Here is a 57,671-nt window from a genome sequence, read left to right as displayed (position 1 = left end):
TGAGTCTGTGTTAACTGCTACAGGAAGCGCAAGTGCGCCAAACTCTTCTTCTACTGTTGAAGTAGCGAGCTTGGCAACCGCAGCGACTTATAAGGCAAATAATTATACGGGATACACACAAGGCGATTATAATTTGGTATTTGACGTTGTTGCGCCTGGCGAGACAACAGCAAAAACAGTAAACATCAGTGTGACGAGCGCAGATACGATTGATAATGTGATTTCTAAACTTAACAGCTCAGATCTAGGTGTATCAGCATTTAAAGATAAAATTTGGAATGGTACAGAGTATGTAGAAACGATTGCGTTTTCTTCTAAAGCAACAGGTGCAGGAGGCAGCATACAGGCAGCAGACTCTGCTACAGCCGACTTTATGTCCGGACAGCTTGGTTTTTCTTTAGACGCTGATAATAAGCTAACTGCTTACAAAGAAGGAACAAATGCAAAAGTCACAATTAATGGCTTTGAAATGGAGAAGCTGACAAACAACTTTACGGTTAATGGCGTTACCTACTCGATCAAAAATACAACGGCAGCCACAGGCCCTGTTACCACATCTGTTTCTACTGATGTTGACGGGATTTATAATCAAATTAAAGAGTTTGTAGATAAATACAATGAATTGGTTGACAGCCTGAATGAAAAGCTTAAGGAAGAAAAATACAGAGATTATACGCCGCTGACGAGTGAACAAAAAGAAGCAATGTCCGATAAAGAGGTAGAACTCTGGGAAGAGAAAGCGAAAAGCGGTTTGCTAAGAAATGATACCAGTATAAGCACCGGTACGAACCAAATGCGGACTGATTTTTATTCTCAAGTAAATGCGAATGGGAAAACCTATCAATTAACTGAATTTGGCATCACAACATCAAGTGCTTACCAATTACGGGGACATTTAGAGATTAATGAAGATAAACTGAAAGCAAAAATACAAGAAGATCCGCAAAGTGTTGCCGCTTTATTTACAAGCGGAACGAACAGCAGCGCCTATAGTGATAAAGGGATTATGAAACGCATCGGCGACACACTGAAAAGTACGGTGAAAAGCATTGAAGCAAAAGCCGGCAACTCGACAATGGGAACCAATGACTACTCAATCGGTAAAAATTTAAACACGATCAGCACTGATATCACCAAAATGCAGGACCGATTGACCACGATAGAAAACCGTTATTATAAAAAATTCAGTGCAATGGATTCTGCGATTCAAAAAATGAACGAACAAGCGTCCTATTTATCACAGCTTCTTGTACAATAAATGTAATTTGGAGGATGACACATGGCGATCCAAAATCCTTATACAGCCTATCAGCAAAATTCAGTGAATACTGCTACATCCGGTGAACTGACACTTATGCTGTATAATGGCTGTTTGAAATTTATAAGACTTGCATCTCAGGCCATTGAGAATAATGATATGGAACGTAAAAATGAAAATCTGATTAAAGCGCAAAATATCATTCAGGAATTAAATTTTACGCTTAACCGTAACATAGAGCTATCCGCTTCCATGGGTGCGATGTACGATTATATGTATCGAAGATTGGTACAGGCAAACATCAAAAATGATACGAGCATGCTGGCTGAGGTTGAAGGATATGTAACAGATTTTCGCGATGCATGGAAACAAGCCATTCAAAGTGAACGGAAGGACCGGCACGGATCAGGCGGGATCGCATGAATAACATAGATCAACTATACACTGAGACGCAGAGTATGCTGTCACACATACAAGATACACCTGAAAGCGATGAACTTTTAAAGCAAATTGAAGATTTTGTGGCTAAACGGTCTGAACTTATTCAGGAGATATCTCTGCCGCTTTCAGAAGAAGAAAAAAAGCAGATGAAGCTTGTCCTGACATGGGATCAGCTTATTGTGAAGGAAATGAAAAGACTAAAGCAGTCAATCGCAACAGAACTTCAGCAGGTAAAAAGGAAACGTGCGATGCACACGACGTATTTAAATCCTTATAACAACATTACGATTGACGGCAGATATTATGACAAGCGTAAATAGGTGAGTGCCTTGAAGAGCATTGAAGATTATACGCTTTTATCAGCTTATTATCATCTTCTTTTTACCATTGAGGAAGGGCTATGTTATTTGATAGAAGCTGAACAGAATTTATCAAAAACAGAAGGGGATCGGATCTACCAAGATCTGATCCAAGCCTTTTTTTATTTGGATTCAACACATTCAACACTTCTCTTTGTTATGAACACGCGGTGTGCTGAAATATGTATTAAAGCATTTGACGAAATTTTTGCGGAGTTTGATCAATTGGTTTCTTTCTCTTTTCCCTCTTATGAGTTCTGCGAGTTTTTAAAAGAACATTTTCTGATTCATTATAGAAAATGGATGCTGTCCATTCATCAATGTATGGAGCCCTTTGTAATCAATTAGGCGAGGGTGAGGTATTTGTTTCTTACAATCAGCATATACATATACCTCCGAACCGCCAAATCATCAGCACATACAAACACAATTCGACAAAGTTCACTGAATTTTCACAAAATGTTTACGTTTCAGCAGGAATTGTAAAGGGTAAAGAAGAAATAGATACATATCCTTAATAAAAGGGAGGCGTTCTTTGATGAACTATAACATCAGAGGAGAAAATATTGAAGTGACACCCGCGTTAAAGGATCATGTCGAGAAGAAGATCGGCAAGCTGGAGCGTTATTTTGACCATAGCGTGAATGCCGATGTGAACGTCAACTTGAAGTTTTACAACGACAAGGAGTCTAAAGTTGAGGTTACGATTCCGATGACAGATCTGGCGCTTCGGTCCGAGGTGCATAACGAGGATATGTACAACGCAATTGATCTCGCAACAAACAAACTGGAACGTCAAATCCGTAAGCACAAAACGAAAGTAAACCGTAAATTCCGTGAGCAGGGCTCTCCAAAATACTTATTGGCAAACGGTCTTGGCTCTGATACAGATATTGCGGTTCAGGATGAAATAGAAGATGAGGAGAGCTTGGACATTGTCCGTCAGAAACGCTTTAATTTAAAGCCGATGGACAGTGAAGAAGCGATCTTGCAAATGAATATGCTCGGCCATAATTTCTTTGTTTTCACAAATGCAGAAACAAACCTTACAAATGTCGTGTACCGCAGAAATGATGGGAAATATGGCTTGATTGAACCGACTGAATAAAGAACAAAAGCCTTCCGTGATGACCGCGGAAGGTTTTTGTTTTTCTTATTTGCAAATTCTTTGGAAATAACAAAAGGTATGATATGATAATGAGAGGTATACATGGACTAGTAAATTATTTATACATGCCTGCAAATCAGGCATGTGATGATAGAGGAGCGTTATAAATGCTTGGAATTTTAAATAAAATGTTTGATCCAACAAAACGTACGCTGAATAGATACGAAAAAATAGCTAACGATATTGATGCGGTTCGCGGAGACTATGAAAATCTCTCTGACGACGCGCTGAAACATAAAACGATTGAATTTAAAGAGCGCCTTGAAAAAGGGGCGACAACTGATGATCTTCTTGTTGAAGCATTCGCTGTTGTTCGTGAAGCTTCGCGCCGCGTAACCGGAATGTTTCCGTTCAAAGTCCAGCTCATGGGGGGCGTAGCGCTCCATGACGGAAATATCGCTGAAATGAAAACAGGGGAAGGGAAAACGTTAACGTCTACTCTGCCTGTTTATTTAAATGCGTTAACAGGTAAAGGCGTACACATCGTGACTGTCAACGAATACTTGGCAAGCCGTGACGCTGAGCAGATGGGGAAAATTTTCGAGTTTCTCGGTATGACTGTCGGCTTAAATTTAAACTCAATGTCAAAAGACGAAAAACGGGAAGCTTATGCCGCTGACATTACTTACTCCACAAACAACGAGCTTGGTTTCGACTATTTGCGTGACAATATGGTTCTTTATAAAGAGCAGATGGTTCAGCGCCCGCTTCATTTTGCGGTAATAGATGAAGTTGACTCTATTTTAATTGATGAAGCGAGAACACCGCTTATCATTTCTGGACAAGCTGCGAAATCCACTAAGCTGTACGTGCAGGCAAATGCTTTTGTCCGCACGTTAAAAGCAGAGAAGGATTATACGTATGATATCAAAACAAAAGGTGTACAGCTGACTGAGGAAGGAATGACGAAGGCAGAAAAAGCGTTCGGCATCGATAACCTGTTTGATGTGAAACATGTCGCGCTTAACCACCATATCAACCAGTCCTTAAAAGCGCACGCTGCGATGCAGAAGGACGTTGACTATGTAGTGGAAGACGGACAGGTTGTTATTGTTGATTCCTTCACGGGACGTCTGATGAAAGGCCGCCGCTACAGCGAGGGACTTCACCAAGCAATTGAGGCAAAGGAAGGGCTTGAGATTCAAAACGAAAGCATGACCTTGGCGACCATTACGTTTCAAAACTACTTCCGGATGTACGAAAAACTTGCCGGTATGACTGGTACAGCTAAGACAGAGGAAGAAGAATTCCGCAACATCTACAACATGCAGGTTGTCACGATCCCTACTAACAAGCCTGTTGTCCGTGACGACCGTCCGGATTTAATTTACCGCACGATGGAAGGTAAGTTTAAGGCTGTTGCGGAGGATGTCGCACAGCGTTACATGACCGGACAGCCTGTTCTTGTCGGTACAGTTGCGGTTGAAACATCTGAATTGATTTCTAAGCTGCTTAAAAACAAAGGGATCCCGCATCAAGTGTTAAACGCCAAAAACCATGAACGTGAAGCGCAGATCATTGAAGAGGCCGGCCAAAAAGGCGCAGTTACGATTGCGACAAACATGGCGGGGCGCGGAACGGACATTAAGCTTGGCGAAGGTGTAAAAGAGCTTGGCGGTCTTGCAGTTGTCGGAACGGAACGCCATGAATCACGCCGGATTGACAATCAGCTTCGAGGACGTTCCGGACGTCAGGGAGACCCGGGGATCACCCAATTTTATCTTTCTATGGAAGATGAATTAATGCGCAGATTCGGAGCTGAGCGGACAATGGCAATGCTTGACCGCTTCGGGATGGACGACTCTACTCCAATTCAAAGCAAAATGGTATCCCGCGCGGTTGAATCGTCTCAAAAACGCGTCGAAGGCAATAACTTCGATTCACGTAAACAGCTTCTGCAATATGATGACGTTCTCCGCCAGCAGCGTGAGGTCATTTATAAGCAGCGCTTTGAAGTCATTGACTCTGAAAACTTGCGCGAAATCGTTGAAAATATGATCAAGTCTTCTCTCGAACGTGCAATTGCAGCCTATACGCCAAGAGAAGAGCTTCCTGAGGAGTGGAAGCTTGATGGTCTTGTTGAGCTTGTCAACACGACTTATCTTGATGAAGGTGCGCTTGAGAAGAGCGATATCTTTGGCAAAGAGCCGGATGAAATGCATGAACTCATTATGGATCGCATCATGACGAAATATAATGAAAAAGAAGTGAAATTCGGCGAAGAGCAAATGCGCGAATTCGAAAAAGTCATCGTCCTTCGAGCCGTTGATTCAAAATGGATGGATCATATCGATGCAATGGATCAGCTTCGCCAAGGAATTCACCTTCGAGCGTATGCACAGACGAATCCGCTTCGAGAGTATCAAATGGAAGGCTTTGCGATGTTTGAGAATATGATTGAATCGATCGAGGACGAGGTCGCAAAATTTGTGATGAAAGCTGAGATTGAAAACAATCTGGAGCGTGAAGAGGTTGTACAGGGCCAGACAACGGCTCATCAGCAGCAAGAAGGCGACGATAACAAAAAAGCAAAGAAAGCACCGGTTCGCAAAGTGGTTGATATTGGCCGAAATGCCCCATGCCACTGCGGAAGCGGGAAAAAATATAAAAATTGCTGCGGCCGGACTGAATAGTCCGCTCGGGCAAGTTTACTGACCGCGGCGCCTGTAGGCGCCCGCGGATCTTTTAATGAGGTGAATAGAATGGAATTATCAGAAATCAGAGCAGAGCTCGAAAATATGGCTTCTCGTTTAGCGGACTTTAGGGGGTCTCTTTGACCTCGAATCAAAGGAGGCCCGCATTGCTGAGCTAGATGAACAAATGGCTGATCCGGAATTCTGGAATGATCAGCAGAAAGCTCAAACGGTCATAAATGAAGCAAACGGTATAAAGGATTATGTCAATTCGTATAAAAAATTAAGTGAATCACATGAAGAATTGCAAATGACTCATGATCTTTTGAAGGAAGAGCCGGACTCTGACCTCCAGCTTGAGCTTGAAAAAGAACTAAAATCATTAACAAAAGAGTTCAATGAGTTTGAGCTTCAGCTTCTTCTCAGTGAGCCGTATGATAAAAATAATGCGATTTTAGAACTGCACCCTGGTGCTGGCGGTACAGAGTCACAGGACTGGGGCTCTATGCTTCTTAGAATGTATACCAGATGGGGAGAACGCCGCGGCTTTAAAGTGGAAACGCTCGATTACCTTCCGGGTGATGAGGCGGGAATCAAGTCAGTTACATTGCTGATTAAAGGGCACAACGCCTACGGTTATCTCAAAGCAGAAAAAGGTGTCCATCGTCTCGTGCGGATTTCACCGTTTGATTCATCAGGCCGCCGCCACACGTCTTTCGTTTCATGTGAAGTCATGCCTGAATTTAACGATGAGATCGATATTGATATCCGTACGGAGGATATTAAAGTTGATACGTACCGTGCTAGCGGAGCGGGCGGACAGCACGTCAATACGACGGATTCAGCCGTTCGGATTACTCACTTGCCGACGAATGTGGTCGTGACGTGCCAAACGGAACGCTCACAAATTAAAAACCGTGAAAGAGCCATGAAAATGCTAAAGGCCAAACTGTATCAGCGCAGAATTGAAGAACAGCAGGCAGAGCTGGATGAAATTCGCGGTGAACAAAAAGAAATCGGCTGGGGCAGCCAAATCCGTTCTTACGTATTCCATCCGTATTCCATGGTAAAAGACCATCGGACCAATACAGAAATGGGGAACGTTCAAGCGGTAATGGATGGAGACATTGATACATTTATTGATGCCTACCTGCGTTCTAAGCTATCATAAGCAGAAAAACACACCTGATGTATACAGGTGTGTTTTTTTAATTTCTTCATATCCTTGATTTCACTGCTGCTTTAGCATATTACCACTGTATTTGGGTGTTATTTACATCTAATCAGGGAAGGATTAAAATGCTATCGGAGAGCATTAGAAGAAACGGAGGATATATGATGGATGTACGGAATCAAACACTTCGGGTTTTGCGTGATTATGTATACATATTAATAGGAGCAGCGATTACAGGTGTGTCCTTTAATGTATTTTTGCTTCCAAACAAGATTGCTGCCGGCGGTGTCAGCGGAATCAGCACGATTTTGCAGTCATATGGTTTTGAAGCAGCGTATGTACAGTGGATTATTAATATTCCTTTATTTATTGCCGGTGTTATTTTGCTCGGCGGAAAATTTGGGCTTAAGACGCTTGCGGGTTCTGTTTTTTTGCCGCTTGTTGTCTTTTTGACAAGAGATATTCAGCCCGCCACCCATCATGAGCTTCTGGCGGCGATTTTTGGCGGCGTAGGCATTGGTGTCGGAATTGGCATTGTGTACTTAGGGAAAGGCTCGACGGGAGGAACGGCCTTGGCTGCACAGATCATTCATAAGTACTCCGGTTTGTCATTAGGGACGTGTCTCGCCCTCATTGACGGATTGATTGTCGTTACGGCTATGATCGTATTTAATATTGAGCAAGGCTTATATGCCATGCTTGGCGTCTATGTGTCCAGCAAAACGATTGATGTCGTTCAAGTCGGCTTCAATCGTTCAAAAATGGCGCTCATTATTACAAAGCAGGAGCAGGCTGTAAAAGAAGCCGTTTTACAGAAAATTGACAGAGGCGTGACGAAAATTTCCGCGGTAGGCGGATATACTGACGATGACCGCCCGATTTTAATGTGTGTGGTTGGGCAAACTGAATTCACCAAATTGAAACAAATCGTCAAACAGATTGATGAGTCAGCTTTTGTGATTGTGGCGGATGCGAGTGAGGTGCTGGGCGAGGGTTTCAAACGCGCTTAAACGAGGTTATAATATGGAAGAGATCGTAAAGGAGTTGTGCTTCTCAACATGAAATCAAAGTTATCGATACTAATGCTTGTATTTGCGCTTTCTGTTCTATTGGCTGCCTGCGGTTCAAACGATGCAAAAGAAGAGAAGACAGACACCGGCAGCAAGACTGAAGCCTCAGCATCTGAAGGGGAAGAATTATATCAGCAAAGCTGCGTAGGCTGCCACGGAAAGGATTTAGAAGGTATGTCAGGGCCTAACCTCCAAGAGGTCGGAGGCAAATACGACGAAGACAAAATTGAAAGTATTATTAAAAACGGCCGCGGCAATATGCCGAAGGGGCTTGTCGATGATAAGGAAGCCGCTGTTATTGCCAAATGGCTGTCAGAAAAAAAGTAAGATGAAAAATCTTTGCCGCAGTGCAGGCAAGGATTTTTTTATGCCATGACAATATGAATGAAAAGAAACTGTAATAGTATTATGTCTAAATTTGACGTATAATGAAGTGTGTTGAAAAATGAAACTTTCAGATTTTTCATCTTTTTACAAATGAAAGGGTCATAAATTGTCGAATACATTCGAAGAGTATGACCGTGTGATAGATAAAATGACATAAAAGATTAGGTGATTTCATGATAGAGATGAAGGAAGTATACAAAGCCTATCCGAACGGCGTTAAAGCGCTCAATGGGATTTCTGTTACCATTCATCCCGGCGAGTTTGTTTATGTTGTCGGTCCGAGCGGAGCGGGTAAATCTACTTTTATTAAAATGATATACAGAGAAGAAAAACCGACAAAAGGACAAATTTTAATCAATCATAAAGATCTCGCTACAATTAAAGAAAAAGAGATTCCTTTTGTGCGCCGTAAAATAGGTGTTGTCTTCCAGGATTTTAAGCTTCTGCCTAAACTAACTGTTTTTGAAAATGTGGCATTTGCCCTTGAAGTGATTGGAGAACAGCCGTCTGTCATTAAAAAACGGGTGCTTGAAGTGCTTGATCTCGTGCAGCTGAAGCATAAAGCAAGACAATTTCCTGACACGCTTTCAGGCGGGGAACAGCAGCGTGTATCTATTGCCAGATCAATTGTGAACAACCCTGATGTTGTCATTGCTGATGAGCCTACAGGAAACCTTGATCCGGATACGTCCTGGGAAGTCATGAAGACGCTGGAGGAAATCAATAACCGCGGGACAACAGTCGTGATGGCGACACATAACAAAGAAATCGTAAACACCATTAAGAAACGTGTCATTGCAATCGAAGATGGTATCATTGTGCGTGATGAGTCAAGAGGGGAGTATGGTTCATATGATTAAAATTCTCGGGCGCCACTTGCGTGAGAGTTTTAAATCTCTCGGGAGAAACACATGGATGACGTTTGCATCCATTAGTGCTGTAACCGTTACGCTGATTTTAGTCGGCGTGTTTTTAGTGATTATGCTGAATTTGAATAACATGGCTTCGAATGCTGAAAAACAAGTCGAAATCAAAGTGTTGATTGATCTGACTGCAGATCAGAAGGCACAGGATAAGCTGCAGAGCGATATTAAGGATTTAAAGGGCATTCAAAGTGTCACTTTTTCATCTAAAGAAAAAGAGCTTGACCAGCTGGTTGACAGCTTTGGCGACAGTGGACAATCCCTGACAATGAAGGATCAGGAAAACCCGCTTAATGACGCGTTTGTCGTAAAAACGACAGATCCGCATGATACGCCGAACGTGGCGAAAAAGATTGAAAAAATGGATCATGTCTATAAAGTTACTTACGGAAAAGAAGAGGTCAGCCGTTTGTTTAAAGTGGTCGGCGTTTCCCGCAACATCGGAATCGCGTTAATTATCGGCCTGGTATTTACGGCGATGTTCTTAATTTCCAACACCATTAAAATTACAATTTTCGCAAGAAGAAAAGAAATTGAAATCATGAAGCTTGTCGGCGCGACGAACTGGTTTATCCGCTGGCCGTTTTTCCTTGAAGGATTGCTGCTTGGCGTATTCGGTTCAGTGATTCCGATCGCACTGGTGCTGAGCACTTACCAATACGTCATCGGATGGGTCGTTCCGAAGGTTCAAGGTTCATTTGTCTCTCTTCTTCCTTATAATCCATTTGTATTCCAAATTTCGTTAGTGCTTATTGCAATTGGCGCCGTAATTGGCGTATGGGGAAGTCTGACTTCCATCCGCAAGTTTCTGCGAGTATAAAGAGAAAAGCTGTCCCGCTACCGGGGCGGCTTTTCTTTTGCCTTCTTTTTCTTCTATGATTACATGAAATCTCCATCCTTTACATATACTATCTCTAGGTTTTGATAAAGACAGTCTGGCATACAGGAGGAGTAAAGGATGAAGCAAAAATTAATGGCTGTGATCGCAGCGGGGAGCATGTTGTTCGGAGGCGCCGGTGTATATGCGGGAATAAACCTGCTTGAGATGGATAAGCCCCAGACTGCAGCAGTTCCCGCGACGGCACAAGCTGACTCTGAACGGGATAAGGCTATGGACAAAATCGAAAAAGCGTATGAGTTAATTTCGAATGAGTACGTAGAAAAAGTTGATAGAGAAAAGTTGCTCGAGGGAGCCATCCAGGGAATGCTGTCAACACTAAATGATCCTTATTCTGTCTACATGGACAAGCAGACGGCTAAGCAATTTTCTGATTCTCTTGATTCCTCATTTGAAGGCATCGGGGCTGAGGTTGGAATGGAAGACGGCAAAATTATTATTGTTTCCCCATTTAAGAAATCGCCAGCGGAAAAAGCCGGGCTCAAGCCTAATGATGAAATCATCAGCATCAATGGAGAATCGATGGCCGGCAAGGATTTAAACCACGCTGTGTTAAAAATAAGAGGAAAGAAAGGGTCCAGCGTTTCAATGAAGATTCAGCGGCCTGGGACGAAGAAGCAGCTGTCATTCCGGATCAAAAGAGCTGAGATTCCGCTCGAAACGGTTTTTGCTTCAGAGAAAAAAGTGCAGGGGCATTCTGTCGGATATATCGCCATCTCTACTTTTTCTGAGCATACCGCGGAGGATTTTGCAAAAGAGCTGAAGGATCTTGAGAAAAAAGGAATAGAAGGCCTCGTTATTGATGTACGCGGCAACCCGGGCGGATATCTTCAAAGTGTGGAAGAAATTCTGAAGCACTTCGTCACAAAGGATCAGCCGTATATTCAAATTGCTGAACGCAATGGAGATAAAAAACGTTATTTTTCAACATTGACCCATAAAAAATCATATCCTGTCAATGTGATCACGGATAAAGGGAGTGCCTCCGCATCAGAAATTCTTGCTGGCGCATTAAAAGAAGCAGGGCATTATGATGTTGTAGGTGATACGTCTTTTGGTAAGGGAACGGTTCAACAGGCTGTTCCGATGGGAGACGGCAGCAACATCAAATTGACGCTTTACAAGTGGCTGACGCCAAATGGGAATTGGATTCATAAGAAAGGAATTGAGCCGACCATTGCAATTAAGCAGCCTGATTATTTTTCCGCCGGGCCCTTGCAGCTGAAAGAGCCGCTTAAAGTGGATATGAACAATGAAGACGTCAAGCATGCACAGGTATTATTAAAAGGCCTGAGCTTTGATCCGGGACGTGACGATGGCTATTTCAGCAAAGACATGAAAAAAGCGGTTATGGCCTTTCAGGATCAAAATAAGCTGGATAAAACGGGTGTAATCGACACTCGCACTGCAGAGGCATTAAATCAGCTGGTAGAAAAGAAAAAATCCGACGAAAAAAATGACTTGCAGCTTCAAACAGCGCTTAAATCATTATTTGTCAATTAAAGGAGATGGTGTCCCATCTCCTATTTCTTTATACTTAACGATAAAATGAACCATAAGTCACATAAAAATTGAGTTTTTGACAAGAAATTAAAAAAATTTTCACAAATAAACATTTATAAAGGACTGTGATTACCCGATATCAATATATGAGAGAGACTTTCTAACGAGATAATATGCATTTAAAATGAAACTTTTGCAAGTTGCCTAGTCTTTGTTTACTTCATACAATATAAGAAGGTTCTAAAAAGAACAGTAATCAGGTTTATGGCAGCTGAACGACAGGTATTAAAGAGTAACGTTAGCGAGAATGCTTGTTAGCACTCCAGTACTGCTGCTTATACTGGCCCGTGCTTATCTGTATAAAGAAAATGGGGGTTCACAATTGAAGAGGGCAAGTATTGTGCGTGAAAAAAAATATTATGAATTAGTTGAACAATTAAAAGACAGAACACAAGATGTAACATTTTCGGCTACAAAAGCACTAAGTCTTCTTATGCTATTCAGCAGGTATTTGGTCAATTACACCAATGTCGAATCAGTAAATGACATCAATGAAGAATGTGCCAAACATTATTTTAATTACTTAATGAAAAACCATAAGCGACTAGGAATCAATCTGACAGATATAAAAAGGTCGATGCATCTGATCAGCGGGTTATTGGATGTGGATGTAAACCATTATTTAAAGGATTTTTCACTATCGAATGTCACGCTGTGGATGACGCAAGAGAGATAAACCCTCCTGAGGATATCCAAGCCACTTAATATTTGATAGAATATGAGTAACATGTTTGGCTTGAGGCGGTGAAAGATAGTGTCTGTTCAATGGGGAATTGAACTGTTAAAAAGTGCGGGCCTGTTCTTCTTACACCCGCTTTTCTGGTTTTTTATCATCATAAGCCTGGCTTTCGGCTATGTTAGAATCAAACGGGAACGTAAAACCTTTCATACAAGAATAGCAGATATTTATGATGATCTGAAATTTACTTATACAAAGGGACTGATCCCTGGTCTCCTTTTGTCAGTTGTTTTAGGCGTACTCGGAATCTCGATTCCTCTCGGTTTACTTGCGATTATTGCCGTTATCACTGCAGTGGCAGCGCTCACTCTTCGCGCAAACTGGATGTCTGCTGCATATATCGTCAGTGTGAGTATGCTGATAGGTTTTGGACTGCAAATGTATCAGGCGGAGCCTTTTCTAGAGAGATTTCCGCAAGGATTTGCAGTCGTTTGGCCGGCTATGGGTGTGTTTTTAGGCTTGCTGATTATCATTGAAGGAGCGGTTGCTTATCGTTCTGCACATGTGAGAACATCACCGGCACTTGTCGTAAGCAGCCGCGGTTTGCCGATTGGACAGCAGCTGGCAAACCGGATATGGCTTTTGCCGCTGTTCCTTCTCGTACCCGGTAACGGATTAGAATCGCACCTCAGTTGGTGGCCTGTGTTTACTGTTCCTGGTGGCTCATTCCATTTTCTATGGATTCCTTACTTTGTCGGATTCGGGCAAAGGGTGCAGGGGTCGCTGCCTGAAACGAGCATAAGGATCACAGCGAAACGCGTTTGTATTCTCGGCCTTGCCGTCACAGTTCTCGGTGCAGCGAGCTTACTGTGGACGCCGCTTGCGGGTGCAGCCGTCTGTGTGGCTGTTTTAGGACGTATTTTTCTGTCCATTAAGCAAAGGGTGAATGATAACGCGGCTCCGTTTTATTTCTCGAAACGTGATCAGGGCTTAATGGTGCTTGGGATTATACCAAACACACCTGCTGAGGATCTGGAATTGAAAATCGGGGAAATCATTACGAAAGTTAATGGCATACCGGTTAAGAATGTTTCTGATTTTTATGAAGCGCTCCAGCATAACCGTGCATATGTGAAGCTTGAAATTATCGGTTTGAATGGAGAAATTCGTTTTGATCAGCGAGCTTCTTATGAGGGAGAACATCATGAATTGGGTATCCTTTTCGTAAAGGATGACCGTGAAGACGAAGCAGCCGCTTTGTCCGGATCATAAAAGACAGCCCGGCACCGCGAGAAGATGTGGTGCCGGGCTGTTTTGTGTTATGCTGAGTTTTTTTCCATCCGTGCCGTTTCATCAGATTTGATGCCTAATGAAACAAAAACGCCAATAATGGATACAGCAAAGAGAATCATAAATAAGGTGTGATATCCCGAAATCAAGCCGATTAAGGCTGATGAAATGATGCTTCCGAAATAACGGAAGGTCGAGAAAATACCAGACGCCACTCCTGACATGCCGGGGTCTACTGTGGCAAGGGAAGACACCTGCATGCTGGTCAGGCCGACTCCGGACGCGAGCCCGCCCAGGATAAGAGAGAGCATGAGGAACAAGACGGAATGTGAGCTGCTTAACAGCAAAAATAATAGATTCGCTCCAGCCATCATGGCAAATGAAAGAAAAATGATTTTTTTTGCTCCCCATTTGTGATGGAGCTGGGCGCCGACCCAGTTGCTGGCCGACATGAATATCGAAAATACAGAGAGCGCCATGCCGCTGTTAGACGTATTAAGCCCAAATTGGCTCGTCATGAATAACGGCATGATCAATAAAACGGCATACATCATCAGATTGCTTAATAAGACTGATAGATTGGCATTTGTAAAGGTTGAGCTTTTAAACAGAGTAAAATCAATAATTGGGTGCTGTGTGCGTTTTTCTCTTCTGAAAAAAAGCGGGACAAAAAGAAGTATCAATACACTGTATACCGCATAGCCCCATGAAGCCTCGTTTTTCGTCAGCAGGATAATCGAAACGATGCTGCCTGCAAGCAAGACAGAGCCGATAATATCCAGTGGCGCGTCAGATTTATTTTCTTTATATTGAGGGAACATGGTTAATGCCGTAAATAAAGCAATGGCGAGAAATGGGATGTTGACCCAAAAAATCGAATGCCAGCTGAAGCTGTCAATCAGTATAGAGCCAATAAAAGGCCCGAGTGCTGCCCCAAGTCCTGCGCCAAGTCCAAAAAATCCAAACACCTTCGGAAGGCGTTTTTCAGAAACAACGTGACGGATAATGGCAATGCTGTTTGGCGTAAGCAGTGCACCGCCGACAGCCTGCAATGCCCGAAAGACAATCAACAGCAGCAGGCTCGGTGAGAGTGCGCAGCCTAAGGACGCGATTAGAAAAAGGCCGACGCCCCATAAGTACATGGTTTTATTGCCGTACATGTCACCAAGTTTTCCGGCAATCGGCTGTGTGACTGCCATCACGATTAAATAAACGGTAACCACCCAAGTGATGCTGGCGATGGACTCGTTATACGTATGGGATATAGATGAGAGCGCGACCGCGATCATCGTGGAGTTAATGGGAACCAGGATGGCCCCTAATAATAGCGAGACGATCAGCGCCCATTCTTTTCTTGAACTCATTGGGATCCTCCTTTTTGTTATGCCAAGGAGTTCATCACGAAATTCCTTTGACAAATAGAGCTGTGCTATGCTCCAGCATTTTTTCCTGGGGCATTGAAATCACCCGGTCTCCTAAATGGAGACGGTGAATAAAATAACCGAAAATAATCGACATAAACACGTCGGCATGCTCCGCTTCATTTCCTGTCTGAATAACCCCTTTTTCACCCATTGTTTTGAGATAATCAACCAATAGCTGTTTCATAGATTGGGGATATTCTGTTACGTGGTTGATGACATCTTGAAACATGGCCGGTTCACGAAAGCTGATTTTAATGATATCTTTTCTATGTTCCAGCTCCTCTAAGAGACAGGTTCCGATATGAAGCAGGTCTTTGTACAAATCGCCTTCAGTTTGTTCCAGAATGCTGCTTCTGTTTGGAGAATGCTGAGAAAGCAAAGCCTCGACTAGTCCCTGTTTGTTTTTAAAATTCCTGAAAATCGTCGCTTCACTTACATTTGCTTTTTCTGCAATTTCTTTTGTAGTCGTTGCGCGATATCCTTTTTTGACAAGCAGCTGCATGGCAGCGTCAAGGATTCTCTTGTTTGTCGGTCTCAATACGTTTCACCTCACGAATATACTGGCAGGACAAGTATACACCTGCCCCGCTTGTATAAGAAAGAGGGAGGACGCATCAGGCCCGGCTGACAACTGTGATTTTGCCGTTGCTTCCATCAACAGTGATGATGTCTCCGTCCCGAAGTCTTTCCGTTGCTGTACGTGTGCCGAGAACGGCGGGAATGCCGTATTCGCGAGCAATGATTGCAGCGTGAGACAAAATGCCGCCTGTATCTGTAATAATTGCTTTTGCGTCTTGGAACAGGCTGGTCCATAGCGGTGTGGTCATTTTGCAAACGAGGACATCCCCAGGCTCGAATTGAGAAAATTCACTGGCGTCCCGAATGATTTTGACCGGACCTGTTGCAATGCCGCTTGATGCAGCAATGCCAAAAATATGATTCTCCGTGTTTTTTTCATCCTCTATCACAGCGCCGACAATTTCTTCTGCAGCTTTGAGCTGTTCTTTTGTCGGAGTGCCGAGATAGGCAGGGGCTTGAGCAAGCTCATACTCGTGAAAGGTCTGTCTGCGTTTTTCAGCCTTTTCTTGCAGGGATACAGGGTGAAGAAGCGCGTTTTCCACTTCATCATCATATAAGAACCAAAGGTCTTCACGATTTTGAATGACACCGTTTTCCGCCAGCAATTCACCTACCTTAAGCAAAAAGACTCTCGCCTTGGCATCCAGCATGGCGTCAATATAAAAGTGATGATCATCCTTTATATTTGCAGAGTTCAACGTCCACTGATAATAACGGTCAAATTCTTTCCGCAAATCGGGATCATTTATGTTTTCAAAGAATTCATTGTATAATTTCTCTCGTTTTTCTTTCGTTTTCTGAAATTCATTGTCAAAATGATAGCCATTGCGGACATAATTTTGAATATTGGCAAGGGCATAATACGGATTTTCTGCCCAGGTCTCTTGAATCAGATCATGGCTCTTTACAGATCGCCATCCGTATTCCTGTAAAAATTCATCGAGGTTCTTCAGGAAGTGTCTGCCCTCATCTGTTTGTTCCATTTTTTCCTGCAGCTGTTCCGGCTTGGTGTTTTCAAAAATGGACAGCAGATTCGGGTTTTCCTGAACTTCAACAGAAAATAGCCACAGGCGGCGGTCTGTTTCCAGTGATTTGTTCATTTTGCCTGTCAGCATCTCGTAAAAATGAGCGTTTTGGGATTCTCCTTGAATATGTTGGTACATCGCTTGCAATTTGTTTGTTAGAAGAACTTGCGGAAAAACGATATTGAAGTGCTCCTCATAAGCCGTGAGATAAAAAGCCTTTAATTTTTGAAAAGCATCTAGTGCACTTTCTGCAGTATGCTCAGTTTGTGTGAGCTGGTCAAGCGTTCTATAAAATGGGAGGTATGTGTGATTGATGATGTCATACATACGCTCCGATAATATTGGAAAAAGCTCTTTGCCGCAGTCTTTAGAAGGTGGCTGTTGTCCGCCTTGGTTTTTGGAATAAATGTGCCCGCGATAAAGTTTTACTTCGTCAACAACAACACCAATCGGGAACTTTTGCATGCTCTTCTTTAAGCCATACTCCAATGCCGGTACGATCAAGGATGAAAATAACGGGCTCACCGGACCTTCAATATTTGACTCCATGTTGAGCCAGAAATCATTCATATCAGCGTCTGTAATCATGAAGCTGCGTTCTTCTTCTGCTTCCTTTTTGTCCTGATCAATGGTTGTAATCGGGCGGGCCTGCAGAAGGTATACTTGATGATCAGCGATTCCGAATTCTATATCGACTGGATATCCGTACAGGTCTTCGGTTTTTTTCGTGATTTCAGTCAGTTCAATTACTTGTTCATCTGCAAGGCAAAAACGGCTGCGCATATCTTCGCTCGTTTCTTTTTCTGTGATTCCTTCTGCTGCAGACTCCATATAGATTTCCTTTGCACCTATTTCTTTCTGAATTTCAAACGAAGATTTATTGACTATAAATGTGTCTGGGGTGACACTTCCCGAAACGACAGCTTCCCCCAAACCATAGCTGGCGCTGATTAATAGCTCTCTATCATCATGGGTAACAGGATTACGGCTGAAAATAACACCTGATACCTCTGAATCGATCAGGCCCTGAACGACAACTCCCATTAACGGCTCTGCGATTTGGTTATTCATTTTTTTCTTATAGCTGCTGACTCGGCCAGAGAAAAATGAGGCCCAGCATTCTTTCACTTTAGTGAGAAACTCTTCCTCTGTTTTAATATTTAAGTAGGTTTCATATTGACCCGCGAATGAAGCGCCTTCTAAATCTTCTGAGGCAGATGAAGAACGCACGGCAACGGATTGGTATGATTCTCTCAGCTTGTAGAAGGAACTTGTCAGCTCATGTTTCAGTTCTTCAGAAAACGTTCCGGCGATGATCCCGCTTTCGATGTTTTCGCTAGTTTCATGAAGCTGGTTATCCTCCATAAAACGGGCGAGCGCATTCGTCTGAATAATAAACCCGTCCGGAACAGGAAGACCGTGTTTGGTCAATTTAATCAAGTTCATGCCTTTTGCTCCAGCAAGCTGGCTGGACTCTTCTGCTTGGCGAAATATTACAGAATACATATTTGAAACCCCTCTTTCCTTCATTTTGTTTTTCTCTCTAGTCTTTTTATGACGGAGCCTGTGTTTAAAAAATGATAGTAAACACTATCATTCAATTGTAGGTTTTCAGGAAAATGCTGTCAAACGCAGAAAGCCCTAAATAAAATGAATAGTTAAGTTAGTTAGATTATCATGAAAAATGGGGCCAGGCTGGTGCTGTATGCCTATTTTTCTTATATTCTCGGAATCTGGCGGCGGGCATGCTTTAATAAAAAAAGTGCCGCTGATTGGAACAGCGGCACTCATGTAAATTCATATATGTTCTTACTTTATGGAATAAGTGAAATCATAGTTGCTTATTGTGCTGTAGTCGCCATCATGGGATTTCAGCCTCATATACACACGTTCTCCGGACTTCTTAATCGAGAGTAAGTTCCTCCTTGGCCATGATCTTCAGTTTGGATAACAATTGTCCAAAGGAACCATTCTTCATCGGCAGCCGTCTGAAGCTTCCATCTATAATGATTATCGAGAAGAACTTCGAGGGCTGAACTTTTTTTTATCAGCTAGACTTGTGATTGCAAAAGCAGGTTGTGATGCCATAAGGAGACCGGGGAGTACCGCTGCTGTTGAAACATATGTAACGAACTTGAACTTCATATTTGTCCACTCCCTGTCCATTTTTGTATTGAACTGCCCAGATCTACAACCATACTATATAACTCTGCTTGTTTATCTTGTGAATCATTCCATTCTATTATTTATCATTGTTTGATCTATTGATGTTTCTATTGACTGGGACCAAAGCGCAAATATAGTGATTGATTTTGGCTGAAAAAGGGTATGGTGTAGAAAGAGGGAACGATTGCACGATTGTCCGATTCTTCATTTTTTACTATAATCAGATGAGATGAAGAATCCCTGAGGAGGGTTTTTGTTGATTACAAAAGCCGTTTTTGCATTGTTTTTCCCTTTTATGCTCGTTGTTCTTTTTACAAGAGTCACCTTTAATCATTATGTGGCGATCGCTCTAACAGCTGCATTGCTGTTTGCCTCTTATTTAAAAGGCTATACAGAAACGTATTTTATTGTAGGATTGGATGTTGTGTCTCTTGTGGCTGGCGGGCTGTATATGGCCAAAAAAGCTGCTGAGAAAAAAGAAGAATAAATCGGACATAATGAATATAAAGACTGAATTCCTGCTTTTACGTTTTAAAAGCAGGTTTTTTATACACGAAAACAGCTGGAAATAAAAAACCACCGAACTTTAGTTCGTATTTTTAGTGATTTTGCATTCCATTGTGTTACTATATCTATAGGAAGATTTCGTTAAAGAAACGGAGGCTTATTTTGTGAAAGATCGCTTTGAGTTAGTCTCGAAATATCAGCCCCAGGGAGATCAGCCGAAAGCCATTGAAAAACTTGTAAAAGGAATTCAGGAGGGCAAGAAGCATCAGACTCTGCTGGGGGCGACAGGAACGGGCAAAACATTTACGGTGTCCAATTTGATTAAAGAAGTCAATAAGCCGACGCTTGTCATTGCCCATAACAAAACCCTCGCCGGACAGCTTTACAGTGAGTTCAAGGAATTTTTTCCGAACAACGCTGTCGAGTATTTTGTCAGCTACTATGATTATTATCAGCCGGAGGCGTATGTGCCTCAAACGGATACGTTTATAGAGAAAGACGCAAGTATTAATGATGAAATAGATAAATTAAGACACTCCGCAACATCGTCTCTGTTTGAGCGGAGAGATGTCATTATTATTGCGAGTGTGTCTTGTATATATGGTCTCGGTTCGCCTGAAGAATACCGGGAAATGGTCGTGTCACTGCGGTCTGAAATGGAAATTGAGCGCAACGAGCTGCTCAGAAAGCTTGTAGACATCCAATATGCCCGCAACGATATCGACTTTCAGCGCGGTACATTTCGTGTGCGCGGAGATGTAGTGGAAATCTTCCCGGCATCCCGTGATGAACACTGTATCAGAGTCGAGTTTTTCGGAGATGAAATCGAGCGGATCCGAGAAGTGGATGCCCTGACAGGAGAAATTCTCGGCGACCGTGATCATGTCGCGATTTTCCCGGCATCCCACTTCGTAACGCGGGCCGAGAAAATGGAGAAAGCGATTCAAAATATCGAGAAAGAGCTTGAGGAGCAGCTGAAGGTCATGCATGAAAACGGCAAGCTGCTTGAAGCGCAGCGTTTAGAGCAGCGGACAAGATATGATCTTGAAATGATGCGGGAAATGGGTTTCTGCTCCGGCATTGAAAACTATTCAAGACATTTGACTCTTCGGCCTCCGGGTTCAACACCGTATACGCTTCTTGATTATTTTCCTGACGATTTTATGATCGTGGTGGATGAGTCGCATGTGACAATTCCTCAGGTGCGCGGCATGTTTAACGGAGACCAGGCGCGGAAACAGGTACTCGTGGATCACGGTTTTCGGCTTCCGTCAGCGCTTGATAACCGTCCGCTCCGTTTTGAAGAGTTTGAAAAGCATATGCACAATATCGTGTATGTATCAGCAACGCCAGGACCGTATGAGATTGAGCACACGGATGAAATGGTCGAGCAGATCATCCGTCCGACAGGGCTTCTTGACCCGCTGATTGATGTGCGTCCGATTGAAGGCCAGATTGATGATTTGATCGGTGAAATTCAAGCAAGAATTGAGCGGAATGAACGGGTGCTCGTGACAACCCTGACGAAAAAAATGTCAGAGGACCTGACCGATTATTTAAAGGAAATCGGCATTAAAGTAAACTATTTGCATTCAGAGATTAAGACGCTTGAACGGATTGAAATTATCCGTGATCTACGTCTCGGCAAGCATGATGTGCTTATCGGCATCAACCTGCTGAGGGAAGGGCTCGACATTCCTGAAGTATCTCTCGTTGCGATTTTGGATGCGGATAAGGAAGGTTTCCTTCGTTCTGAGCGTTCGCTGATCCAGACCATCGGACGGGCAGCAAGAAACTCAGAAGGCCGCGTCATTATGTACGCAGATAAAATGACGAAGTCTATGGAAATTGCGATTAATGAAACAAAACGCCGCCGCGAGCAGCAGGAGCGGTTTAACGAAGAGCACGGCATTACGCCAAAAACGATAAATAAAGAGATTCGCGATGTCATTCGTGCCACAGTAGCAGCTGAGGATAAAGCGGAATACAAAACAAAAGCCGCGCCGAAGCTGTCGAAAATGACGAAGAAAGAACGCCAGAAAGTCGTTGAACAGATGGAGCACGAAATGAAGGAAGCAGCCAAGGCGCTTGACTTTGAAAGAGCCGCGGAGCTTCGCGATTTACTTTTAGAGCTAAAAGCGGAAGGATGATGAACAAATGGCTATGGATCGGATAGAGGTGAAGGGAGCCCGGGCGCATAACCTGAAAAATATCGATGTAACGATTCCAAGAGATCAGCTTGTCGTTGTTACGGGTTTGTCCGGATCAGGGAAATCCTCCCTTGCCTTTGATACCATATATGCAGAAGGGCAGAGACGGTATGTCGAGTCATTGTCTGCCTATGCCCGCCAGTTTTTAGGACAGATGGATAAGCCGGATGTCGATGCGATTGAGGGGCTGTCTCCCGCCATCAGCATCGATCAAAAAACAACGAGCCGCAATCCGAGGTCTACTGTCGGTACGGTAACTGAAATTTATGATTATCTGCGTCTTTTGTATGCGAGAGTAGGGAAGCCTCATTGTCCGGAGCACGGAATTGAGATTACATCGCAGACCATCGAGCAAATGGTCGACAGAATTCTGGAATACCCGGAACGGACGAAGCTTCAGGTGCTGGCCCCGATTGTATCGGGCCGTAAAGGCGCCCATGTCAAAGTCCTTGACCAGATCAGAAAACAAGGTTATGTCAGAGTCAGAATTGACGGCGAAATGGCTGAGCTTTCTGATGATATTGAATTAGAAAAGAATAAAAAGCATTCGATTGAGGTTGTCATTGACCGGATTGTGGTGAAAGAAGGTGTGGCGGCCCGTCTGTCAGATTCATTGGAAACGGCGCTTCGTTTAGGTGAAGGGCGGGTCATGATTGATGTCATCGGTGAGGAAGAGCTGATGTTTAGTGAGCATCATGCCTGCCCGCACTGCGGTTTTTCAATTGGTGAGCTTGAGCCGCGGTTGTTTTCGTTCAATAGCCCGTTCGGAGCGTGTCCGACGTGTGACGGTCTCGGAATGAAGCTTGAAGTGGATGCGGATCTCGTCATCCCCAATCAAGATTTGTCATTAAAGGAGAATGCGGTCGCCCCTTGGACACCGATCAGTTCACAGTATTATCCGCAGCTTCTTGAGGCGGTCTGCACCCATTACGGGATTGATATGGACGTGCCGGTAAAAGATCTGCCGCAGCATCAGTTGGATAAAGTGCTGTACGGCAGCGGAGACGACCTGATTTATTTCCGTTACGAAAATGATTTTGGGCAAATCCGTGAAGGCGAAATTCAATTTGAAGGCGTATTGCGCAATATTGAAAGACGGTATAAGGAGACAGGCTCTGATTTCATCCGTGAGCAAATGGAGCAGTATATGTCTCAGAAGTCTTGTCCGACATGCAAAGGCTATCGGTTAAAGAAAGAGGCGCTTGCCGTACTGATTGACGGCCGCCACATCGGAAAAATTACCGAGCAGTCTGTAGCCGACGCACTTGCTTTCATCAAAGGCCTTACCCTTTCTGAGAAGGATATGCAGATTGCCAATTTGATCTTGCGTGAAATTGTGGAGCGTTTAAGCTTTCTGGACAAAGTCGGCCTTGATTACCTGACATTGAGCAGGGCAGCGGGAACATTGTCCGGGGGAGAGGCGCAGCGCATCAGGCTGGCAACGCAAATCGGCTCGCGCTTATCCGGTGTGCTTTATATTTTAGATGAACCGTCTATCGGCCTGCATCAGCGTGATAACGACCGCTTGATCAGCGCTCTGAAAAATATGAGAGACCTTGGGAACACGCTGATTGTTGTCGAACACGATGAGGACACGATGATGGCAGCCGATTATTTAATAGATATTGGACCTGGTGCCGGCATTCACGGCGGTCAGGTGATGGCTGCGGGTACGCCGGAAGAAGTGATGGAAGATCCAAATTCATTAACGGGCAGCTATTTATCAGGGAAAAAGTTCATCCCATTGCCTCCTGAAAGAAGAAAGCCGGACGGCCGTTACATTGAAATTAAAGGCGCTGCAGAAAACAACCTGAAAAAAGTGAATGCCAAGTTCCCGCTTGGAACGTTCACAGCGGTTACAGGGGTTTCCGGCTCAGGAAAGAGTACCCTCGTCAATGAAATTTTGCATAAGGCGCTGGCGCAAAAGCTTCATAAAGCGAAGGCGAAGCCCGGCAGCCATAAAGAGATTAAAGGTTTGGATCATTTAGACAAAGTCATTGATATTGATCAGGCGCCAATTGGAAGAACGCCGAGATCCAACCCTGCGACATACACCGGTGTGTTTGATGACATTCGGGATGTATTCGCGCAGACAAATGAAGCGAAGGTCCGCGGCTATAAAAAAGGCCGTTTCAGCTTTAACGTGAAGGGCGGACGCTGTGAAGCCTGCCGCGGAGACGGGATTATTAAAATTGAAATGCACTTCCTTCCTGACGTGTATGTTCCGTGCGAGGTGTGCCACGGCAAACGCTATAACCGTGAAACGCTTGAAGTGACGTACAAAGGAAAAAGCATCTCTGATGTGCTTGATATGACGGTTGAAGATGCTCTTTCTTTCTTTGAAAATATCCCGAAAATCAAGCGTAAGCTACAAACTCTTTTTGATGTTGGCTTAGGTTATATTACGCTCGGTCAGCCAGCTACAACCTTGTCGGGCGGAGAAGCGCAGCGTGTGAAGCTTGCATCAGAGCTGCACAAACGCTCAACTGGACGTACGCTCTACATTTTAGACGAGCCGACGACAGGTTTGCACGTCGACGACATCGCCAGACTCCTTGTCGTGCTTCAGCGTTTGGTTGACAATGGAGATACAGTACTCGTCATTGAGCACAATCTTGATATCATTAAGACGGCGGATTACATTGTCGATCTGGGGCCAGAAGGCGGAGCCGGAGGCGGAACCATTGTCGCGTCAGGAACGCCTGAGGAAATCACTGAAGTGGAAGAATCGTATACAGGCCGTTATTTGAAGCCTGTTATGGAGCGTGACAAAAAACGCATGACATCGCTCTTGGAAGCGAAAGAAACGGCAACATCTTAAAACCCTCTTTTCAGAGGGTTTTGTCTTTTCTTTGCAGTATATATTACAAAGTCTTCTTATACAGCTGCTTACTTACACTCATTAAATCTTGAACGATATGCGTGTTGCTGCTGTCAAGCAGTACTTTTATGTATTGAATATCGTGAGAGATCGGAAGAGGTCCGTGGATCTGTTCAAGCTCAGCGATCATTTCACGATTCATTCTTTTTTGTTCACGAATCAGCTTTAACACCGATTCCTGTGTTACTGTATAGTCACTGGGGTCTTTCTCCATTGCTTGTCCAGCCTCCTTGATTGCCGTAAGCTTTTTACATATTGTAATCGGTACAGCCAGAAGATTCTACTTCTAAAACTTTTTAAAATCCAATTTCCGTAAATCGGAGCATGTCTAAAGAATGAGTTTGAAACCTGCTGACGTTTTAAACGTATATATAAGTAAAACGTCCCTGATCTTTTGTCATGGGTAAAATTCACAATAGGAGTGTGGAATGAATTGAACCGTAATCAAGCCATTATTGCATCACTTTGTTATTTCAGTGTGTTCATTGCGCCAGTTATTGTGCCGATTGTCGCTTATTTTGTTGTAGATGAGAAAGAAACAAAACGCCATGCGATACGTTCTCTTATTTCTCACATTGTTCCTTTTGCCGGCTGGCTGGTCCTTTTTATCGCTTTTCTGGGCGGAGCCATTGCCATTGATGGAGACAGCCTGCTGCCTGTATTTGTGATCATTGGGGGAGCAGTTATTTATTTCTTAGTTGTTATTGGCATTATGATTTGGAATGTGATTCAGGGCATTAAGGTGCTGCGTGCAGCATAAGTAGACAATGGGGAGGAGATCGTCATGAAGCAAGAAAAGGAACGAATCCTTAAGCTTGTTGAGGAAGGAAAGCTTACAGCACAAGAGGCTTTGACACTGATTGAAAAACTTGACAGCGACTACAAGGAAAAAGAAGAAAAAATCACAGCGCTCTCAGTTCATGTACATGACGAGGAAGAGCCGTTTACAGCAGAAAAAAAAGAAAGCAGCAAGCCGTCTTTAGGAGCCAAGCTGTTTGATTGGATTGATTCCGCTGTGAAAAAGGTCAAGGAAGTTGACCTTGATTTGAACTTTGGCCATGCGTATGATGTTCAGCACATTTTTCAATTTAAAGATACTGACTTCTCCAGTGTTGAGCTTCAAATTGCCAACGGCAGCGTGAATATCGTCCCTTGGGAAGACGAGGATATCAGAGCGGAATGCCAGGCGAAGGTATATCGCGCTGACAGTCAGGATGCGGCGAGACATGCATTTCTTCAGCATATTGAATGTGAAATCAAAGGAAATAAGTTTTTTATCCGTACTGAGAAGAAAACAATGAAAACCAATGTGACTTTATATATTCCTCAGAAGGAGTATGATAAGATTCGGGTGAAGCTGTTTAATGGTCCGGTCAGAGGGGAACATTTACATGTAAAAGAGTTCTCGGCGAAAACGACAAACGGCGTGCTGTCGTTCTCGCATTTAACAGCCGAAAAAGCCACAGCCGAAACGGCCAACGGGCAAATTAAGCTTGCCAGCCACAGCTGTGGCACGATAGAAGCGGAAACCATTAACGGATTGATCGATCTCCGCGGGAGAAGCGAATCCATTGACGTTCAAAGCTTTAACGGAAATATTGCGATTCACGTAACAGACTCTGACTGCCGCTCCATTTATACCAAAACGACAACTGGAAATGTGGAGCTTTCGATTCCGGACGATCTTGCAGTGAAGGCAGAGCTAAAAAGCAATCTTGGTTCGTTGTCCCATGAATTAATGGATGTTGAGATGCTGAAAGAAAAAAATGATACCATTCAAAAAGAAATGTTGTTCACTTCAAATCAGGCACATGATCAAAACATCACCGTCTTCTCAGAATCATTAACAGGCACCATCAAACTAAAGTACTCACAGAGGTGATCAAATGAATAGGCTTTATCGTTCAGAAAAAAACAAGAAAATGGCCGGTGTCATCGGAGGTCTCGCGGAATATTTCAATTGGGATGCATCACTCCTCAGAGTCATAACTGTCATCCTAGCTATTATGACAAGTGTTTTCCCTGTTTTGCTCATTTATATCATTTGGATTTTTATCGTCCCGTCAGAAAGGGATATGAAATGACATGGTAAAATGGGCAGTCAGCATTTTGGTAAATGCATTGTTATTAATCGTCATTGATGGATACATTGACTCCATTCATGTTAGCAGCATTGGGGCAGCGATTATCGCCAGCCTCATTTTATCGATCTTAAACGTGCTGATTAAACCGCTTTTGATTATCTTTACACTGCCGGTCACGATGGTGACGCTTGGTCTCTTCTTGTTTGTGATTAACGCCATCACCCTGATGATGACCGCGTCCATTATGGGTGACAGTTTTCAAATTGACGGTTTTGGCACAGCGATATGGGCATCTGTTATCCTGTCGGTGTTCCATTTGTTGATTCAAAAAGGCATTTTAGAGCCGCTGCGAAAGAAATAAAAAAAGCTGCCATACAGAAGGCAGCTTTTTTTACATGTGGTGTTTTTTTTGTTTTACGCGCTTCTGCGGCGGATACATTTGCGGCAGAAGGCAAAAGCTCAATGCGGCAAATATAAGGCCTAAGAGTCCAAAGGACATGGTAGACGGCATCAGTGTGAGCAGATAGGCGGATATCATCGGACCTGCCGCCATGCCTGTATATCTGATAAAGTTAAAAACTCCGATTGCACTCCCTCTATTGTGTTCAAATTCATTGGTGATCATTGTGGAGTACAAGGGAGGGATGACCCCCATCGAGATGCCAAACAGTGCCAGCGTGAGAGCCATGAGAATGAGAGAAACGGAATGTGTAACGGCGAACAACATGATACTGCAGGCTGCAATTACATTGCTGCCGATAAACAAGGTGCTCAGCGCGATTTTTGCCTGTATTTTTTTAAACAGAAACGTACCGACAATCGTGCTTAGCGCCAGTGGCAAATATAACAGTCCTGCTATGCTCACATCAATATGATAGTGCTCCGTCAGCAATATCGGGAGGTAGACGATCACCGCAAAATAAATGAAAAAGAGGAAAAAACTTAAGGTCAAAATGACGTTTCCTGTTCGATTTGTAAATATTGATTTGTAATGAGCGAACACATTGCCTTGGGCTTGCTGCTTAGATCCAGCGGGAGAGTCCTTAGGAAAGATGATGCTGTTTGTCACCAGCATAACGACAGAGATGGCCGTAAGCATCCAAAAGATCCCTTCGTACCCGGCTGCTCCGCCTATGAATCCCCCGAGAACGGGTGCGATAGCCGGCGCGGCGGACAGGAGCATTTGATATGTTCCCATTGCACTCCCGCGGTCACTGCCTGTAAACAGCTGTCCGATCGTTGTGGCAGCAATAAGAGGCAGTGCTGCAGATCCCGCAGCCTGTATCATTCTGAATATCAGAAACAAAGTAAAGTCAGTGGTTACCGCACAGCCGATGCTGGCAGCTGCCGTTGCCATAATTCCGGCAATCAAGACAAACCGCGCGCCTTTAAAATCGATGATGGTCCCTAATATAATTTGCATAATCGCTGTCACAATCATAAAAACTGAGACTGACAGGTTTACCATTGCTGCGGAAACATGGAATGATTCTTTAATAACCGGGATAATAGGTGAATAAATGTTTTGGCTTAAAGATGCAAAAAATGCGCTGAAGCAAACAATGTATAAGATCAATACCGCCTTTGATTTTGTTTGAGTCATAAGTGTACACCGCCTTTTTGTTTACTTTACAGGTTTGTCCGGAGTCTCATCGTTTTGTTCTGCTTCAAGTGTAGATGTCAGCTGCTCTAGAAATTTCAATACAGCATTTTGTTCGTCTTGTGAAAATGAATCGAGGAATTGGTAAAAAGCCAGCTCCTTTTTTTTATGCAATTTCTCATGCAAGTCGAAAATCCGTCTGCCTTTACGGGTTAATTTGAAATACACTTCTTTTTTGTTATCTGTCAGCTGATAGCTGTTAATGAATTCTTCCTTGATCAGTTTTGTGCTGATTTTCGTTACATTCGCTTTCGATAAGTTCATTTTTCTGGCGATTCCCGCATTGTTAATGGGTTCATGCTGGCCGATACAGTCAATGACATGAATGCTTGTCATGTTTTTAGGGATATCGATCACATCCTCCTCTGCGGCCTCCTTAAAAAATTGCTGAAGTGATGTATTCGCTTTTTGTTCATTAAGGTGCAGCAGTCTCACATATATGTCGTATATCATCTGCTTCGTCAAATCAGACATAGGCTACCTTCTTTCTTAGGAATAATAGTTTACGATGAAACAATAAACAATATTGTTTACCGGTGAACAATATTATTTTATCTTTTCTTGTTTTCGTTGTCAATTGCTGGTGTTTAAGCTTTATTTGGTGTTGCGTCATGCTGAATATGAGTGTAAAAAGTGTGTGAAAAATGTGACATTTACATTTATTTTCAAATATTTGGGTACAGATTATATTGACGGGTAGAGGAATAAGGGATAAAATGACTAATGTTTACTAGTAAACATTAATTATGATATGCACCTTGAAAAATGAACATAGAAGTTTGAATCTTAACATAATTCGCTTGGTAACTTTAAGTGCTGCCTGCCATTCGTCTTGTTCAGTTGTGCCAGTTGTTCCAACTCTTTATGAGGGTGATGACTTAAAGCGGGATAAGTTTTTTAGGGGTGAATGAGATGACCGAAATGGCGACGGAAAGAAAGCCTATAGATTTTACTGCTGAGCCACTGACACAAAATTGCAGAGAAATATTTGAACGGCGCCAGCATGTTTTGGTGGGGATCAGCCCATTTAACAGCAGGTTTTCTGAAGATTATATTTACAGATTGATTGGATGGGCGACAGCTGAATTTAAAAGCGTTTCCGTTTTGCTTGCGGGGCATGAGGCGGCTAACCTTCTTGAAGCGCTCGGAACTCCCAGAGGCAAGGCTGAACGAAAGGTAAGGAAAGAGGTATCGCGAAACAGGAGATTTGCAGAAAGGGCTCTTGCGGCTCATGGCGGGGACACGAAGGCGATTCATACATTTTCTGATTTCACGGAAAACAAAGCCTATCAGCTGATGAGACAAGAAGTTGAACATGCGTTTTTTGAGCAGCCACATTTTCGGCATGCTTGTTTGGACATGTCTCATGAAGCGATTATCGGGCGTGCACGCGGAATCAGTTTGATGATGGAAGAAGTCAGTGAGGATATGCTGAATTTGGCTGTGGAATATGTCATTGCTGAGCTGCCGTTTTTTATCGGAGCTCCGGATATTCTTGAGGTGGAAGAGACGCTCCTTGCTTATCATCGTCCGTGGAAGCTGGGTGAGAAGATCAGTAACCATGAATTTTCTATTCGTATGCGGCCGAATCAAGGGTATCTCATTGTGCAAGAAATGGCGCAGATGCTTTCTGAAACACGGATCACATCTGAAGGATGATAGGGGGAGTTAACATGAATCAATCCATTAAATTGTTTAGCGTGCTTTCTGATCAATTTCAAGAAAATCCATATGCTTATTTTTCACAGCTGCGGGAGGAAGATCCTGTTCATTATGAAGAGTCGATAGACAGCTATTTTATCAGCCGCTATCACGATGTCCGCTATATCCTTCAGCATCCTGATATTTTCACGACAAAATCACTTGTTCAGCGTGCTGAACCGGTCATGCGCGGCCCTGTGCTGGCCCAAATGCATGGGAAAGAACACTCCGCTAAAAGAAGAATTGTAGTGAGAAGCTTTGTAGGGGACGCATTGGATCATCTGTCTCCATTGATTAAACAAAATGCAGAAAACTTGTTAGCACCTTATCTGGAAAGAGGAAGAATCGATCTCGTCAATGATTTTGGAAAGACGTTTGCAGTGTGTGTCACGATGGACATGCTCGGGCTGGATAAAAGAGATCATGAAAAAATCGCTGAGTGGCACAGCGGGGTTGCCGATTTTATTACGAGTATCTCTCAGACTCCAGAAGCGCGGGCGCATTCTTTATGGTGCAGCGAACAGCTTTCTCAATACTTGATGCCGGTCATCGAAGAACGCCGCGTCAATCCGGGATCTGATTTAATTTCCATCCTATGTACTTCTGAATATGAAGGCATGGCGATGTCGGACAAGGATATACTGGCACTGATTCTCAATGTGCTGTTAGCCGCAACGGAACCGGCAGATAAGACGCTGGCACTGATGATTTATCATTTGCTCAACAATCCCGAGCAGATGAATGATGTTTTGGCTGACCGTTCGTTAGTGCCGAGAGCCATTGCGGAGACGTTGCGTTATAAACCGCCGGTTCAGCTGATTCCGCGGCAGCTGTCCCAAGATACGGTGGTCGGCGGTATGGAAATCAAAAAAGATACGATTGTTTTTTGTATGATCGGAGCGGCTAACCGGGACCCTGAAGCGTTTGAACGTCCTGACGTGTTTCATATTCATCGGGAAGATCTCGGCATCAAAAGCGCTTTTAGCGGCGCCGCCCGGCATCTCGCTTTCGGATCAGGCATCCATAACTGTGTAGGAGCAGCTTTTGCCAAAACCGAAATCGAGATTGTAGCCAATATTGTGCTGGATAAGATGCGGAATATTAGATTAGAGGAAGGTTTTCGTTATGCTGAGTCCGGTCTGTATACACGCGGACCTGTTTCACTTCACGTTGCGTTTGACAGGGCGTAATAAGATTTCAAAGGTCTCTCCCATGCGGGGGAGGCTTTTTTTACATATGTTTTACCCACAAGTTGAAAAACGCAGTCACTGTTTTTAAATCATCAATTGAAAATTCATTGAAGAGCTGTTTATATTGCTCCTTTGCTTTCTCATGAAGCTGTTCATGTAATGCCGCCAGTTCTCTGCCGCTTTCAGTTAGCGTATAAAAAATTTCTTTTTTGTTGCCGGGCTTTTTTGTCACTGTGATGATATTGTGTTTCAACAAAGCTTGAACTGCTTTTGAAACAGCGGCTTTTGAGATGTGTAAGCGGGATGCTAAGAAGCTGTTGTTCACATTTTGGCTGGTATGTATACAGGAAACAATGTGAAGCTGGGTCAATGTCCATTCTTTTCTGAGATGTTCGGGATGTTCTGAGGACATGTCGCGGGATGGTATCTGTACTTTTTGCATGACACGTTTATCCCTTTTTAAAGCGAATTGTTGTATAGCTTGAATTAATTCATCATGAATACTGTTGTCCATCAATTTGCCTCTCTGATTTAATTGTTAACTGGTTAACTATCCTTAGTTTACTGGGTAATAGTGGAATCTTCAAGAGGCAGACGCTTTTTTGTTCTTTATGCACAAAAATGAACTCATAAGCTTCCCTGTTCAGACGCAAAATACATGAAAAGGGAGGTGTTTTGATGAGGAAATACACTGTTATTGCTTCTTTATTCTTGTCTTTTCTTTCAGTTTTGTCTGGCGGCCATCATGAACCGAAAGCTTTTCCTGTTATAAATCAGGAACCATTCCAAACGCCTCATTACATACCCTTGCTTGAAAATCCTCCTCAAATCGATGTGAAAGCTGAAATGAAAAGCAATCTGATGATTGAGGCTCAAGTGCGTGACAATGAGTATCAAGCATTTTCTGCCTTTCTGTTTTATAAACAAAGTAATGAGCTGGGCTACAAAATGGTGCCGATGGATCCGACACCTGGAGCGGTCCGCAAGTTTTTCGCGCAAATTCCGAAACGATTGATTTGGAACAGCGAGCTTGAGTATTACATTGTGGTTTCCAATGGGAAGCAGCGGGTCGAGTCGGAGATGAAGAAACTGAAGCTCGAAGGATATCAGGCTGATCTTGCCCATATCCCGGAGCTTCTGATCACAGAACTAGCGGTTGATACAAAGAACATTGGACGTGCAGACGGTTATGAATTTATTGAGATTTATAATACGACTGACAGAACGATTGATTTTAAAGACTATCACATCCGTTACCGCTATCCGAAAGAAGGGCCTGACTCCGATCTGATTTGGAGACCGGAAAAAAAGATCACGATTCCATCCGGTGAAACGTTTGTGTTTTGGCTGAAGCCTGCCGGACATCCAGAATTGACGACGGAGGATTTCAATCGATATTATCAGACACAATTAACGGAAGGGAAAAATCTTGCGGTGATAGAAGAGACAGAGGGCATGGCCAATACCAGACCGCGGGCAGCCGTGATATCAACGAATACAGGAAAAGATATTTCGGTTGCACATTATCGGAAACATGCGCTGCGCCGGCTGTCGTCTGTGCTTTACAAGTATCCGATGGACGGTACCGCAGAACTTCTCAATATTTCAATCGGAGAAAAGAATCCGTCCCCCGGAACTGTATTACAGGCGCAGGTGCCTGAGCAGAAACGAAAAATCAAGCTTGATAAAGAAAAACCAGTCATTGAGGATTTGACTGATCGCAAGCCTGTCCGTCCTGCTGAAAGCATTGAGCTGCGTGCTGACATACGGGATCGCAGTCTTGTGAAAACGGCGGCTTTCTACTATCGGACAGATGAAAACAAACCGTTTAAGCGCATTTTCGCTGAAAAAGACCGCAACGACAATCTCTATCATTATATTGTGTATTCGCCTGAACTGATCGGGAAGGATCAGCTTGAGTATTACGTGACTGCAGGGGACGGGATCAATGAAGCAAGAACCCCGGTCAAAATGATTGATATTAAACAAACAAGCAAGTCGCACGGTTTGCGGATGAATATTGAAAACAGAGATACGCTATCGGGAACTCAGTTTCTAAAAGCGACGACAGACGGGCGCACTGACAGCATTAGGCTGTGGATTGACGGAAAAAAACAAGTGACAGAGCCCGCTATGGAAAAAGAAGTGTATTTTGCGTTCGATACGAGAAAAACGAATCTTTACTTTAAAAACGCGGTAACGATGGAAGGCAAAGTATTAAAGGTGTTCGATGATACGACAAATAAATACCGCACCTATTCTGTTCCATTGCCGGAGACGCTGCTTCGCAAAGGGAAGCAGCTGCAGCATATTACGATACGATCAGGTTCAAAGGTATCGCCGTTTGATACGGCTGAAAACCGTGATGATTTCTTAGTCAAAAACGCCCGACTGGTGTTATCGGATGGTACGGTGATCAGGGATCAGAGGGTTTCTCCTGAGAAGGAACTCTTTATTGGAGATAATCAGCGCTCGAATAAAAGCTGGCAATTTCAATTCAATCTGCCTGACGGACTGTTTACGTCACAGCTGCTGGAGTGGGATACATCAAAGCTTTCTGAAGGGGTTCACCATATTCAAGCGAGCGACGGCAAGGAAAATGTAAGCTTGGTTGTGCGGGTAGATAATTCAGGGCCTCACATTGAGCCGAATATCACCGAGGGACAAACGTACAAAGGAAACCTCATTCTGCAGGCGGATATGTATGATAAATGGAGCAAAATTGAGGAAGTGAAGGCGTCTTTAGATGGTGAAAGCATTACACTCCCATACCATACGTCATCTTCTGAACTTTTGCCGGGAAAACATTCGCTAAAAGTGACAGCAACGGATCTCGCGGGCAATAAAACAGTCATTGAGCGGACGTTTAAAACAGAACGAGAGCATCCAGATCAGCCGGAGGTCATAGACAGCGAAGCCGACACGCATAGGGCTAAGCTTTCTGTGCGGGTGAAGGATCCGACGAATGACGCCATGGATGTCGCTTTTTATAGAGGATTTCAATATACAGCGCGAAACAATGTGAAAATATTCAAGCATGCGTCACTGACTGAACCGCCGAAAAGCTTTGTGCCGGAAAGTGAGACCCCATTTACGAATAAAGAATTGGAGAGGGTATCTGCTGCTGACGGAAAAACAGTATCGACAGAAAAGAAGGAACTTTTCCCTTATCATCGCTTTGAAGTGGCGGTTGATCCGTCAGTTGATGAGAATGACTTGGCGGAAGCAGTCTGGAAGGGAAGTTCTTTGCCGGGGAGAAAGGTGACGATGTATGTTTGGAATTATCGGACAAACGAGTGGCAGCCGGTTGACAGCTTTGTTGCAAAGAATGACAAACCGTTTATGCTGAAGGCGTCTGTGATCTCCTCCGATTTTGTACGGAAGTCGAAGATGAATGTGATCGTACAGGATGAAATTCCTCCTGCGAAAGATATGTACACATTTGTCTGGATGTCCGATACACAGTATTACGCCGAAAGCTATCCGCATATTTTTGATAAACAAACTGCATGGATAAAAGATAATCAAAAGCAACTCAATATCAAATATGTGTTTCACACGGGTGATATTGTAGATGATTCAGCTGATATCAGACAGTGGAAAAACGCGAATCGGTCAATGTCCGTTCTGGATAAAAGCGGGATTCCTTACGGCGTGCTGGCCGGTAACCACGATGTCGGGCATAAGGACGGCTCCTACAGGGCGTTTGGCAAATACTTTGGCAGTGATCGTTTTGATAAAAAATTGCATTATGGCGGTTCCTATAAAAATAACCGAGGGCATTACGACCTGATTTCAAGCAACGGCAATGATTACATCATGCTATACATGGGATGGGGCATTACCAATGAAGACATCGCATGGATGAATCAGGTACTGAAGAAGCACCCTGACCGGATGGCTGTTTTAGCTTTTCATGAGTATTTGCTGGTCAGCGGAAACAGAAGCCCGATCGGAGAGAAAATATTTAAAAAAGTCGTGAAGCCGAATCCGAATGTCGTGCTGGTGTTAAGCGGACATTATCATAGTGCGATGAGAAAAACTGATGAGCTTGATGATGATGGTGATGGAAAACCGGATCGCCTCGTGCATCAAATGCTGGCCGATTATCAGGGCGGGCCAGAAGGCGGGCAAGGGTATTTGCGTTTGCTGCAATTTGACCAGGCGAATGATATGGTGCATGTGTCGACGTACTCTCCGCATTTACAAGATAAAAACTACTATGATGCGGATACCCACGGTGACAAGGATGAGTTTTCTCTTTCGCTTGATTTGAAGCCGAGGATCAAAAAGGTGGAAACCGATTATTTTGAGTGTAATGTATATACCAATGAAGAGCTCGGAAAACGGGAGCAAGTGAAGAGCGGGGATACTGCTGAATTCCGCTGGGATCATCTCGAGCCGCATTCTGTTTATTATTGGTACATCATTGTAGAAGACAGTTTTAACGGCAAAACGAAATCACCGATCTGGAAGTTCAAGACGAAAAAAGAGACATATCGTCCGGCGCCAGACCAGTTAGATTTTCGCCATGTCTCCAATCCTTAAAAAGGATTGGAGGTTTTTTTATGAAAGCCGATCCATATAGTGGACAAATGTATAACGGTCGCCTCTGTATACAGATTTGGCATGTTCAAAAGCAGTTCCGTTCTGTAAATATGTTGTTCGTTTGATTAACAGGACAGGCGCCCCCTTTTGAATGCCGAGAATGCTTGCTTCTTGAGATGTTGCAGCGCTTGGTTCAAGCTCCTGTTTTGCACTGGAAATCGGTATGCTGTTGTACCTTTCAATATGCTCGTAAATCGAAGACTGAAAATGCGATTCATTTAATTCACCCGCAAGCTCAAACGGAATATGCGAGGATTCGATCGCCATCGGAATATCATTTGCCAGTCGCACCCGAGTGATTTGATGGATAGGGGAGGGGTGCCCGCAACCTAATATAGCGGCGAGCCCCTCCGTTGAATCAATAAGCTTGTAGTCAATGAGCCTGCTGCCCGGTGTCATCCCGCGGCTTTTCATATCCTCGGTAAAGCTTGTCAGCCCTTGGAGTGCTTGTTCCATTTTTGGCTTGCTGACAAAGGTTCCCCGCCCTTTAAGGCGATAGAGAAAGCCTTCATTGACTAAATTAGAAAGAGCCTGGCGAACCGTCATCCGGCTGATCCCAAATTGTTCGGCATATTCACGCTCAGAGGGAAGAGGCATATCCGGCAGCAGCTCTCCGCTCTTCATTTGGGCTTTTAATTGTTCCATAATCTGATAATAAATCGGAATAGGCGATTGTTTATCGATCTTCATAAGTCAGCATGTTCCTTTCAAGGTCTTAATGCCGCTGCTTCACGATCAATCAAAACCGTTACATCGGAATGCAGGTGCAAAGCAGATGCAGGGAAATCTTCACTTATGTCTCCTTCTAACAGCTTTTTCACTGCTTCTGCCTTGCTTTTGCCGGAAATAAGCAGCAGAATGCGCTTGCTTGTGAGAATCGTCTGGATTCCCATTGTGAGCGCTTTTTTTGGCACACTGTCTATTGAAGGAAAATATCTGGCATTCGCCTGGCGGGTTTGTTCATTTAAGGTCACAACGTGTGTCCGCGACTTGAAAGGCGTTCCCGGTTCGTTAAAGCCGATATGTCCGTTTCGGCCGATGCCGAGAAGCTGAATGTCAGTGCCGCCGAGGGATTCGACTACTTGTTCGTACCGTCTGCATTCGGCTTCCAGGTCGTCTGCATTTCCATTCGGGATAAAATGCCGGTTTGGAAGGCTATCGATATGCTGAAAAAAACGATGATTCATATAGAAGTGATAGCTGTTCGGGTCATCGCTTGAAAGTCCGGCGTATTCATCCAAATTAACCGTGGTGACGTTTTGAAATGAGAGATTCTCAGTTTGGTGCAGGCGGATCAGCTCGCGATACGTGCCTTCCGGTGTGCCGCCTGTCGCTAAACCGAGAACGGCGTCAGGTTTTTCCTTGATTGTGTCTGCCGCTATTTTGGCTGCTTTTTGGCTTAGCTCTTCATATGTTTGACATTCTATTACTTTCATATCTGGTCAGCCTCCTTGGATATAAATGCAATGTTTCCGCGGCAAATGGTGAGAATCACCTCGCAATCACTGCTGACAATGACAAGATCCGCATCTTTTCCCTCTGTCACACTGCCTTTTCGGTCAAAGATGCCCAGCTGTTTGGCCGCGTTTGCAGAAGTTATATTAGCTATATCCGTCCAAGAACAATTTGTAAACTCACGCATATGCCGTGCGCCTTCGTTCATTTTGAGGATCGAACCGGCAAGTGTTCCGTCTGAAAGAAGAGCTGTTTTTCCTCTTACCGTCACACTTTGGCCGCCGAACTCATATACGCCGTCTTTCAGGCCTTTTGCCCGCATTGAATCGGTAATTAAAATGAGCTTGGTGCTGCCTTTTGCCAAGAAAGCAAGCTTTGCCGCTAAAGGATGGGAGTGGATGCCGTCGGCAATAAGCTCTGCCATAAACCCATCATGGGCAAGTGCCGTTCCGATCACTCCGGGCTCTCGGTGATGAAACGGGCTCATCGCGTTGTAAAGATGGGTCATATGGCTCGCGCCTGCTTTCGCGGCCTCCGACAGTAATGCGGAGTCGGCATCTGTGTGCCCCATCGATGCGATAATCGATTCGTCTTTCAAATAGCGGATCAGTTCAAAATGCCGGTCCTCTTCCGGCGCGAGTGTGACAATTTTGATCAGACCGCCCGCCTCCTGCTGCCACTTTTTGAAAAGCGCAACATCCGAAGGCCTGATCCATTCCTTTGGCTGCGCTCCGGCTCTTTTAGGTGAAACAAAGGGGCCCTCTAAATGAATGCCGAGCAGTTCCGCACCTAATAAAGAGGATTCCTCAGCTGCTTTCCAATCTCTTGCATTTACCAAAGCTTGAGAAATGTGCCCATGTTCCTGAGTAATCGTTGTTGCCAAAAAGCTCGTCGTGCCTTCTTCGGGCAGCCTTGACGACATGGTGTCGAGGGCTGAAAAGCTTGAATCCATTGTATCTGCGCCATAGCCGCCGTGAATATGAATGTCAATCATCCCGGGAAGCAAAACGGAATCTGCCGGTGCTTGAATCTCTTTTGAATAAGACTCTTTAGGACGTTCTGTTGAGATTGTGCTGATTTTTCCTTCATTGATTCCGACATAGCCATTTTTGATTACTTCGTTTTCTGTCACGATCGCGATGCCTTTGATAAGAAGACTTTCTGCCATAGGTGATCCGCCTTTCTGGAATATGAATACATTTATTTTACCCCTTTTCAGACTAGTGATCTAGACCAGCTAAGGCGTTTTCCTGTCTTTTATAAAATCTGTTTTAGGTTCAAGCCCGAAAGTGATAAAATGAAATTATTGTGAGCAAGCTCGGGGCAGCCCGGAACAGGAGGAACATATCGTGGCAAAGGTTCGCACAAAAGACGTAATGGAACAGTTCAATTTGGAATTAATCAGCGGAGAAGAAGGAGTTAACCGCCCGATTACAATGAGTGACTTATCAAGACCAGGCATTGAAATTGCCGGATATTTTACATATTACCCGAGAGAGCGCGTGCAGCTTCTCGGAAAAACGGAGCTTTCTTTCTTTGAACAGCTGCCGGAAGAGGATAAAAAGCAGCGAATGGATTCTCTGTGCACGGATGTAACACCAGCTATTATTCTTTCTAGAGATATGCCTATCCCGCAGGAGCTGATTGACGCTTCTGAGAAAAACGGCGTGCCTGTCCTCAGATCGCCGCTGAAAACGACCAGGCTGTCAAGCCGGTTGACCAACTTCCTTGAGAGCAGACTTGCGCCAACCACAGCCATTCACGGTGTGCTTGTGGATATATACGGTGTCGGCGTGCTGATCACAGGAAAGAGCGGCGTCGGGAAAAGTGAAACCGCGCTGGAGCTTGTGAAAAGGGGCCACCGCCTCGTTGCCGATGATTGCGTTGAAATTCGGCAGGAGGATCAGGATACCCTTGTCGGAAACGCTCCTGAATTAATTGAGCATCTCCTTGAAATCAGAGGGCTTGGCATTATCAACGTGATGACGCTGTTTGGTGCCGGTGCGGTCAGAAGCAATAAACGGATTACGATTGTCATGAATCTTGAACTTTGGGAGCAGGGCAAGCAATACGACCGTCTCGGGCTTGAGGAAGAAACCATGAAAATCATTGATACAGAAATTACAAAACTGACGATTCCTGTCCGTCCGGGCCGAAATCTCGCAGTCATCATCGAAGTGGCAGCAATGAACTTCAGATTGAAGCGGATGGGGCTGAACGCCGCTGAGCAATTTACCAATAAGCTGGCGGATGTCATTGAAGACAGTGAACAAGACGAATAGGAGTTGGCGTTAAATGAATGAAGCGATAGAACCACTCAATCCGATAGCGTTTCAGCTAGGGCCGTTGGCCGTCCATTGGTACGGAATCATTATCGGTCTCGGCGCTTTGCTTGGGCTTTGGATTGCGATGAGGGAAAGTGAGAAACGGGGGCTGCAGAAAGATACGTTTATCGATCTTGTCCTGTTTGCCATTCCGATTGCGATTATTTGCGCACGAATTTATTACGTTGCATTTGAATGGGATTATTATGCGGCACATCCCGGAGAAATCATTAAGATTTGGAAAGGCGGCATTGCCATTCACGGCGGATTGATCGGCGCCATTTTAACAGGTTATGTGTTTTCGAGAGTGAAAAACCTTTCGTTCTGGAAGCTTGCGGATATTGCCGCGCCAAGCATTTTACTCGGCCAGGCGATCGGCCGCTGGGGAAACTTCATGAATCAGGAAGCGCACGGTGAGGCAGTCAGCAGAGCCTTTTTAGAAAGCCTGCACCTGCCTGAATTTATTATCAATCAAATGTACATTGATGGACAATATTATCACCCTACTTTTTTATATGAATCACTATGGAGCTTTGTCGGCGTCATCATTTTGCTGTTCTTGCGCAAAGCAAATTTGCGTAGAGGCGAGATGTTCTTGATCTATATCATTTGGTATTCAATCGGACGATACTTTATTGAAGGAATGCGGACTGACAGCTTAATGCTGACTGATGCACTTCGCATCGCTCAGGTGATTTCAATCGTATTGATTGTTTTGGCTGTGGCAGCCATCATCTTCAGACGCGTCAAGGGATACTCGAAGGAGCGGTACGCAGAGTAGACGTCAACAAAGGGGGATGAGGGATGAAGAAGATCTTTCTGGCCGGTCTAACGGCGGGGCTTCAAACAACATGGACACTTGGTAAAGTCATTTTCCCGGTAACACTATTGGTCACTTTGCTTCAGCATACACCTGTCATGGATTGGCTTGTACGGCTGATCACACCGGTTATGGGCCTGTTCGGGCTTTCGGGTGAAGCGGCCATTCCGCTTGTACTGGGAAATATGCTGAATCTGTATGCAGGAATTGCCGGAATTTTGACATTGGATTTATCTGTGAAGGAAGTCTTTATTTTAGCTGTAATGCTTTCATTCTGTCATAACTTGATTATCGAATCGACAGTTGCCGCAAAGGTCGGTATCAGAATTGGTGTTATTTTGGCGGTGCGCATCGGTTTGGCCGCTGTGTCAGCGATCGTCATCAACCTCATCTGGCATGGCGGACAGGAAACGGCGCAGTACGGTTTTATCACCGCGAAGAGTGCGGCCCCTGACGGCTGGCTGGCAATGCTGGCCGAAGCTTTAACGAAAGCTGGACTTGGTGTTTTGCAGCTGGCGGCAATAGTGATCCCGCTGATGATCATCATTCAGTTTTTAAGAGATTTAGGCTGGCTGCATCGGTTTTCGAGGTGGCTGTCTCCGTTTACGCAGCTGCTTGGCATGAATAAAAATACGTCCATGACAATGGTGGCGGGACTGACGATCGGTCTGGCCTACGGAGCGGGTGTTATGATCAAAGCTGTCGAGGACGACGGCGTGAGCAGACGGGATATGACATTGGCATTTATTTTTCTCGTTGCCTGCCACGCGGTGGTGGAAGATACACTTGTCTTTATTCCGCTCGGCATACCGATCTGGCCTCTTCTTCTGATTCGTGTCACCACCGCAGTGCTGCTGACAATGGCTATTGCGCACACATGGAAAAAATGGAAACCCTCAGCGGTTGGAAAGGAAGCAATATGAGTGACAAACGAGTAACGACGATTCTGTTTGATTTAGACGGAACTCTTATTAATACGAATGAATTAATTATCGCGTCCTTTTTGCATACACTGGAGCATTATTACCCGAGCAAGTATAAACGAGAAGACGTTCTCGCGTTTATCGGGCCGTCTCTTTTTGACACATTCTCCTCGATGGACGCTGATAAATGCGATGATATGATCGCCATGTACAGAGCGTACAATCATGACATGCATGATACACTCGTGACTGAATATGAAACGGTGTATGAAACCCTGGATGCATTAAAAAAAGCCGGCTTTAAATTAGGGATTGTGACAACGAAATTAAGAGATACTGTCAATATGGGCCTCAAGCTGACGGGAATCGGCGAATTCTTTGAAACGGTCGTTACCCTTGATGATGTGACGATGGCAAAGCCTGATCCCGAGCCTGTGCTTTTAGCGCTGAAACAGCTGGGAAGCGAGCCGGCGGAAGCCATTATGGTAGGAGATAATTACCATGATGTGCTGTCAGGGAAAAACGCCGGGACAAAAACGGCTGGAGTCGCATGGACGATTAAAGGGCCGGAAACACTGGCGAAGCATGAGCCTGATTATATGCTTGAGAAAATGAGTGATCTATTACAAATCGTTGGAGTGAAGTAATCTGTGAGAAAAACAGATCGTCATCCGGTCTCGGGGGCTAACTCACTATGGCATGTCTATCAAACGGTGCCTTTTTTAAAGGTTGTCAAAAATTTTATTGTCATTCAAATTGCGAGATATACACCGTTTATAGGGATGAAAAACTGGCTGTACCGTACATTTCTGCGGATGAAGGTTGGAAAGCAGACTTCCTTTGCCCTCATGGTGATGCCGGATATTATGTTTCCGGAAAAGATCTCAGTCGGAACAAATACAATCATCGGGTACAATACGACCATTTTGGCCCATGAGTATTTGATTCAAGAATACCGGATCGGCAAAGTCCTGATCGGAGACGAAGTGATGATCGGTGCCAACACGACTATTCTGCCCGGTGTGGAAATAGGGGATGGCGCAGTTGTGTCCGCCGGAACACTTGTCCATAAAGATGTGCCTGCCGGGGCTTTTGTCGGCGGAAATCCGATGAGGATCATCTATACGAAGGAAGAAATGCAAGAAAGATTGAAAAAGCCCGCTGAATAAACATCAGCGGACTTTTTTATATTCAAAATTGAGTATTATTGTTTTCGTAAATATGCTGAACGCCAATCCATTTTTGGCCGACATTGGAGTATCGTGTATTTGTCATTCTAACCGTGCTTGTTTTGCTGTCTGTCCGGAATATCGCCTCTTTCATGTTCGTGATGGTGCACTTGTCAATGATCACATCAACGTGGAAGGTTGAACCGCCAAGCTGTCTAATGAACTTTCCGCCATTGTCTGCAGTGAAGTTTTTCACTGTGAATGTGCTGGCTTTATTGATTTGGAAAATCTTATCTGACGCTTTTTGGGCAGAGCCGCCGTCGATGGTCACTTTTCCTTCCTTCTTCACCGTTAACGCATCCTCGCCAACATCTTCCCACTTCACATTCTGAATGTTAACGTTTCCATAAGTGTGCACGCCATCAGCAGCAGGTGTGCCGAGCACCACATTTTTCAGAGTTGCTCCATCCTCTACACGAAAAACAGGTTCCTGATTTTCGGACTGGCTTCCGTCACCTAATTCTTTCCCTGCTACAAACCGCTGTCCCTTCCCGTCATATGTTGTATTTTTTGGTACGATAATTGTTTCGTGAACCACTTTGTCAGCTGCAAAAGCGGTTGATGATTGAAACTGGCTGAAACCCATAACCAAACTGAACATAAATAGGATAGACACGATTTTTTTCAATGATAAAATCCTCCCCGGATATCTTTAATTTTTGTAAGAGAAGCCTCAGCGTCTTGCACCGGCTTCTCTCACATCGATCGGGGCAAGGCTGAATCTGCTTTAATCATAAAAACAGACAGCCTGAAAGTAAAGACAATTTTGGATGATAAATGGAAAATGAATCGATATTACCGATTGAAATAAAAAGCATGAATATTGTCGTATTTGCTCAGGGTAGAGCATAGGCACTGTGAAAGCGAACAGTTTTCAGCAGTTTACTTTTGAATCACAACGGCTTGGCTGCCCATTTGTTCCCACGCTTTTTCAAAGCTCGTTCTGTCAGTTTTTCTGTTTTTGTAGCCATACGGATCATTGAGATACACGTATTTTTCATCATATCCTGTAACGGCGACACTGTGTTCACTGTACGTGATATCTATTGTTCCGTTTGGCGTTTTCCATGTCTGCATGTTGTCAACCGGCGTAAAGTTGGCGGTCGTAATGACCCAAACAGGATTGCCTTTCTCAAGCTGTTCATAAACAGCAGAAATGCTTTTTCCAGTCAGGTCAGACACTTTGTCTCCGGCATAGGTTTTCGCCAACTGATAGATCGGTCCATGATAGACACCGAGACCCGGTCCATTCGCCATATCCCCGACAAATCCGTCATTCGGATCACCTTTTAATCCGCTGCTGTATGTCAAAGGCACTATGGCTATCTGGTTAGCCAGGGTGTTTTTTGTCACGTCGTATCCCGCGTAATTCAGCACCATCGCAAGGCTTGTTACTTCACAGCCGTTATAGAGCCGAGGCGCGTCCATTTGATTGTAAAGGATGACATCAAGTGGTTCGGCGCTTCCTTTCAGCACCTTTTTGCTGTTCGCGGCTGTGCCCGTATTGCTATCAGAAACCACTTTTTTAAGGCTGTTCAAAAAAGGAATATCTATATCTTTTGCATCTATTTTAAGTCCGAAAAAAATAACGCCTGAAAGAATCATCAGTACACATAGAGTTCGCAGTGTTTTCATCTTTATCTCCTTGTTCTCTATTTGATTTGTATTATAGCATGCCAAACATAAAGAATTTGAGATATTACGTACCTTTAATCATTTATTCATGATTTTTTCATAATTGGGAGGAGGATATCTGAACTAAAAATATCTTGACTGAAGTTAAGCATTGATTTTCATTCTTTCATCTGCTAACATATTATCATATTAGCGAACTAAAGGATTCGGAATTTTCCTTCAAACAATGCAACGGAGGTGCTCGGGTTGATGTTTATGTTTGAGAAACCGCACGGCATGAGAGATACACTGCCCGGTTTATACGAAACGAAAAAAAAGGTGAGACAATCGTTAACCGATTTGATAGATAAATGGGGATATCAATTTATGGAAACGCCGACACTGGAGTTTTACGATACCGTTGGCGTACAGTCAGCGATTGAAGAGCAGCAGCTGTTTAAGCTTCTTGATCAGGACGGTAAGACATTGGTGCTTCGCCCAGATATGACAGGACCGATCGCAAGGGTGGCGGCATCAAAGCTTCTGAAACACGATCATCCGCTCAGAGTCGGCTATGCGGCAAATGTATTCAGGGCTCAGGAACGCGAAGGCGGCCGTCCCGCCGAATTCGAGCAGGTCGGAGTGGAATTAATCGGTGACGGCACGACAAGCGCTGATGCGGAGGTCATTGCATTAGTAATCGGTGCGTTAAAAAGCGCCGGGCTTGCTTCCTTTAAAATTGCCATCGGCCACGCCGGTATTGCGGATGCCCTGTTTGTTGAGGTGCTCGGAAACGTTGAACGCGCTGATGTGCTGCGGAGGTTTTTATACGAGAAGAACTACGTCGGCTACAGAGAACATGTCAAGTCTCTCCCGCTTTCCTCCATTGATAAAAGCAGGCTGCTTGAGCTTCTTGAATTGCGGGGCGGCATAGAAGTTTGCGGACGTGCTGAGGAAATCGTCGATTCTGCACAAGGAAAAAGCGTGGTTGATGAGCTGAAGGCGCTGTGGGACATTCTTGAGGATTACGGATGTACGGAAAATGTCCGCCTTGATCTGAATATGGTTAGCCACATGAGCTATTACACAGGGATTTTATTTGAAGTGTACGCCGAAAATGTCGGCTTTGTCATTGGAAGCGGCGGCCGTTATAACAAGCTTCTGGGTCATTTTGATTCACCCGCGCCTGCAACTGGCTTCGGGCTTCGGATCGACCGGCTGATTGAAGCGCTTCATTTGAAAGACGAACCTTGTGACATTGACGCTGTTATTTTCAGCAAAGAGCAGCGGGCGCAAGCCATCGCTTATGCGAATGAAGAACGTATGAAAGGGAACAAAGTGGTTCTTCAAGATTTATCGGGAATTGAAAATATCGATCAGATGACAAAATCTTTTGCAAACGTCACCTATTTTATCGGTGCCAGAAAGGAAGAGCAAAATGGGTAAGTTACTCACAATGGCGATGCCAAAGGGCCGGATATTTGAAGAAGCGGCAGGGCTGCTGCGGCAGGCTGGTTACAAGCTCCCTGAGGAGTTTGACGACTCGAGAAAACTGATCATCGATGTGCCTGAGGAAAATCTCCGTTTTATATTAGCTAAGCCGATGGACGTGACCACATATGTGGAGCATGGCGTGGCAGACGTCGGAATTGCAGGCAAGGATGTCATGCTGGAGGAGGAACGCGATGTGTATGAGGTGCTGGATTTGAACATCAGCAAATGCCACTTGGCAGTCGCCGGACTTCCGAATACAGACTGGAGCGGCGTAGCGCCAAGGATCGCGACAAAGTATCCGAATGTGGCTTCCAGTTATTTCAGAGAGCAGGGAGAACAAGTCGAAATCATTAAGCTCAACGGTTCAATTGAGCTGGCACCGCTTATTGGGCTTGCGGACCGAATTGTGGACATCGTTTCCACGGGACAGACGCTGAGAGAAAACGGGCTTGTTGAAACGGAGCACATTTGCGACATTACTTCCCGATTTATCGTCAACCCGGTGAGCTATCGCATGAAAGACGATGTGATTGACGAAATGGCATCCCGCTTATCTCTCGTAGTGGAAGGAGAAACGGCAAAATGAAGATCAAAACCATCAGCGGCGCTGAACGGCTTTCTCTGAAGCGGTCCATAGATGCCGGAACGGAAGAGCAAAGAAAAGCGGTTCGATCTATTATTGAAGATGTCAAAGCAAACGGTGATCAGGCGGTCCGCAGCTATACGGCGAGATTTGACGGCATCGAAATAGACAGCCCGCTGGTCACAAAAGAAGAAATTGAGGAAGCATACACCTTACTGGATTCACAGCTGCTTCAGGTGATTAGGCAGGCAATCGAAAATATTAGGGAATATCATGAAAGACAGCTGCAATCCTCATGGTTTTATCATAGAAAGGACGGCACAATGCTGGGGCAGAAAGTGACGGCGCTTGATTCCGCCGGCGTATATGTGCCAGGGGGAACGGCTGCATATCCTTCATCTGTTTTGATGAATGTCATTCCAGCGCTGACAGCCGGTGTGGATAGAATCGTTCTTGTGACGCCTCCGGGAAGAGACGGACAGCTATCTCCAGGGGTTTTAGTCGCTGCTGCTGAGCTGGGCATAAAAGATATTTACAAAATGGGCGGCGCTCAGGCGATTGCGGCGCTGGCGTACGGAACCGAAACCATTGAGCCGGTAGACAAAATCACAGGTCCGGGAAACATTTATGTCGCGCTTGCCAAACGAGAGGTATTCGGCGATGTCGATATTGATATGATTGCCGGACCGAGTGAAATCGTTGTGCTGGCTGATGAAACAGCGATTCCGAGCGAAATTGCAGCCGACCTGCTGTCACAGGCGGAACACGATAAGCTCAGCTCGTGTGTGTTTGTCACAGATTCCATGGAGCTGGCCGAGGCGGTTTCAGCAGAGGTGAAGGAGCAGCTGAAAACCTTGCCGCGAAGAGAAATAGCGGACGCTTCAGTGAGTGATTATGGTTGTATCTATGTGGCGGAAACAATGGATGAAGCGATTGACACTGTCAATACGCTTGCACCGGAGCATTTAGAAATCATCACACAGTCTCCCGAAGCTTTGCTTGGCAGAATCAAACATGCGGGTGCAATTTTCCTAGGCAGATATAGCCCTGAGCCTGTCGGAGATTATTTTGCCGGACCGAATCACGTGCTTCCGACAAATGGGACAGCGAGATTTTCAAGTCCATTAAACGTAACGGATTTTCAAAAGAAATCGAGCATTATTTCTTACAGCCAATCAGCCTTTGAAGAACATGCCGAAAGCATCGCGGCTTTTGCCAGACTTGAAGGATTAGAAGCCCATGCCAGATCAATCGAAGCAAGAGAACGGAGGAATTCAAAATGAGAAAAGCGGAACGCGCAAGAAAAACAAACGAAACAGATATTGAGCTGGCATTCGCAATAGACGGTGAGGGACAAGTTGATATCAAAACAGACGTACCGTTTATGACGCATATGCTGGATTTATTCACGAAACACGGGCAATTCGATCTTTCGATTAACGCAAAAGGCGATGTTGATATAGATGATCACCACACGACTGAGGATATCGGCATCTGCTTAGGGCAGGCGCTGCTAGAAGCTTTGGGCGATAAAAAAGGAATCAAACGCTACGGATCGGCGTTTGTGCCGATGGACGAGGCGCTTGCTCAAGTCGTCATAGATTTAAGCAATCGGCCGCACTTGGAAATGCGCGCAGACTTCCCATCATCTAAAGTCGGCACATTCGATACGGAGCTTGTACATGAATTTTTGTGGAAGCTGGCGCTTGAAGCACGAATGAACCTGCACGTCATCGTTCATTATGGCACAAACACCCACCATATGATTGAAGCTGTTTTTAAAGCGCTTGGACGTGCGCTTGATGAAGCGACTACGATCGATCCGCGTGTTAAAGGGATACCATCAACGAAAGGGATGCTGTAAATGATCGGCGTGATAGATTACGGAATGGGCAATTTATACAGTGTCTCAAAGGCGCTTGAGCGTGTCGGCGTGCCGTATTTTGTTTCTGAAAAGCCGGAGGAGCTGAAAGAAGCTGATGCCTTCATTTTGCCGGGAGTCGGTTCATTTGGAGATGCGATGGACAATTTGCGCAACGCGAAGCTCGATCAATTGATTCGCGATATGGTCTCAGAAGGAAGACTGCTTATCGGGATCTGCCTCGGCATGCAGCTTTTATTTGATCAAAGCGAAGAAAACGGGACCGCGTCAGGCCTTGGGCTGTTAAAAGGAAAAGCAGTCAGACTGAAAGCAGAAGACGAGGAAGGAAACAAGCTGAAGGTTCCGCATATGGGCTGGAATCGCCTTTCCTTTCATAACGAATCTCCGCTGCTGGCTGAAACAGAAGAAGGCTACGCTTATTTCGTGCATTCGTATTATATTGACGGGATGGAGGAGAACGCGCTTCTGGCAAGCGCTGATTATGGTGTGCGGGTGCCTGCTGTAGTCGGAAAAGGGAACGTCTTCGGCGCCCAATTTCATCCGGAAAAAAGCAGCACGGTCGGAATGTCCATCCTAACCCAATTCACAAAAATGGTAGCAGAACAGAAGGTGAAAAAATGAGTGCTTTTACATTATATCCGGCAATTGATATGAGAAACGGCAAATGTGTCCGCCTTGTTCAAGGAGATTATAGTAAGGAAACGATATACGGCGATTCACCATACGACATGGCCTCGTTATTTGCGAGTGAGGGTGCCGAATGGATCCATCTCGTTGATCTTGACGGCGCAAAAGAAGGAAAAAGAGTAAATGACCGTCATGTGATCGAAATTTCGCAAAAGCTGGATCTGAAAGTGGAAATCGGCGGCGGGATCCGTTCCGAAAGTGACGTCTATGAATACTTATCAGCAGGAGTCGATCGAGTAATCCTGGGAAGTTCAGCTGTTTCTAACCCTCCGTTTGTAAAAAAAATGCTGAAACAATATGGCGAGAAAATTGCAATCGGATTGGACGCGAGAAACGGCTTTGTTTCAACTGAGGGATGGCTGGAAACATCAACCCTTAAGGCAGCTGAACTAGGCAAAGAGCTTGCCAATGAAGGAGCGGAAGTTTTTATTTTTACTGACATTGCGACAGACGGAATGCTGTCAGGCCCAAATATTGAAAGCACGGTCGAGCTTGCTAAGGAAACGGGGAAATCTGTGATTGCTTCCGGCGGAGTCAGTTCCGTCGCGGATCTCGAAGCCCTCGCCCGCTGTCAGGCGGACGGCGTTTCTGGAGCGATCATCGGAAAAGCGCTGTATACCAATCAGTTTACGCTGAACGAGGCGCTTGAAAGGGTGAAACGCAAATGATCACAAAACGGATTATTCCATGTCTTGATGTCAAAGAAGGACGCGTTGTCAAAGGAATTCAATTTCTCGAATTAAAAGATGCCGGTGACCCTGTTGAATTGGCGGAAGTGTATGACCAAGAAGGCGCGGATGAACTGGTTTTTCTCGATATTTCCGCCTCGCATGAAGGACGAAAAACGATGGTTGATGTGGTGGAGCAGGTTGCCGCGAAGCTTGCGATTCCGTTTACAGTCGGCGGCGGCATCAATCAGCTCAGCGATATGAAAACGATTCTGCGTGCCGGCGCAGATAAAGTTTCTGTGAACACGGCAGCTGTTCTCCGGCCTGAGCTGATTACGGAAGGAGCCGAGTTTTTCGGTTCGCAATGCATCGTACTTGCCATCGATGCCAAGTATGACCAGGAATCTGGCACATATAAGGTCTACACGCACGGCGGCAGAAAGAAAACAGATTGGGAAGTCACAGCATGGGCAAAAGAAGGCGTCAAACGCGGCGCAGGAGAAATATTGCTGACAAGCATGGACTCTGACGGTGAGAAAAAAGGCTTTGATCACAGGCTGACAAAGCTTGTTTCTGAAACTGTCCCCGTACCTGTTATCGCCTCGGGAGGAGCGGGAAACGCGCAGCATATGCTTGAGGCTTTTACAAAAGGAGAAGCCGACGCCGCGCTGGCCGCCTCTATTTTTCATTATAAAGAAACATCAATGAAAGAAGTGAAATCATACTTGAAAGAGCACGGGGTGAATGTGAGATGAAACAGGCAGATGAACTGCGTTTTAATGAGGATGGATTAATTCCTGCCATCGTGCAGGATGCGGTAAGCAAAGAAGTGCTGACACTTGCCTATATGAACAAGGAATCGTACGAAAAAACGCTGGAAACGAAAGAAACATGGTTTTACAGCCGCTCGCGTCAAGAGTTATGGCGCAAAGGAGAAACCTCAGGGAACACGCAAGCCGTTAAGGGTATTCGGTATGACTGCGACCAAGACGCGCTGATCGTGCTCGTAGAACCGTCCGGACCGGCATGCCACACTGGCAGCTACAGCTGTTTTACAAAGGAACAAACAGAAGAACAGGCTGCGGGCCGATTCGACATCATTAACGAGCTGGAGCGCGTGATCGCGGAACGCCAAGCGGAAATGCCTGAAGGAGCTTACACCACTTACCTTTTCCGAGAAGGCGTCGATAAGATTTTGAAAAAAGTTGGTGAAGAAGCATCCGAAGTCATCATCGCCGCGAAAAACCGAGACCACGAGGAACTCAAATGGGAAGCGGCAGACCTGCTGTATCACCTGCTTGTCCTGCTCAGAGAACAAGCACTGCCGCTGGATGATGTGCTTGACGTATTGAAGAAACGACATTCTGAAAAATAAGAGTAAAGAGCCGTTATCATACGGCTCTTTTTGTTTTGTGAAAAAAGTAATAGGTATTTAGGTGCGCATAAGGTGTTTTGCATGATTAGTTAATAAAAGGAGAGTAAAACCAAGTCGGATTTCCTATTTATCCAAATTCCGCCATGTTGTAACATGGAAAAGGATAAATTAATCACTCATTAACCAGGTCAATAGAATTATTTTTAGAGTAAAAATAGAATACTATTCTCACAATACCCGTGGAGGTTCGTAATGAAAAAGATCATCTTTATTTGCTTCAGCTTATTACTTGCCCTGACAGGAGGATGCAGTATGAACGACAATGATAAAAACACCAAAAATGACAATACAGAAGCCGTAAAACCAAAAGATATGGATCCAAAAGACCTGCCGCAAGTTCCTGCGTTTCAGGACGAGAAAACGAGAGAGTACATGGTGTCAACAAAAGAAGAGGAGCCGGGGTATTATTTGCTTGAGTCTAAGTCGAAAGGATTTAGGATGTTGTTTCCGGAGGATGGGGAGTACGTACCTGATCTTTCAAGTACAGGAGAAAATGAGGAAACAATAGTATTTGATAGTTTTAATAAAAAAACTAATATTCAATATGATGGTCAATTGGATTATCATCAAGACAAAAGTTTTGCGAATGACAAGGATACAATGCTTGACATAGTAAGCGGAAGAAACAACTATACAGGAAAATACGAAGAAAGGGAACTATCTGATAAAATTGTGTATTATGCTCAAAAGAAAAGTGTATTTGATGATGTAGAGGGAAAGAACAATTATTCTTATAGATTTTTTGGCTATGTTAAGTCCTCTAAAGAGGACTATCTAGGGATAGAGTATTCTTTTCGATTTTCCTGTTTTAAAGAAGCAGAGTCTTGTTCACTTAAAGAAGAAGATGCCAGAAAAAAAGTTCAAAAAATAATTGACTCTATTACCTTTTTAAAATTTAAAAAGGAGAAATAGAGAAAATGGAAAATAAGAATATATTTGAAAATGAAAATGTAAAACTGCGTTTAATTAACTTAGAGTACGATTATAAAGAAAGATTTGCTGCTGATAAAGAAAGTGAAATAAAGAAAGCTAAAACAGATTTTGAGGCTGAGGTACGCCGAATATACAAAGAAGAAACGCATCAAGATCTTCCGGAAAATGTGGAAATATACTCATCTAATGAACTTATTAAAAAAAATTCAAAAGTAGATACGTCAATAAGAGAGTCAGGATATGATGGTACAGCTATTTATATTAAGGATGATAAACAACACATTAATCAGCTTCATATTATTTCAGAGGGTAGTGCTGATAACAAGGACTGGTCATACAATTTCTTTGGACTCTTTTTAGGGATAGATGACAGCCAGTATCAAGCGACAAAAGAGTTTACAAGAAATGCTAAAAAAGAAACAAAGGATTCTAATGATTTAAAGACCTTTGCTATGGGTCACTCACTGGCTAATAATAATCAGGTGATGGTTCAATTAATTGATGGGGAATTTGATGAAGTTTATGGAGTTAACGGAGCTCAAATAAGCGTTGATCACCTATTAGCAACTGATTTGAATTTGAGAGATAAGTTAATGCATAAATTTCAAATTAGACGCTTAGAAGATATTAAAGATATCCCGCCAGAAAAGTTAAAAAAAGAAATTCAAAAATATTATGAAGACAAAGGCGTAACAGCAAACATCACCCAACGCATCTCCAAAGATGACCCGCTTTATGGCGTTAGCGGAAAGGCTGATTTTATTACATTTGGCAATGTAAAGCTGAAAGATACAAACACGGATGTCAAAGGAATCAGAAGCATTATAGATAAGATTCCTGATGAGGAAGTCCGCTCTATCCAAACCTTTTTGCGAAAGTATTCGGATGACTATAAAAAAGGTGGGCTAAACGGATTTGTCATGGCTTCAACCGGGATAGATGCAGAGCTTGTCGGCAGTATATTTAGTGCTGATGGAAATGTGGCGAAAGGGAAAATAGTGAAAGACCGGTTTGGTGATATACAGGTAATGGTTAAAAATATCGGGGAAAAAATGCCGGCCTTTATTAAATTCTTTCATACTATCTTGAATAATAGCGGGACATTTGTGGATCAGCTTAAAGAGAATGGGTATATTGATGAGACACAAAAGAAGAGTATCAAAAAACAGTTGAAAATTGTTAATAATAAGATAAGCGATATAGAAATTCAATATCAACAGTTAAAATACGCACTTTCTACTAATAATGTAGTTGCAATTGTTTATTATGTCTGTGAGTTAGTAGGCAGTGTTAAAGAATTAAAGGCTGCATTAGAAACACTCGACACAGAAACAAAAGACGCATTAAAACTCATCGTCGACGGCCACAGCATCGTTCAAATGCTGAACGCATTATCAAAGGAAAAAGGATTCAGCTATAAAGGCTCCGATATTTACTTTACAGGAAAGAGCGGCTCGGGAGAAACGATTAAGGTCAATCTCTCATCCGCTGTCAGAATCTATCAAAACGGTATGAAGATCGTTGAAGATATGGAAGATGCGATTTCTCAGTACCAGAAGGTTTACAGTCAGGAAATCGATGAAGACTTCATAGATAAAAAACAGGCGATCATCACGGCTATTCATCATATGGAAGAAAATCCTTCGCATTATGCCTTCGATCTTCAATTCCGGCTTGCAGCCGGTTTCAGCCACACATTCGATAAATTGGAGAAAATCTCAGTTCATGAATCGTTCCACACAGGTGCGCTCCCTGCTAATGATGGAATTGTTGCTGAATTAAAAAAACAGGCAACAGAAAAAAGAGATTTCATCAAAAATATCCGCGAGAGTATTGAAAAGTTGTTTGAAAAAGAAGAAATGATTTCTCAGTTATTTGATTTTCAGCCCTAGGAGGAATATGAAGAGTGACTTCCTTATTTTCAGAAAGTGAAACAGAAATTGTATCAACCACCTATATGTTTCTTACCCAAGACGAAATGAAGGGGAAAGCAGGCACCCTCAATAAACCAATCAACGACATTCTCAGCCTGACAAAGAAATTTGAGTCTTCGCTAAAAGAGGAAATCAAAGGACAAAAAGGGTTGATTGTAAAAAAAATAAAAGAAGAGCTTAAATCAAAAAGCGAAAAACGAAAAGCTGCACTTCAAATGATAAAAGAAGAACATACTGCAAAAGTTGACCGGTACAAAATGGTGATTGAAGACCTGCGAAAGCAGGATGTGACATTGACTTACAGAAAAAAGAAGCCTGTTAAAGGTGTCTAATATAAAAAATCTCCTATTCAAACAATGAGTAGGAGATTTTTATTTTCATCATGGCAAAAATATACTGAAAAAGTCTCTCTCCATTGATATGATTGAGAAAGAGTAAAAATCATCCTTTTGCTATGCCATTTCACCTTTCTGAACGCTGAAACAGGAGGAAACATATATGCCAACCAAGCAACAAAAATCTAAAAGTAAATTGAAACCCTTTTTTGCATTAGTAAAGAAGACCAATCCTTCTTATGGAAAGCTTGCCTTTGCGCTGGCCCTCAGTATTGTGACCACGCTGGTCAGCCTGCTGATTCCATTATTAACGAAGCAGCTTGTCGACGGATTTTCCATGTCAAATCTGTCAGGCACGCAAATCGGGCTGATCGCGCTAGTTTTTTTCGTTCAGGCCGGTTTAAGCGCTTATGCCACCTATGCACTTAACTATAATGGGCAAAAAATCATCTCCGGACTGCGGGATTTATTATGGAAGAAATTAATTAAGCTCCCTGTCTCTTATTTCGATACAAACGCTTCCGGAGAAACAGTCAGCCGTGTAACGAATGATACGATGGTGGTCAAAGAACTGATTACAACCCATATCAGCGGATTTATTACAGGGATCATTTCTGTTATTGGATCACTGACAATCTTGTTTATTATGAATTGGAAGCTGACACTGCTTGTGTTAGTTGTCGTTCCGCTGGCAGCTCTTATTTTAATACCGATTGGCCGGAAGATGTTCTCCATTTCCCGGGAAACGCAAGATGAAACAGCCCGTTTTACAGGCCTGCTGAATCAAATTCTTCCGGAAATCAGACTCGTCAAGGCTTCAAATGCGGAGGATGTCGAATATGGGCGCGGGAAGATGGGGATTTCTTCATTATTTAAACTTGGAGTGCGTGAAGCAAAGGTTCAGTCGCTTGTCGGCCCGCTCATCTCACTCGTGTTAATGGCGGCGCTTGTGGCAGTTATCGGATACGGCGGCATGCAGGTGTCATCAGGTGAGCTCACCGCCGGAGCGCTCGTGGCTTTTATTTTATATTTGTTTCAAATTATTATGCCGATGGGCCAGATTACCACGTTCTTCACACAGCTCCAAAAATCAATTGGCGCAACAGAACGAATGATTGAGATTTTAGCAGAGGAAGAGGAAGATACAGTCACAGGAAAACAAATCGAAAACGCGCATTTGCCTATTCAGCTTGATCGTGTGTCTTTTGGATATAAGCCTGATCAGCTGATCTTGAAAGAGATCAGCGCTGTCATTGAAGCAGGAAAAGTAACAGCGATTGTCGGCCCGAGCGGCGGCGGGAAAACGACGCTGTTTAAGCTGCTTGAACGTTTCTATACTCCGACTGCAGGGACCATCCGGCTGGGGGACGATCCAGTTGATACTTACTCGCTTGAATCGTGGCGGGAGCACATCGGGTATGTATCACAGGAAAGCCCATTAATGTCAGGAACAATCAGAGAAAATATTTGCTACGGGTTAGAACGTGATGTTACAGATGCCGAGATCGAAAAAGCCGCAGAGATGGCATATGCGCTCAATTTTATAAAGGAGCTGCCGAATCAGCTTGATACAGAGGTGGGCGAACGCGGCATTATGCTGTCAGGCGGACAAAGACAGAGAATCGCGATTGCGAGAGCGCTTCTTCGTGATCCGAGCATTCTTATGCTCGATGAAGCCACCTCAAGCCTCGACAGCCAATCTGAAAAATCAGTTCAGCAGGCACTGGAGGTGCTGATGGAGGGCCGCACAACGATTGTCATCGCCCACCGCTTATCTACTGTTGTAGACGCGGACCAGCTTTTGTTTGTTGAAAAAGGAGAAATTACCGGGCGTGGAACACATCATGAATTAATGGCTTCCCATGATCTATATAGGGATTTTGCTGAACAACAGCTGAAAATGAATGCAGATTTAGAAAACAAAGCCGGGTAAATTTTGGTCGAATCAGCCAGTAAAAAGCGGAGGGATTTTCCCAATCCTTCCTTTTGAACTATTGAGGGGCTTATGATTTATGGTATACTACTGACGGTAATATTGTATAAAACGGAGGGTAGTTGTGGGAAAACACACTTCTGAACATAAAAATCACGCACAAATTGTCCAGCTGCTTCAAGATGGACAATATTTTTTTCATAAAGGCTTGAAAGCGTATAAAGAGCGCAATCTGAAACGGGCAAGCAAACTGATTCAGCGCGCGGTTCACTTGGAGCCGGAGGATTCAGAGATGCTATCGCAGCTTGCGGTCATTTATTCAGAAATGGGCCAGTATCAAGAGTCGAACGATCTTCTTGATTATATCATGGCAAATCTGGAGGACGAAATGCCGGAGTGCCATTACTTTAAAGCGAATAACTTCGCCCATCTGGGGCTCTTTCAAGAAGCTTATAAAGAAGCGGCCGCTTATTCAGATGCGGACCCGGACGGTGAGTTCGCCGAAGAAAACGATAGTCTGCTTGATTTGCTCGATTTAGGAGACGACGGCATTGAGGATTCGTTGTATGATCAGGATGAACTGCTGATGAAACAGGATCGGGCAAAGTCATTGCTGGAAAGCGGCCAGCTTGCTGAAGCAGTTGCGGCGCTTGAGGAAATCACAGCAGAATATCCGGAGCTTTGGTCAGCATACAACAATCTGGCGCTTGCCTATTTCTATTCAGGAAACGTTGTAAAAGCGAAGCAAACCGCTTATGAAGTGCTTTCTCATAATGAAGGAAATCTTCACGCCTTATGCAATCTTCTTGTTTTCTACTATTATGAAAGAGAAGACGAAAAAGTGGCGGAATTGAGTGATCAGCTTTCTAATGTATATCCGATGCTGTTGGAACAGCGCTATAAACTGGGGGCCACTTTGGCGCTTGTCGGCCGTTACGAGATCGGATATAAATGGCTCAAATCATTATATAAAACCGGTTTTGAAGGTGACGATACATTCTTTTACTGGCTCTCGTGCTCCGCTTATTTTACGGGCCATACCGACTTTGCCGAGACGATTTGGAGAAAAGTCGAGTCGCAATATCCCGGAGATGACCGCCCGGCTCCCTGGATTGAGCGGAGGGAAGCTCTTCCTTCATCTGTGGAACAGCGTCTCGCAGCCTATTATATCAGCAGCACAAAGGGAGAAACGGAGCATCTTGAAGCGGTGATACGCTCAAAGAGAATTACCGCTCCTTTCGAAAATCATTTTGTTAAACTGCTGTTGAATGGAGATTCCGCGGCTGCTGACGTAACAGAGGATGCACTTTTTGCTTATCAAACCGTCAAATTATTAGAGCAAGCTGAAAAAGAAGAGATGAAAACAGAAGTCATGAGCTGCTGGGTATTCCATGTCATCCAGCAAATCCGTGCAGCCGCTCCGTTGAAAAATGAGAGGGGCTGGGCAGCGGCGATCTGTTATATTTGGAAAGAAGCCCACGGCAAGCATGACACGAAAAAAGACACAGCGGCCCGATTCGGCATCTCTCCGGCAACTTTGACGA

Annotated in this window: 54 protein-coding genes (1 of these 54 running past the window's edge); 42 read left to right on the top strand and 12 right to left on the bottom strand. The window is 44.2% G+C overall.

All coding sequences use genetic code 11. From position 1 onward, the window contains the following. The 14 genes from RAC86_RS03115 to minJ form a co-directional block, all read left to right on the top strand. Positions 1-1,258: the 3' portion of a flagellar hook-associated protein 2 gene (locus RAC86_RS03115; protein WP_072565344.1), read on the top strand. 239 nt of this gene lie to the left of the window's left edge; only the last 1,258 of its 1,497 coding nucleotides appear in the window; the start codon falls outside the window, past its left edge; it ends in the stop codon at positions 1,256-1,258. 21 nt (positions 1,259-1,279) lie between these two features. Beyond that, positions 1,280-1,681: a flagellar export chaperone FliS gene (gene fliS, locus RAC86_RS03110; RefSeq protein ID WP_072565343.1), complete on the top strand. Its 402-nt coding sequence runs from the start codon at positions 1,280-1,282 to the stop codon at positions 1,679-1,681. Beyond that, positions 1,678-2,019 (top strand): flagellar protein FliT, encoded by a 342-nt coding sequence (fliT, locus tag RAC86_RS03105; RefSeq protein ID WP_041521080.1) that lies wholly within the window; start codon positions 1,678-1,680, stop codon positions 2,017-2,019. The genes fliS and fliT overlap by 4 nt, the downstream gene beginning before the upstream one ends. 9 nt (positions 2,020-2,028) lie before the next feature. Continuing rightward, positions 2,029-2,406, top strand: coding sequence for a DUF8042 domain-containing protein (locus RAC86_RS03100; protein ID WP_014115337.1), 378 nt, complete (start codon positions 2,029-2,031; stop codon positions 2,404-2,406). A 190-nt stretch (positions 2,407-2,596) separates the two neighbouring features. Beyond that, positions 2,597-3,166 (top strand): ribosome hibernation promotion factor, encoded by a 570-nt coding sequence (hpf, locus tag RAC86_RS03095; protein ID WP_014115335.1) that lies wholly within the window; start codon positions 2,597-2,599, stop codon positions 3,164-3,166. 167 nt (positions 3,167-3,333) lie between these two features. Next, positions 3,334-5,859 (top strand): preprotein translocase subunit SecA, encoded by a 2,526-nt coding sequence (gene secA / locus RAC86_RS03090; protein ID WP_014115334.1) that lies wholly within the window; start codon positions 3,334-3,336, stop codon positions 5,857-5,859. Between the two features lie 69 nt (positions 5,860-5,928). Beyond that, positions 5,929-7,030, top strand: a protein-coding gene (prfB, locus tag RAC86_RS03085; RefSeq protein WP_109491764.1) for a peptide chain release factor 2 whose coding sequence is annotated in 2 segments (ribosomal slippage) — positions 5,929-6,000 and positions 6,002-7,030 — 1,101 coding nt in all. Because the reading frame shifts where the segments join, the coding sequence is not laid out codon by codon here. A gap of 167 nt (positions 7,031-7,197) precedes the next feature. Further along, the gene (locus RAC86_RS03080; RefSeq protein WP_014115330.1) at positions 7,198-8,043 is read left to right on the top strand and encodes a YitT family protein; all 846 of its coding nucleotides are present in this window, start codon (positions 7,198-7,200) and stop codon (positions 8,041-8,043) included. A gap of 48 nt (positions 8,044-8,091) precedes the next feature. Further along, positions 8,092-8,430 carry a cytochrome c551 gene (cccB, locus tag RAC86_RS03075; RefSeq protein ID WP_014115329.1) on the top strand — a complete coding sequence of 113 codons (339 nt, stop codon included), beginning with the start codon at positions 8,092-8,094 and terminating at the stop codon, positions 8,428-8,430. A gap of 233 nt (positions 8,431-8,663) precedes the next feature. Further along, positions 8,664-9,350 carry a cell division ATP-binding protein FtsE gene (gene ftsE, locus RAC86_RS03070; RefSeq protein ID WP_003219741.1) on the top strand — a complete coding sequence of 229 codons (687 nt, stop codon included), beginning with the start codon at positions 8,664-8,666 and terminating at the stop codon, positions 9,348-9,350. Next, positions 9,343-10,233, top strand: coding sequence for a permease-like cell division protein FtsX (gene ftsX, locus RAC86_RS03065; RefSeq protein WP_061188071.1), 891 nt, complete (start codon positions 9,343-9,345; stop codon positions 10,231-10,233). The genes ftsE and ftsX overlap by 8 nt, the downstream gene beginning before the upstream one ends. A 138-nt stretch (positions 10,234-10,371) precedes the next feature. Then, complete coding sequence (gene ctpB, locus RAC86_RS03060) at positions 10,372-11,814, top strand: carboxy-terminal processing protease CtpB (protein ID WP_061187832.1); 1,443 nt, start codon at positions 10,372-10,374, stop codon at positions 11,812-11,814. A gap of 382 nt (positions 11,815-12,196) precedes the next feature. Continuing rightward, positions 12,197-12,550 (top strand): swarming motility protein SwrAA, encoded by a 354-nt coding sequence (swrA, locus tag RAC86_RS03055; protein WP_015251121.1) that lies wholly within the window; start codon positions 12,197-12,199, stop codon positions 12,548-12,550. A gap of 78 nt (positions 12,551-12,628) precedes the next feature. Continuing rightward, a complete protein-coding gene (minJ, locus tag RAC86_RS03050; protein WP_014115326.1) occupies positions 12,629-13,825 on the top strand; it encodes a cell division topological determinant MinJ in 1,197 nt (398 codons plus the stop codon). Positions 13,826-13,872: 47 nt separating this feature from the next. Here minJ and RAC86_RS03045 read toward each other — a convergent pair whose 3' ends face one another. From RAC86_RS03045 to RAC86_RS03035, 3 genes are all read right to left on the bottom strand, one after another. Beyond that, a complete protein-coding gene (locus tag RAC86_RS03045; protein WP_061187833.1) occupies positions 13,873-15,207 on the bottom strand; it encodes an MFS transporter in 1,335 nt (444 codons plus the stop codon). Between the two features lie 34 nt (positions 15,208-15,241). After that, on the bottom strand, positions 15,242-15,805 hold the full coding sequence (locus RAC86_RS03040) for a TetR/AcrR family transcriptional regulator (protein WP_014115324.1): 564 nt from the start codon (positions 15,803-15,805) through the stop codon (positions 15,242-15,244). Positions 15,806-15,881: 76 nt separating this feature from the next. Next, a complete protein-coding gene (locus tag RAC86_RS03035; RefSeq protein ID WP_072565342.1) occupies positions 15,882-18,377 on the bottom strand; it encodes a PEP/pyruvate-binding domain-containing protein in 2,496 nt (831 codons plus the stop codon). Between the two features lie 916 nt (positions 18,378-19,293). Between RAC86_RS03035 and RAC86_RS03030 the strand changes: the two genes are divergently transcribed. From RAC86_RS03030 to uvrA, 3 genes are all read left to right on the top strand, one after another. After that, the gene (locus RAC86_RS03030) at positions 19,294-19,524 is read left to right on the top strand and encodes a CsbA family protein (protein ID WP_003228053.1); all 231 of its coding nucleotides are present in this window, start codon (positions 19,294-19,296) and stop codon (positions 19,522-19,524) included. Positions 19,525-19,708: 184 nt separating this feature from the next. Continuing rightward, positions 19,709-21,694, top strand: coding sequence for an excinuclease ABC subunit UvrB (gene uvrB / locus RAC86_RS03025; RefSeq protein ID WP_014115321.1), 1,986 nt, complete (start codon positions 19,709-19,711; stop codon positions 21,692-21,694). 7 nt (positions 21,695-21,701) lie between these two features. Beyond that, positions 21,702-24,575 (top strand): excinuclease ABC subunit UvrA, encoded by a 2,874-nt coding sequence (gene uvrA, locus RAC86_RS03020; protein ID WP_072565341.1) that lies wholly within the window; start codon positions 21,702-21,704, stop codon positions 24,573-24,575. A gap of 43 nt (positions 24,576-24,618) precedes the next feature. Here the strand turns inward: uvrA and RAC86_RS03015 are convergent, their stop codons facing one another. Beyond that, positions 24,619-24,849: a hypothetical protein gene (locus RAC86_RS03015; RefSeq protein WP_003219764.1), complete on the bottom strand. Its 231-nt coding sequence runs from the start codon at positions 24,847-24,849 to the stop codon at positions 24,619-24,621. Positions 24,850-25,068: 219 nt separating this feature from the next. Between RAC86_RS03015 and RAC86_RS03010 the strand changes: the two genes are divergently transcribed. From RAC86_RS03010 to RAC86_RS02995, 4 genes are read left to right on the top strand one after another with little or no spacing between them, the layout of a single operon-like run. Next, positions 25,069-25,395 carry a hypothetical protein gene (locus RAC86_RS03010; RefSeq protein ID WP_061187837.1) on the top strand — a complete coding sequence of 109 codons (327 nt, stop codon included), beginning with the start codon at positions 25,069-25,071 and terminating at the stop codon, positions 25,393-25,395. A gap of 24 nt (positions 25,396-25,419) precedes the next feature. Continuing rightward, positions 25,420-26,517 (top strand): DUF4097 family beta strand repeat-containing protein, encoded by a 1,098-nt coding sequence (locus RAC86_RS03005; protein ID WP_014115318.1) that lies wholly within the window; start codon positions 25,420-25,422, stop codon positions 26,515-26,517. Positions 26,518-26,521: 4 nt separating this feature from the next. Further along, positions 26,522-26,719 carry a PspC domain-containing protein gene (locus RAC86_RS03000; RefSeq protein ID WP_014115317.1) on the top strand — a complete coding sequence of 66 codons (198 nt, stop codon included), beginning with the start codon at positions 26,522-26,524 and terminating at the stop codon, positions 26,717-26,719. 1 nt (position 26,720) lies between these two features. Continuing rightward, positions 26,721-27,080 carry a phage holin family protein gene (locus tag RAC86_RS02995; protein ID WP_003219771.1) on the top strand — a complete coding sequence of 120 codons (360 nt, stop codon included), beginning with the start codon at positions 26,721-26,723 and terminating at the stop codon, positions 27,078-27,080. Positions 27,081-27,110: 30 nt separating this feature from the next. Here RAC86_RS02995 and RAC86_RS02990 read toward each other — a convergent pair whose 3' ends face one another. Together RAC86_RS02990 and pchR are read right to left on the bottom strand one after the other, a co-directional pair. After that, a complete protein-coding gene (locus tag RAC86_RS02990; protein ID WP_072565340.1) occupies positions 27,111-28,322 on the bottom strand; it encodes an MFS transporter in 1,212 nt (403 codons plus the stop codon). Between the two features lie 21 nt (positions 28,323-28,343). Beyond that, on the bottom strand, positions 28,344-28,853 hold the full coding sequence (gene pchR / locus RAC86_RS02985; protein ID WP_014115315.1) for a pulcherriminic acid biosynthesis transcriptional regulator PchR: 510 nt from the start codon (positions 28,851-28,853) through the stop codon (positions 28,344-28,346). Between the two features lie 438 nt (positions 28,854-29,291). On the opposite strand from pchR, the gene pchC reads away from it, so the two are divergent. Together pchC and cypX are read left to right on the top strand one after the other, a co-directional pair. Then, a complete protein-coding gene (gene pchC, locus RAC86_RS02980) occupies positions 29,292-30,038 on the top strand; it encodes a cyclo(L-leucyl-L-leucyl) synthase (protein ID WP_014115313.1) in 747 nt (248 codons plus the stop codon). A 14-nt stretch (positions 30,039-30,052) separates the two neighbouring features. Beyond that, positions 30,053-31,270: a pulcherriminic acid synthase gene (gene cypX, locus RAC86_RS02975; protein ID WP_061187840.1), complete on the top strand. Its 1,218-nt coding sequence runs from the start codon at positions 30,053-30,055 to the stop codon at positions 31,268-31,270. 40 nt (positions 31,271-31,310) lie between these two features. Here the strand turns inward: cypX and RAC86_RS02970 are convergent, their stop codons facing one another. Beyond that, complete coding sequence (locus tag RAC86_RS02970; protein ID WP_061187841.1) at positions 31,311-31,784, bottom strand: MarR family transcriptional regulator; 474 nt, start codon at positions 31,782-31,784, stop codon at positions 31,311-31,313. 164 nt (positions 31,785-31,948) lie between these two features. Between RAC86_RS02970 and RAC86_RS02965 the strand changes: the two genes are divergently transcribed. Further along, a complete protein-coding gene (locus tag RAC86_RS02965; RefSeq protein WP_072565339.1) occupies positions 31,949-35,818 on the top strand; it encodes a lamin tail domain-containing metallophosphoesterase family protein in 3,870 nt (1,289 codons plus the stop codon). Positions 35,819-35,836: 18 nt separating this feature from the next. Here the strand turns inward: RAC86_RS02965 and RAC86_RS02960 are convergent, their stop codons facing one another. Genes RAC86_RS02960 through nagA form a run of 3 tightly spaced genes read right to left on the bottom strand, consistent with a single transcriptional unit; the run spans position 35,837 to position 38,501 of the window. Beyond that, positions 35,837-36,568: a GntR family transcriptional regulator gene (locus RAC86_RS02960; RefSeq protein WP_061187843.1), complete on the bottom strand. Its 732-nt coding sequence runs from the start codon at positions 36,566-36,568 to the stop codon at positions 35,837-35,839. A gap of 17 nt (positions 36,569-36,585) precedes the next feature. Next, a complete protein-coding gene (nagB, locus tag RAC86_RS02955) occupies positions 36,586-37,314 on the bottom strand; it encodes a glucosamine-6-phosphate deaminase (RefSeq protein ID WP_014115308.1) in 729 nt (242 codons plus the stop codon). After that, positions 37,311-38,501, bottom strand: a complete 1,191-nt coding sequence (gene nagA / locus RAC86_RS02950; RefSeq protein ID WP_072565338.1) for an N-acetylglucosamine-6-phosphate deacetylase — start codon at positions 38,499-38,501, stop codon at positions 37,311-37,313. The genes nagB and nagA overlap by 4 nt, the downstream gene beginning before the upstream one ends. A 181-nt stretch (positions 38,502-38,682) precedes the next feature. Between nagA and hprK the strand changes: the two genes are divergently transcribed. Genes hprK through hprF form a run of 5 tightly spaced genes read left to right on the top strand, consistent with a single transcriptional unit; the run spans position 38,683 to position 42,569 of the window. After that, a complete protein-coding gene (hprK, locus tag RAC86_RS02945) occupies positions 38,683-39,615 on the top strand; it encodes an HPr(Ser) kinase/phosphatase (protein ID WP_014115306.1) in 933 nt (310 codons plus the stop codon). A gap of 13 nt (positions 39,616-39,628) precedes the next feature. Then, positions 39,629-40,438 carry a prolipoprotein diacylglyceryl transferase gene (gene lgt / locus RAC86_RS02940; RefSeq protein ID WP_014115305.1) on the top strand — a complete coding sequence of 270 codons (810 nt, stop codon included), beginning with the start codon at positions 39,629-39,631 and terminating at the stop codon, positions 40,436-40,438. A gap of 23 nt (positions 40,439-40,461) precedes the next feature. Then, positions 40,462-41,400, top strand: a complete 939-nt coding sequence (locus tag RAC86_RS02935) for a nucleoside recognition domain-containing protein (protein WP_072565337.1) — start codon at positions 40,462-40,464, stop codon at positions 41,398-41,400. Beyond that, a complete protein-coding gene (gene ppaX / locus RAC86_RS02930) occupies positions 41,397-42,047 on the top strand; it encodes a pyrophosphatase PpaX (RefSeq protein ID WP_014115303.1) in 651 nt (216 codons plus the stop codon). Before RAC86_RS02935 ends, ppaX begins: the two co-directional genes overlap by 4 nt. Before the next feature lie 3 nt (positions 42,048-42,050). Continuing rightward, complete coding sequence (gene hprF, locus RAC86_RS02925) at positions 42,051-42,569, top strand: heptaprenylglyceryl phosphate O-acetyltransferase (protein WP_003219790.1); 519 nt, start codon at positions 42,051-42,053, stop codon at positions 42,567-42,569. A gap of 22 nt (positions 42,570-42,591) precedes the next feature. Here hprF and pelC read toward each other — a convergent pair whose 3' ends face one another. Both pelC and RAC86_RS02915 read right to left on the bottom strand, forming a co-directional pair. Then, positions 42,592-43,257 carry a pectate/pectin lyase PelC gene (pelC, locus tag RAC86_RS02920; protein WP_003235401.1) on the bottom strand — a complete coding sequence of 222 codons (666 nt, stop codon included), beginning with the start codon at positions 43,255-43,257 and terminating at the stop codon, positions 42,592-42,594. A 254-nt stretch (positions 43,258-43,511) separates the two neighbouring features. Beyond that, complete coding sequence (locus RAC86_RS02915; protein ID WP_072565336.1) at positions 43,512-44,264, bottom strand: C39 family peptidase; 753 nt, start codon at positions 44,262-44,264, stop codon at positions 43,512-43,514. A gap of 249 nt (positions 44,265-44,513) precedes the next feature. Here RAC86_RS02915 and RAC86_RS02910 point away from each other — a divergent pair, with 249 nt between their 5' ends. From RAC86_RS02910 to RAC86_RS02850, 13 genes are all read left to right on the top strand, one after another. Continuing rightward, a complete protein-coding gene (locus RAC86_RS02910) occupies positions 44,514-45,689 on the top strand; it encodes an ATP phosphoribosyltransferase regulatory subunit (RefSeq protein ID WP_072565335.1) in 1,176 nt (391 codons plus the stop codon). Then, positions 45,682-46,323, top strand: a complete 642-nt coding sequence (hisG, locus tag RAC86_RS02905) for an ATP phosphoribosyltransferase (RefSeq protein WP_041521078.1) — start codon at positions 45,682-45,684, stop codon at positions 46,321-46,323. The genes RAC86_RS02910 and hisG overlap by 8 nt, the downstream gene beginning before the upstream one ends. Continuing rightward, positions 46,320-47,603 carry a histidinol dehydrogenase gene (gene hisD, locus RAC86_RS02900; protein WP_072565334.1) on the top strand — a complete coding sequence of 428 codons (1,284 nt, stop codon included), beginning with the start codon at positions 46,320-46,322 and terminating at the stop codon, positions 47,601-47,603. The genes hisG and hisD overlap by 4 nt, the downstream gene beginning before the upstream one ends. Then, positions 47,600-48,184 (top strand): imidazoleglycerol-phosphate dehydratase HisB, encoded by a 585-nt coding sequence (gene hisB, locus RAC86_RS02895; protein ID WP_014115296.1) that lies wholly within the window; start codon positions 47,600-47,602, stop codon positions 48,182-48,184. Before hisD ends, hisB begins: the two co-directional genes overlap by 4 nt. After that, complete coding sequence (gene hisH / locus RAC86_RS02890; protein ID WP_072565333.1) at positions 48,185-48,823, top strand: imidazole glycerol phosphate synthase subunit HisH; 639 nt, start codon at positions 48,185-48,187, stop codon at positions 48,821-48,823. Beyond that, complete coding sequence (gene hisA, locus RAC86_RS02885) at positions 48,820-49,557, top strand: 1-(5-phosphoribosyl)-5-[(5-phosphoribosylamino)methylideneamino]imidazole-4-carboxamide isomerase (protein ID WP_014115294.1); 738 nt, start codon at positions 48,820-48,822, stop codon at positions 49,555-49,557. Before hisH ends, hisA begins: the two co-directional genes overlap by 4 nt. Then, the gene (hisF, locus tag RAC86_RS02880) at positions 49,554-50,312 is read left to right on the top strand and encodes an imidazole glycerol phosphate synthase subunit HisF (RefSeq protein ID WP_044454616.1); all 759 of its coding nucleotides are present in this window, start codon (positions 49,554-49,556) and stop codon (positions 50,310-50,312) included. The genes hisA and hisF overlap by 4 nt, the downstream gene beginning before the upstream one ends. Continuing rightward, positions 50,309-50,932 carry a bifunctional phosphoribosyl-AMP cyclohydrolase/phosphoribosyl-ATP diphosphatase HisIE gene (hisIE, locus tag RAC86_RS02875; RefSeq protein WP_072565332.1) on the top strand — a complete coding sequence of 208 codons (624 nt, stop codon included), beginning with the start codon at positions 50,309-50,311 and terminating at the stop codon, positions 50,930-50,932. The genes hisF and hisIE overlap by 4 nt, the downstream gene beginning before the upstream one ends. Before the next feature lie 252 nt (positions 50,933-51,184). Continuing rightward, complete coding sequence (locus RAC86_RS02870) at positions 51,185-51,904, top strand: lipoprotein YvcA (protein WP_072565331.1); 720 nt, start codon at positions 51,185-51,187, stop codon at positions 51,902-51,904. Between the two features lie 5 nt (positions 51,905-51,909). Further along, on the top strand, positions 51,910-53,817 hold the full coding sequence (locus tag RAC86_RS02865; RefSeq protein WP_072565330.1) for a DUF6792 domain-containing protein: 1,908 nt from the start codon (positions 51,910-51,912) through the stop codon (positions 53,815-53,817). A gap of 14 nt (positions 53,818-53,831) precedes the next feature. After that, positions 53,832-54,191, top strand: coding sequence for a hypothetical protein (locus RAC86_RS02860; RefSeq protein WP_072565329.1), 360 nt, complete (start codon positions 53,832-53,834; stop codon positions 54,189-54,191). 166 nt (positions 54,192-54,357) lie between these two features. Further along, a complete protein-coding gene (gene bmrA / locus RAC86_RS02855) occupies positions 54,358-56,127 on the top strand; it encodes a multidrug resistance ABC transporter ATP-binding protein/permease BmrA (protein ID WP_061187859.1) in 1,770 nt (589 codons plus the stop codon). A gap of 124 nt (positions 56,128-56,251) precedes the next feature. Further along, positions 56,252-57,671 (top strand): tetratricopeptide repeat protein (locus RAC86_RS02850; protein ID WP_377885371.1); only part of this gene is annotated, 1,420 nt, incomplete at its 3' end.

This window comes from Bacillus sp. LR_5, from assembly GCF_042709275.1.
The sequence above is the reverse complement of the archived record's forward strand: the minus strand, read 5'-3'. Positions and strand labels throughout refer to the sequence as shown.

Excerpts from the sequence above, each read along its gene's own strand:
- secA (WP_014115334.1), top strand. The coding sequence starts at position 3,334 with ATGCTTGGAATTTTAAATAAAATGTTTGATCCAACAAAACGTACGCTG.
- lgt (WP_014115305.1), top strand. The coding sequence starts at position 39,629 with ATGAATGAAGCGATAGAACCACTCAATCCGATAGCGTTTCAGCTAGGG.
- cypX (WP_061187840.1), top strand. The coding sequence starts at position 30,053 with ATGAATCAATCCATTAAATTGTTTAGCGTGCTTTCTGATCAATTTCAA.
- hisG (WP_041521078.1), top strand. The coding sequence starts at position 45,682 with ATGGGTAAGTTACTCACAATGGCGATGCCAAAGGGCCGGATATTTGAA.
- hisA (WP_014115294.1), top strand. The coding sequence starts at position 48,820 with ATGAGTGCTTTTACATTATATCCGGCAATTGATATGAGAAACGGCAAA.
- uvrA (WP_072565341.1), top strand. The coding sequence starts at position 21,702 with ATGGCTATGGATCGGATAGAGGTGAAGGGAGCCCGGGCGCATAACCTG.
- hisH (WP_072565333.1), top strand. The coding sequence starts at position 48,185 with ATGATCGGCGTGATAGATTACGGAATGGGCAATTTATACAGTGTCTCA.
- RAC86_RS03000 (WP_014115317.1), top strand. The coding sequence starts at position 26,522 with ATGAATAGGCTTTATCGTTCAGAAAAAAACAAGAAAATGGCCGGTGTC.
- RAC86_RS02965 (WP_072565339.1), top strand. The coding sequence starts at position 31,949 with ATGAGGAAATACACTGTTATTGCTTCTTTATTCTTGTCTTTTCTTTCA.
- RAC86_RS02935 (WP_072565337.1), top strand. The coding sequence starts at position 40,462 with ATGAAGAAGATCTTTCTGGCCGGTCTAACGGCGGGGCTTCAAACAACA.
- nagA (WP_072565338.1), bottom strand. The coding sequence starts at position 38,501 with ATGGCAGAAAGTCTTCTTATCAAAGGCATCGCGATCGTGACAGAAAAC.
- nagB (WP_014115308.1), bottom strand. The coding sequence starts at position 37,314 with ATGAAAGTAATAGAATGTCAAACATATGAAGAGCTAAGCCAAAAAGCA.
- RAC86_RS02865 (WP_072565330.1), top strand. The coding sequence starts at position 51,910 with ATGGAAAATAAGAATATATTTGAAAATGAAAATGTAAAACTGCGTTTA.
- ppaX (WP_014115303.1), top strand. The coding sequence starts at position 41,397 with ATGAGTGACAAACGAGTAACGACGATTCTGTTTGATTTAGACGGAACT.
- RAC86_RS02870 (WP_072565331.1), top strand. The coding sequence starts at position 51,185 with ATGAAAAAGATCATCTTTATTTGCTTCAGCTTATTACTTGCCCTGACA.
- bmrA (WP_061187859.1), top strand. The coding sequence starts at position 54,358 with ATGCCAACCAAGCAACAAAAATCTAAAAGTAAATTGAAACCCTTTTTT.
- ctpB (WP_061187832.1), top strand. The coding sequence starts at position 10,372 with ATGAAGCAAAAATTAATGGCTGTGATCGCAGCGGGGAGCATGTTGTTC.
- hisB (WP_014115296.1), top strand. The coding sequence starts at position 47,600 with ATGAGAAAAGCGGAACGCGCAAGAAAAACAAACGAAACAGATATTGAG.
- RAC86_RS03005 (WP_014115318.1), top strand. The coding sequence starts at position 25,420 with ATGAAGCAAGAAAAGGAACGAATCCTTAAGCTTGTTGAGGAAGGAAAG.
- RAC86_RS02990 (WP_072565340.1), bottom strand. The coding sequence starts at position 28,322 with ATGACTCAAACAAAATCAAAGGCGGTATTGATCTTATACATTGTTTGC.
- hpf (WP_014115335.1), top strand. The coding sequence starts at position 2,597 with ATGAACTATAACATCAGAGGAGAAAATATTGAAGTGACACCCGCGTTA.
- fliT (WP_041521080.1), top strand. The coding sequence starts at position 1,678 with ATGAATAACATAGATCAACTATACACTGAGACGCAGAGTATGCTGTCA.
- RAC86_RS03080 (WP_014115330.1), top strand. The coding sequence starts at position 7,198 with ATGGATGTACGGAATCAAACACTTCGGGTTTTGCGTGATTATGTATAC.
- ftsX (WP_061188071.1), top strand. The coding sequence starts at position 9,343 with ATGATTAAAATTCTCGGGCGCCACTTGCGTGAGAGTTTTAAATCTCTC.
- RAC86_RS03045 (WP_061187833.1), bottom strand. The coding sequence starts at position 15,207 with ATGAGTTCAAGAAAAGAATGGGCGCTGATCGTCTCGCTATTATTAGGG.
- ftsE (WP_003219741.1), top strand. The coding sequence starts at position 8,664 with ATGATAGAGATGAAGGAAGTATACAAAGCCTATCCGAACGGCGTTAAA.
- hisF (WP_044454616.1), top strand. The coding sequence starts at position 49,554 with ATGATCACAAAACGGATTATTCCATGTCTTGATGTCAAAGAAGGACGC.
- RAC86_RS02915 (WP_072565336.1), bottom strand. The coding sequence starts at position 44,264 with ATGAAAACACTGCGAACTCTATGTGTACTGATGATTCTTTCAGGCGTT.
- RAC86_RS03035 (WP_072565342.1), bottom strand. The coding sequence starts at position 18,377 with ATGTATTCTGTAATATTTCGCCAAGCAGAAGAGTCCAGCCAGCTTGCT.
- cccB (WP_014115329.1), top strand. The coding sequence starts at position 8,092 with ATGAAATCAAAGTTATCGATACTAATGCTTGTATTTGCGCTTTCTGTT.
- RAC86_RS02960 (WP_061187843.1), bottom strand. The coding sequence starts at position 36,568 with ATGAAGATCGATAAACAATCGCCTATTCCGATTTATTATCAGATTATG.
- fliS (WP_072565343.1), top strand. The coding sequence starts at position 1,280 with ATGGCGATCCAAAATCCTTATACAGCCTATCAGCAAAATTCAGTGAAT.
- hisD (WP_072565334.1), top strand. The coding sequence starts at position 46,320 with ATGAAGATCAAAACCATCAGCGGCGCTGAACGGCTTTCTCTGAAGCGG.
- pchC (WP_014115313.1), top strand. The coding sequence starts at position 29,292 with ATGACCGAAATGGCGACGGAAAGAAAGCCTATAGATTTTACTGCTGAG.
- RAC86_RS02995 (WP_003219771.1), top strand. The coding sequence starts at position 26,721 with ATGGTAAAATGGGCAGTCAGCATTTTGGTAAATGCATTGTTATTAATC.
- hisIE (WP_072565332.1), top strand. The coding sequence starts at position 50,309 with ATGAAACAGGCAGATGAACTGCGTTTTAATGAGGATGGATTAATTCCT.
- RAC86_RS02910 (WP_072565335.1), top strand. The coding sequence starts at position 44,514 with ATGTTTATGTTTGAGAAACCGCACGGCATGAGAGATACACTGCCCGGT.
- pchR (WP_014115315.1), bottom strand. The coding sequence starts at position 28,853 with ATGTCTGATTTGACGAAGCAGATGATATACGACATATATGTGAGACTG.
- RAC86_RS03015 (WP_003219764.1), bottom strand. The coding sequence starts at position 24,849 with ATGGAGAAAGACCCCAGTGACTATACAGTAACACAGGAATCGGTGTTA.
- RAC86_RS02970 (WP_061187841.1), bottom strand. The coding sequence starts at position 31,784 with ATGGACAACAGTATTCATGATGAATTAATTCAAGCTATACAACAATTC.